This is a genomic window from uncultured Aquimarina sp. (assembly GCF_947495315.1).
Classification (GTDB): Bacteria; Bacteroidota; Bacteroidia; order Flavobacteriales; family Flavobacteriaceae; genus Aquimarina.
The window spans coordinates 173,015-229,765 of sequence record NZ_CANLYD010000010.1; the positions used below are offsets into that span (position 1 = coordinate 173,015).

General features: G+C 32.1%; 54 protein-coding genes and 1 other RNA gene (1 of these 55 running past the window's edge). 35 read left to right on the plus strand and 20 right to left on the minus strand.

Translation table 11 applies throughout. The annotated features are described in order from the left end of the window. The 10 genes from Q0910_RS17695 to Q0910_RS17740 all read left to right on the plus strand — a co-directional run. Nucleotides 1–158, plus strand: the final stretch of a protein-coding gene (locus Q0910_RS17695) for an RHS repeat-associated core domain-containing protein (protein WP_299219259.1). 3,991 nt of this gene lie to the left of the window's left edge; only the last 158 of its 4,149 coding nucleotides appear in the window; the start codon falls outside the window, past its left edge; it ends in the stop codon at nucleotides 156–158. A gap of 6 nt (nucleotides 159–164) precedes the next feature. Continuing rightward, the gene (locus Q0910_RS17700; RefSeq protein ID WP_299219262.1) at nucleotides 165–1,049 is read left to right on the plus strand and encodes a hypothetical protein; all 885 of its coding nucleotides are present in this window, start codon (nucleotides 165–167) and stop codon (nucleotides 1,047–1,049) included. Nucleotides 1,050–1,242: 193 nt separating this feature from the next. Further along, nucleotides 1,243–1,908, plus strand: a complete 666-nt coding sequence (locus Q0910_RS17705; protein WP_299219264.1) for an RHS repeat-associated core domain-containing protein — start codon at nucleotides 1,243–1,245, stop codon at nucleotides 1,906–1,908. Next, entirely contained in the window at nucleotides 1,908–2,417 is a 510-nt protein-coding gene (locus Q0910_RS17710) for an Imm26 family immunity protein (RefSeq protein ID WP_299219266.1), read from the plus strand. The genes Q0910_RS17705 and Q0910_RS17710 overlap by 1 nt, the downstream gene beginning before the upstream one ends. A gap of 56 nt (nucleotides 2,418–2,473) precedes the next feature. Then, the gene (locus tag Q0910_RS17715; RefSeq protein ID WP_299219268.1) at nucleotides 2,474–3,172 is read left to right on the plus strand and encodes a hypothetical protein; all 699 of its coding nucleotides are present in this window, start codon (nucleotides 2,474–2,476) and stop codon (nucleotides 3,170–3,172) included. 405 nt (nucleotides 3,173–3,577) lie between these two features. After that, a complete protein-coding gene (locus tag Q0910_RS17720; protein WP_299219270.1) occupies nucleotides 3,578–4,198 on the plus strand; it encodes a hypothetical protein in 621 nt (206 codons plus the stop codon). A 187-nt stretch (nucleotides 4,199–4,385) separates the two neighbouring features. Further along, nucleotides 4,386–4,988 (plus strand): hypothetical protein, encoded by a 603-nt coding sequence (locus Q0910_RS17725; RefSeq protein ID WP_299219272.1) that lies wholly within the window; start codon nucleotides 4,386–4,388, stop codon nucleotides 4,986–4,988. 60 nt (nucleotides 4,989–5,048) lie between these two features. Beyond that, nucleotides 5,049–5,447 carry a hypothetical protein gene (locus tag Q0910_RS17730; RefSeq protein ID WP_299219274.1) on the plus strand — a complete coding sequence of 133 codons (399 nt, stop codon included), beginning with the start codon at nucleotides 5,049–5,051 and terminating at the stop codon, nucleotides 5,445–5,447. Between the two features lie 133 nt (nucleotides 5,448–5,580). Further along, nucleotides 5,581–7,785, plus strand: coding sequence for a PAS domain-containing protein (locus Q0910_RS17735; RefSeq protein ID WP_299219276.1), 2,205 nt, complete (start codon nucleotides 5,581–5,583; stop codon nucleotides 7,783–7,785). Then, nucleotides 7,782–8,156 (plus strand): response regulator, encoded by a 375-nt coding sequence (locus Q0910_RS17740; RefSeq protein ID WP_299219278.1) that lies wholly within the window; start codon nucleotides 7,782–7,784, stop codon nucleotides 8,154–8,156. Before Q0910_RS17735 ends, Q0910_RS17740 begins: the two co-directional genes overlap by 4 nt. 63 nt (nucleotides 8,157–8,219) lie before the next feature. Here Q0910_RS17740 and Q0910_RS17745 read toward each other — a convergent pair whose 3' ends face one another. From Q0910_RS17745 to Q0910_RS17770, 6 genes are all read right to left on the minus strand, one after another. Then, complete coding sequence (locus Q0910_RS17745) at nucleotides 8,220–9,572, minus strand: DUF5458 family protein (protein WP_299219280.1); 1,353 nt, start codon at nucleotides 9,570–9,572, stop codon at nucleotides 8,220–8,222. A 20-nt stretch (nucleotides 9,573–9,592) separates the two neighbouring features. Then, nucleotides 9,593–10,042, minus strand: a complete 450-nt coding sequence (locus Q0910_RS17750; protein WP_299219282.1) for a hypothetical protein — start codon at nucleotides 10,040–10,042, stop codon at nucleotides 9,593–9,595. A gap of 64 nt (nucleotides 10,043–10,106) precedes the next feature. After that, a complete protein-coding gene (locus Q0910_RS17755) occupies nucleotides 10,107–12,587 on the minus strand; it encodes an ATP-dependent Clp protease ATP-binding subunit (RefSeq protein ID WP_299219284.1) in 2,481 nt (826 codons plus the stop codon). A 315-nt stretch (nucleotides 12,588–12,902) separates the two neighbouring features. Further along, nucleotides 12,903–14,012, minus strand: coding sequence for a DEAD/DEAH box helicase (locus tag Q0910_RS17760; RefSeq protein ID WP_299219286.1), 1,110 nt, complete (start codon nucleotides 14,010–14,012; stop codon nucleotides 12,903–12,905). Nucleotides 14,013–14,099: 87 nt separating this feature from the next. Next, nucleotides 14,100–14,513: a hypothetical protein gene (locus Q0910_RS17765; protein ID WP_299219288.1), complete on the minus strand. Its 414-nt coding sequence runs from the start codon at nucleotides 14,511–14,513 to the stop codon at nucleotides 14,100–14,102. 206 nt (nucleotides 14,514–14,719) lie between these two features. Further along, the gene (locus Q0910_RS17770; protein WP_299219290.1) at nucleotides 14,720–15,610 is read right to left on the minus strand and encodes a DUF72 domain-containing protein; all 891 of its coding nucleotides are present in this window, start codon (nucleotides 15,608–15,610) and stop codon (nucleotides 14,720–14,722) included. A 92-nt stretch (nucleotides 15,611–15,702) separates the two neighbouring features. Here Q0910_RS17770 and Q0910_RS17775 point away from each other — a divergent pair, with 92 nt between their 5' ends. From Q0910_RS17775 to Q0910_RS17785, 3 genes are all read left to right on the plus strand, one after another. Then, entirely contained in the window at nucleotides 15,703–16,440 is a 738-nt protein-coding gene (locus Q0910_RS17775) for an outer membrane lipoprotein-sorting protein (RefSeq protein WP_299219292.1), read from the plus strand. Nucleotides 16,441–16,517: 77 nt separating this feature from the next. Continuing rightward, on the plus strand, nucleotides 16,518–19,586 hold the full coding sequence (locus Q0910_RS17780; protein ID WP_299219294.1) for a hypothetical protein: 3,069 nt from the start codon (nucleotides 16,518–16,520) through the stop codon (nucleotides 19,584–19,586). 207 nt (nucleotides 19,587–19,793) lie between these two features. Further along, nucleotides 19,794–20,204, plus strand: coding sequence for a glyoxalase (locus tag Q0910_RS17785; protein ID WP_299219296.1), 411 nt, complete (start codon nucleotides 19,794–19,796; stop codon nucleotides 20,202–20,204). A gap of 77 nt (nucleotides 20,205–20,281) precedes the next feature. Here the strand turns inward: Q0910_RS17785 and Q0910_RS17790 are convergent, their stop codons facing one another. Beyond that, nucleotides 20,282–21,556: a tetratricopeptide repeat protein gene (locus Q0910_RS17790; RefSeq protein ID WP_299219298.1), complete on the minus strand. Its 1,275-nt coding sequence runs from the start codon at nucleotides 21,554–21,556 to the stop codon at nucleotides 20,282–20,284. Between the two features lie 28 nt (nucleotides 21,557–21,584). Further along, entirely contained in the window at nucleotides 21,585–24,128 is a 2,544-nt protein-coding gene (gene gyrA / locus Q0910_RS17795) for a DNA gyrase subunit A (RefSeq protein WP_299219300.1), read from the minus strand. Between the two features lie 380 nt (nucleotides 24,129–24,508). Between gyrA and Q0910_RS17800 the strand changes: the two genes are divergently transcribed. The 4 genes from Q0910_RS17800 (at nucleotide 24,509) to Q0910_RS17815 (ending at nucleotide 29,046) form a co-directional block, all read left to right on the plus strand. After that, complete coding sequence (locus tag Q0910_RS17800) at nucleotides 24,509–27,064, plus strand: ATP-dependent Clp protease ATP-binding subunit (protein WP_299219303.1); 2,556 nt, start codon at nucleotides 24,509–24,511, stop codon at nucleotides 27,062–27,064. A 607-nt stretch (nucleotides 27,065–27,671) separates the two neighbouring features. Further along, nucleotides 27,672–28,049 (plus strand): hypothetical protein, encoded by a 378-nt coding sequence (locus Q0910_RS17805; RefSeq protein WP_299219305.1) that lies wholly within the window; start codon nucleotides 27,672–27,674, stop codon nucleotides 28,047–28,049. Nucleotides 28,050–28,167: 118 nt separating this feature from the next. Further along, complete coding sequence (locus Q0910_RS17810; protein ID WP_299219308.1) at nucleotides 28,168–28,548, plus strand: STAS/SEC14 domain-containing protein; 381 nt, start codon at nucleotides 28,168–28,170, stop codon at nucleotides 28,546–28,548. Between the two features lie 81 nt (nucleotides 28,549–28,629). After that, complete coding sequence (locus tag Q0910_RS17815; RefSeq protein ID WP_299219310.1) at nucleotides 28,630–29,046, plus strand: hypothetical protein; 417 nt, start codon at nucleotides 28,630–28,632, stop codon at nucleotides 29,044–29,046. A 40-nt stretch (nucleotides 29,047–29,086) separates the two neighbouring features. On the opposite strand, the gene rny is transcribed toward Q0910_RS17815, so the two are convergent. From rny to Q0910_RS17835, 4 genes are all read right to left on the minus strand, one after another. Further along, complete coding sequence (gene rny / locus Q0910_RS17820; protein WP_299219312.1) at nucleotides 29,087–30,652, minus strand: ribonuclease Y; 1,566 nt, start codon at nucleotides 30,650–30,652, stop codon at nucleotides 29,087–29,089. A gap of 55 nt (nucleotides 30,653–30,707) precedes the next feature. Further along, nucleotides 30,708–30,828: non-coding RNA, 6S RNA (ssrS, locus tag Q0910_RS17825), on the minus strand. A 55-nt stretch (nucleotides 30,829–30,883) separates the two neighbouring features. Then, the gene (locus Q0910_RS17830) at nucleotides 30,884–31,174 is read right to left on the minus strand and encodes a cell division protein ZapA (RefSeq protein WP_118462813.1); all 291 of its coding nucleotides are present in this window, start codon (nucleotides 31,172–31,174) and stop codon (nucleotides 30,884–30,886) included. 8 nt (nucleotides 31,175–31,182) lie between these two features. Next, nucleotides 31,183–31,473, minus strand: coding sequence for a hypothetical protein (locus Q0910_RS17835; RefSeq protein WP_299219314.1), 291 nt, complete (start codon nucleotides 31,471–31,473; stop codon nucleotides 31,183–31,185). Between the two features lie 180 nt (nucleotides 31,474–31,653). Here Q0910_RS17835 and Q0910_RS17840 point away from each other — a divergent pair, with 180 nt between their 5' ends. Genes Q0910_RS17840 through Q0910_RS17850 form a run of 3 tightly spaced genes read left to right on the plus strand, consistent with a single transcriptional unit; the run spans nucleotide 31,654 to nucleotide 36,724 of the window. After that, entirely contained in the window at nucleotides 31,654–33,342 is a 1,689-nt protein-coding gene (locus Q0910_RS17840) for a M23 family metallopeptidase (protein ID WP_299219316.1), read from the plus strand. Nucleotides 33,343–33,355: 13 nt separating this feature from the next. Then, the gene (locus Q0910_RS17845) at nucleotides 33,356–35,818 is read left to right on the plus strand and encodes a TonB-dependent receptor (protein WP_299219318.1); all 2,463 of its coding nucleotides are present in this window, start codon (nucleotides 33,356–33,358) and stop codon (nucleotides 35,816–35,818) included. 27 nt (nucleotides 35,819–35,845) lie between these two features. Next, nucleotides 35,846–36,724 (plus strand): hypothetical protein, encoded by an 879-nt coding sequence (locus Q0910_RS17850; protein WP_299219320.1) that lies wholly within the window; start codon nucleotides 35,846–35,848, stop codon nucleotides 36,722–36,724. A 15-nt stretch (nucleotides 36,725–36,739) separates the two neighbouring features. Here the strand turns inward: Q0910_RS17850 and Q0910_RS17855 are convergent, their stop codons facing one another. After that, nucleotides 36,740–37,888, minus strand: coding sequence for a cysteine desulfurase family protein (locus tag Q0910_RS17855; RefSeq protein WP_299219322.1), 1,149 nt, complete (start codon nucleotides 37,886–37,888; stop codon nucleotides 36,740–36,742). Nucleotides 37,889–38,196: 308 nt separating this feature from the next. Here Q0910_RS17855 and Q0910_RS17860 point away from each other — a divergent pair, with 308 nt between their 5' ends. Continuing rightward, the gene (locus Q0910_RS17860) at nucleotides 38,197–39,447 is read left to right on the plus strand and encodes a hypothetical protein (RefSeq protein ID WP_299219325.1); all 1,251 of its coding nucleotides are present in this window, start codon (nucleotides 38,197–38,199) and stop codon (nucleotides 39,445–39,447) included. A gap of 10 nt (nucleotides 39,448–39,457) precedes the next feature. Beyond that, complete coding sequence (locus Q0910_RS17865; RefSeq protein ID WP_299219327.1) at nucleotides 39,458–40,009, plus strand: hypothetical protein; 552 nt, start codon at nucleotides 39,458–39,460, stop codon at nucleotides 40,007–40,009. Here Q0910_RS17865 and Q0910_RS17870 read toward each other — a convergent pair whose 3' ends face one another. Continuing rightward, nucleotides 40,010–40,567, minus strand: coding sequence for a DNA mismatch repair protein MutS (locus Q0910_RS17870; protein WP_299219329.1), 558 nt, complete (start codon nucleotides 40,565–40,567; stop codon nucleotides 40,010–40,012). A gap of 335 nt (nucleotides 40,568–40,902) precedes the next feature. Here Q0910_RS17870 and Q0910_RS17875 point away from each other — a divergent pair, with 335 nt between their 5' ends. The 4 genes from Q0910_RS17875 to Q0910_RS17885 all read left to right on the plus strand — a co-directional run bounded on the left by Q0910_RS17875 (nucleotide 40,903) and on the right by Q0910_RS17885 (nucleotide 42,192). After that, nucleotides 40,903–41,175 (plus strand): DUF2752 domain-containing protein, encoded by a 273-nt coding sequence (locus Q0910_RS17875; protein ID WP_366142679.1) that lies wholly within the window; start codon nucleotides 40,903–40,905, stop codon nucleotides 41,173–41,175. Nucleotides 41,176–41,186: 11 nt separating this feature from the next. Next, nucleotides 41,187–41,504, plus strand: a complete 318-nt coding sequence (locus Q0910_RS17880; RefSeq protein WP_298538538.1) for a CCC motif membrane protein — start codon at nucleotides 41,187–41,189, stop codon at nucleotides 41,502–41,504. A gap of 76 nt (nucleotides 41,505–41,580) precedes the next feature. Next, the gene (locus tag Q0910_RS28675) at nucleotides 41,581–41,883 is read left to right on the plus strand and encodes a DUF2752 domain-containing protein (protein ID WP_366142680.1); all 303 of its coding nucleotides are present in this window, start codon (nucleotides 41,581–41,583) and stop codon (nucleotides 41,881–41,883) included. Further along, nucleotides 41,884–42,192 carry a CCC motif membrane protein gene (locus Q0910_RS17885; RefSeq protein WP_299219331.1) on the plus strand — a complete coding sequence of 103 codons (309 nt, stop codon included), beginning with the start codon at nucleotides 41,884–41,886 and terminating at the stop codon, nucleotides 42,190–42,192. Nucleotides 42,193–42,342: 150 nt separating this feature from the next. Here Q0910_RS17885 and Q0910_RS17890 read toward each other — a convergent pair whose 3' ends face one another. Then, nucleotides 42,343–43,083, minus strand: coding sequence for a bacteriorhodopsin (locus tag Q0910_RS17890; protein WP_299219333.1), 741 nt, complete (start codon nucleotides 43,081–43,083; stop codon nucleotides 42,343–42,345). An 84-nt stretch (nucleotides 43,084–43,167) separates the two neighbouring features. Here Q0910_RS17890 and Q0910_RS17895 point away from each other — a divergent pair, with 84 nt between their 5' ends. Beyond that, on the plus strand, nucleotides 43,168–44,064 hold the full coding sequence (locus Q0910_RS17895) for a Brp/Blh family beta-carotene 15,15'-dioxygenase (protein ID WP_299219335.1): 897 nt from the start codon (nucleotides 43,168–43,170) through the stop codon (nucleotides 44,062–44,064). 4 nt (nucleotides 44,065–44,068) lie between these two features. On the opposite strand, the gene rocD is transcribed toward Q0910_RS17895, so the two are convergent. From rocD to Q0910_RS17910, 3 genes are all read right to left on the minus strand, one after another. Next, entirely contained in the window at nucleotides 44,069–45,349 is a 1,281-nt protein-coding gene (rocD, locus tag Q0910_RS17900) for an ornithine--oxo-acid transaminase (RefSeq protein WP_299219337.1), read from the minus strand. A 229-nt stretch (nucleotides 45,350–45,578) separates the two neighbouring features. Beyond that, on the minus strand, nucleotides 45,579–45,965 hold the full coding sequence (locus tag Q0910_RS17905) for a DUF6768 family protein (RefSeq protein ID WP_299219339.1): 387 nt from the start codon (nucleotides 45,963–45,965) through the stop codon (nucleotides 45,579–45,581). Continuing rightward, nucleotides 45,955–46,518, minus strand: a complete 564-nt coding sequence (locus Q0910_RS17910) for an RNA polymerase sigma factor (protein ID WP_299219342.1) — start codon at nucleotides 46,516–46,518, stop codon at nucleotides 45,955–45,957. The genes Q0910_RS17905 and Q0910_RS17910 overlap by 11 nt, the downstream gene beginning before the upstream one ends. A 114-nt stretch (nucleotides 46,519–46,632) precedes the next feature. Here Q0910_RS17910 and rlmD point away from each other — a divergent pair, with 114 nt between their 5' ends. Genes rlmD through Q0910_RS17925 form a run of 3 tightly spaced genes read left to right on the plus strand, consistent with a single transcriptional unit; the run spans nucleotide 46,633 to nucleotide 49,261 of the window. Then, nucleotides 46,633–48,042, plus strand: coding sequence for a 23S rRNA (uracil(1939)-C(5))-methyltransferase RlmD (gene rlmD, locus Q0910_RS17915; RefSeq protein WP_299219344.1), 1,410 nt, complete (start codon nucleotides 46,633–46,635; stop codon nucleotides 48,040–48,042). Nucleotides 48,043–48,045: 3 nt separating this feature from the next. After that, nucleotides 48,046–48,561 (plus strand): DUF6452 family protein, encoded by a 516-nt coding sequence (locus Q0910_RS17920; protein ID WP_299219346.1) that lies wholly within the window; start codon nucleotides 48,046–48,048, stop codon nucleotides 48,559–48,561. Next, a complete protein-coding gene (locus Q0910_RS17925; protein ID WP_299219348.1) occupies nucleotides 48,527–49,261 on the plus strand; it encodes a DUF6048 family protein in 735 nt (244 codons plus the stop codon). The genes Q0910_RS17920 and Q0910_RS17925 overlap by 35 nt, the downstream gene beginning before the upstream one ends. A 25-nt stretch (nucleotides 49,262–49,286) precedes the next feature. Here Q0910_RS17925 and Q0910_RS17930 read toward each other — a convergent pair whose 3' ends face one another. Continuing rightward, nucleotides 49,287–50,450 (minus strand): class I SAM-dependent RNA methyltransferase, encoded by a 1,164-nt coding sequence (locus tag Q0910_RS17930; protein ID WP_299219350.1) that lies wholly within the window; start codon nucleotides 50,448–50,450, stop codon nucleotides 49,287–49,289. Nucleotides 50,451–50,503: 53 nt separating this feature from the next. On the opposite strand from Q0910_RS17930, the gene Q0910_RS17935 reads away from it, so the two are divergent. The 4 genes from Q0910_RS17935 (at nucleotide 50,504) to Q0910_RS17950 (ending at nucleotide 53,236) form a co-directional block, all read left to right on the plus strand. Further along, the gene (locus tag Q0910_RS17935) at nucleotides 50,504–51,235 is read left to right on the plus strand and encodes a class I SAM-dependent methyltransferase (protein WP_299219352.1); all 732 of its coding nucleotides are present in this window, start codon (nucleotides 50,504–50,506) and stop codon (nucleotides 51,233–51,235) included. Continuing rightward, nucleotides 51,235–51,912, plus strand: coding sequence for a ZIP family metal transporter (locus Q0910_RS17940; protein ID WP_366142678.1), 678 nt, complete (start codon nucleotides 51,235–51,237; stop codon nucleotides 51,910–51,912). Before Q0910_RS17935 ends, Q0910_RS17940 begins: the two co-directional genes overlap by 1 nt. A gap of 1 nt (nucleotide 51,913) precedes the next feature. Further along, nucleotides 51,914–52,342, plus strand: coding sequence for a DUF4268 domain-containing protein (locus Q0910_RS17945; RefSeq protein ID WP_299219355.1), 429 nt, complete (start codon nucleotides 51,914–51,916; stop codon nucleotides 52,340–52,342). 93 nt (nucleotides 52,343–52,435) lie between these two features. Continuing rightward, nucleotides 52,436–53,236, plus strand: coding sequence for a hypothetical protein (locus Q0910_RS17950; RefSeq protein WP_299219357.1), 801 nt, complete (start codon nucleotides 52,436–52,438; stop codon nucleotides 53,234–53,236). Between the two features lie 56 nt (nucleotides 53,237–53,292). Here Q0910_RS17950 and Q0910_RS17955 read toward each other — a convergent pair whose 3' ends face one another. Continuing rightward, the gene (locus Q0910_RS17955) at nucleotides 53,293–53,919 is read right to left on the minus strand and encodes a hemolysin III family protein (protein ID WP_299219359.1); all 627 of its coding nucleotides are present in this window, start codon (nucleotides 53,917–53,919) and stop codon (nucleotides 53,293–53,295) included. Nucleotides 53,920–54,261: 342 nt separating this feature from the next. On the opposite strand from Q0910_RS17955, the gene Q0910_RS17960 reads away from it, so the two are divergent. Continuing rightward, nucleotides 54,262–56,385 (plus strand): ATP-binding protein, encoded by a 2,124-nt coding sequence (locus Q0910_RS17960; RefSeq protein WP_299219361.1) that lies wholly within the window; start codon nucleotides 54,262–54,264, stop codon nucleotides 56,383–56,385. Nucleotides 56,386–56,751: the final 366 nt, after the last annotated feature.

Consider the following 56,751-nt stretch of genomic DNA (forward strand, 5'->3'; position numbering starts at 1 on the left):
TGAGGCATTATGAACAACAAGAAAAAGTAAGACTTGAAAACGAAGGTTTTGAGATGACAAATTCTAATAACCCTGAGGCTGCCAAGAAAAATGCTAGAAATAAAGGTATCGTAAAAGACAAAGGAGCTTCTAAAGGAAAGCGAATTAAATGTAACTAATAATATATGCAAACACTTTATAACAGATTAAAGAGTGAATTTTTAAAACATCGACAAAACAAATGGTCTTTTTCTTTGGAAGATGATGAACGAGAAGAAAATGGAGTTATTTATAGAAATTTTAATAACCCTCCTCAGAAAGAAGATTACTCAAAAATAGAATCAATAGGTTTTTTAGTTTATGAGCATGAATTAGAAGAATTAAACAATATACCAGATTATGTAATTCATATGCATAATCTCAAAGTAATAAGTTTACCTATAGATTGGTTAGATTCACTGAAAATGCCTGATAATATTAAGGCTATTGTTCTAATGAACACCTTATATCAAAAAGATGTATATAAATGGGATAAAAAACTGGACAATTTGGAATATTTGAAAATACCTGAGTTAATAAAACCATTTGAAATAAACTTTAAAAACACTCCAAATCTTGAATGGATTAACCTTGATTTAAAAGCTGAAAAAAAAGATACAAAATTAACGGAATTAGCACAAATTAACACTTTAAAACATCTAGGATTTTCACAAGCTAAAAGTTTTGATGTATTTTCTCCTTTTGCAAATCATAATATTGAAGGCTTAGAATTATTTGCCTGCAAAGGCAAAAAATTTCCAATTCAAAACATCGTTCTTCTAAAAGATTTAAAATACATTAGAATTAATAATATATCTGTTCCTTTTGATTGCGATTGGTTATTAGAATTACCAAATCTTATTGAAATAGACATTCTTAATATTAAAGAAGTAATTAATATTGATAAAATTCTTTCTATCCAAAAATTAAAAAGTCTTTCTGTTTTGAACTGCAAAAACCCCTTTCAAGAAATTGGAAAAGAAATTTTCTCAAAAAAAGAGTACGATGTATTAAAAATTCAGAACGCTTAATGAAATAATAAACCCTCTGAAATTTATAACTTCATTATAGTTAGATGTACGCTTCTCTATTTTAGGACCCTGCGGCCAAAATTACAGAAGACGACTCCTACTCTATCATTACGGACTATCTGGATGACGGAACGTAAATAAACAGTCCTGTGGACTGTTTTAGTGAACGTGCCAGACGGCGGGTAGGCCTGAAATGTATAATTCTAAAGGCGAAAAAACCTGGCAGGTGGAGTATGATATTTACGGAAAAGTACGTAAACTTGTAAAAGGTTCATTGAATGATTGTCCATTTAGATATCCAGGTCAGTATGAAGATATAGAAACTGGTTTGTATTATAATCGATTTAGATATTATTCTCCCGATGAAGGGGTATATATTAGTCAAGACCCTATAAAACTTAGTGGTGGTGATAACTTGTATGCATATACGAAAGATGTTAACCTATTGGTTGATCCAATGGGATTAACTCCTTTAGATCAAAAAGGGTTTTCTGTATATGGTTTATATGAAGAAGGAGCAAAAGAACCTTATTATGTTGGTATTTCTAATAATACTGATGTCCGTGAAGGACAACATATTGATTCAGGGAGAATGGGGGATACTGATACAATGCAATTACTGGATTCAAATACCGATATGACTTATGCCGAAGCCAGAGGAAAAGAGCAACATCTGATCGAAAAACATAAAACAAAAACGGGAAAAATAGGCCAAGATCTTACCGAAGATGGTTTAACTGCTAAGCAAAGAGGAAATAAAGTAAATTCGTTTGATAAAACTCGAACAGATGCCAGAGGTAAAAAGTTTAAAGCTGAATACGATAAAGCAAAAGGAAAACCTAAAGTTAAATGTAAATAATGAATAAATCAGCCAATGTAACTAGCGGAGAAATATACGCTATCCCCTTATTCTTGTCAACTGAAAAAGACACTAAGAGTTTTTCCAGAAATAAATTTGAAGACAAAGGTAAAGAGTTTGTTTTTTGCAGGGTGATTGAAGATTTTAAAGGTGGTGGGATATTGATAGAAGTCTTCGACCATGTGGGAACACTCGATGAAACTTTGTCTGATATTTTGAAATCTAATCGATTATTTTCTCCAATATCGACTTCTGGTTTAGGAATTGCTAAAAAACGATGGAAAAAAATTCACATACAAGAAAATTACGATAAGGAAAAAAATTCCAAATATTCAGAAATAACATTAGTAGCTGGAACATATGATGATTTGAGTTTATGGAAAGGAGGAACAACCGTAGGAAGTATTTCGGAAATTGAAGCAGGAAAGTACGAAAAATGGATAGTTTGGAGAGCTTCTCATCTAGAAAAACGTATAATAAAAGAACTATTTGGAGAAGTAGCTAATTAAACAACATACTTAATTTCCAATTTTCAAGTCTTTAGAATAAAGGCCTATTTCGATTTATGGCAAAACGAACAACACCTTGGAAAGAAGGTAAAGTAATAAGTATAGAAACACGTAAAGGTATATTTGTGTTAGCACAAATGCTAAAAAGCCCATATCTACGATTTTATAAAGCTTTTAGAGAAGATGAAAACTGGGGCAAAATAGACGTTAGTATTTTTGAAACGCTTTTTACAAAATCTATTACCACAAAAAGTTTTTTAAAACATAGTAATGTCTCTGTAATAAAAGATGCTATTCCTGATTTAGAAAGAGAAGATTCTAAGATTTGGATTAAGAATAAATCTGGGCATAGAAAAGTAAAAGTATGGGAAGGTAAAGAAAATGAAAAAGAGTTTTACACTCTTGGAGAAGAAGTCGGAGGAAGCTTAGTAGAAATGGATTTAGAATGGTCTCCTACACCTTCTCAACCCGTAAGAGCCCATATAAGTGGAGTTGTTGACTCTGTATTGGTAGAAAATATTCCTCTTAATAATAATGATGTCATTAACGAACATGAATTAATAGGTTTAGGTGTGTATCCATTAATGAACGAGCGTCTATATTTATGTTACAAATACGATAAAAATGTAGACCCACTGAAGGATATAATTTTTAATAGAGAAATTCCAGAGGATTACAAGATTGCTATTGAAATTATGTCAGGCGGAGGTGGTAAAGAAAATAAGGAGAAGATACTAGATACTTATTTTAGATAAAAACTTTAATTAGATCAAACATCAGATCGAATGAATCTTCGTTTTGCAAAGTCTTCTGGCTTGGAAATGGTAAAACTTAAAAAGTCACAGCTTGTTAGTTGTGGCTTTTTTATATTGCCTTTTTAGGTAAAATAGATTAATAGAAACTACCCGTATTATCACTAAAGAAACCTGCAGCCAAGGTAACAGAAGGCGCTATAATATTGTAGTAAAGGATGTTGATACTGGAGAAGTAATTGGTGTTGAAGTCAAAAATTCGCAAACGGCATCATATGGCAAAGCTCAAAAAACTTTCGATGCAAAAGTAAATAGTGGAGATCATAAAATTGTTCCCACTGGTAAAAAGGCCAGTGATGCAAGAATTAAAAAGATCGATAAAGTAACAGTAATAAGGTGTAATTAAATATGAACGAACTTTTAGAAGCCGTAAAAGATAAAGTAGGCTCTTTTCTGATAGATAAAGGATACACAAAAAGAGGTAAAAATGATTTTATCAAAAAAGAAAAACTTCATAAAAGGGAAGAAGTAATTTCTTTTTCTTCCAGAAAAGGAAGAGCTCCTCACACAGACCAAACATATATTGGTGTTACATCGGGTATCTATTATAAAGAAGTGAATTCTTTGGACAAAAAAATCATTCAAGATTTTTTAAACTCTTATCCAATAATTTCTGGATCTATTAGCCACTACAAACAAGAAGAAAGTGGTTATCTTTCAATTCCTATTTATAGTGCTTCCCAAATCGATTCTGTTGCAAATGAAATTATAGAAAATATTGAAAAGGGTGCCTTTAATCTTTTTTCCAAATATCCAGATATAGAAAGTTTAGTTAAAGGAATTGAGAATAAAGATGAATGGTTAAATGATTATCACAAACATCTAGATTTTAGAGAATCAATAAGAATAGCCACCATGTATTTATTAGCAGAAAATAAAGATGCTGCAATAAAATGGTTTAAAGAAAATGCTTCAGATTCCGAAAAAACTAAGCCCGAAATTCTAGAAAAAATGGAGGCTAATTGGTAGAACTCTATTAGAATACTAAATAAGCTTTCTAAACCATTTCCTTTAATCTAAGAAACGCTATCCAAGTAGATGAAACAGAAAAGTATTATTTTTAGAGTTAAATTTAATAACGATGCTTTCCTCTAACAGTAAACCTTATCTCCAAGCATACAACACAAAACAAGGTAAAAGTATTCCATTATTAATAATGCAAAAATTAATACAATGGATTACAGCTACTTATCAAACAACTCCGCTTAACATCGTATATGAAACACCTATTGAATACAGAGGAAGGTCACCAAGGTTAACTGTAATCTTTGAGCATCCAGAAGATCAAAAAGTTTTGCTTAACAAAAATGGTTTCACAGAAAATCAAAGCCAAAAAAAATCCATACTAAAAAAGTTCATTTCACTAGTTAATGAACTAAATCTTCAAAATAAATATGACACAAAATCTCTATTTGTAGTGTATGATAATTTTTCAGATTCTTTTAAGAGCATTTATTTAAGTAAAACAATCCATAAAGAAAAAGGAGAACATATCATTAGAGATAAATTTCCAGAAACGAATTTATTTCAATTTATAACCTATAATTATTGCCTTATTTTATTTTTAGAAACCGAGAACGATGTACAGAAATTAAAGAAAAATGGAGTGGCCAATGAAATTAAAAAAACAGTTTATAATTTAATCAGGAAACATGATTCTTTTAATTATATCTCCTATGAAGACTTTCCTATATATTTTGATAGTAAACAAAATTTAGATGAAAAGTATGGAGGAAGTATGAGGGCATATTTTGATTAACAAAGTATCATTTCCAATTCTAATATCGATGTAGTATATTAGATTTCTAATTAACCAACAATGAAACATCTTAAAAACTTTCACCTATCCATTCTATTTCTTTGTTTCTCATTTTGTGTGATTGCACAGGATGATACTTCGGGATATATAGAAACAGAAGCAGTTATTAAAGAAATTAATTTTAAAGTCAGATCACGTAGATCTTCTGCAACTGCTACTGTAAATTACAAAACACTAGAGGGTGATAGTCTTACCAGTACGGTAAAACTAATGCACATTCCTTTTATAGGAGCTCTGGACAAGGAAGGTGATAGAATCAAAATACTATATAACAAAGAAACTCCTCTCCTACTTACTACCAAAAGTACTTCTTTTTGGCAGTCATATGGTTTGTATCTCCTTATTGGATTTGGTATTATCATCTTGCTGTATAGATTCATAAACAGATCAAAAAAATAAAGCCATAGCTCAAATTTGTTGAAATAATTCCTTATCAACTAAAGAAGTGGCCCATATTTTTTATACTAGAAATCAGCATTTCTTTATATAAATCATTTTTGTAACTTTAAGAATAGAATTACCTACTAGATTTATGGCATTTACAGCAGACGAATTTGAATTCCTTACAGAGAAAACTTTGCTATTTCTTATCATATTGGATGATAAAGGAAACATCTGTAGAGTCAATAAACGATGTGAAATACTTTTCTCATTACCAACTGACAAGATCATTGGAAAATCGATATATACATTTTTACTTGATGAAGATGAATCAGAATTTAAAGAGGCCATTTCTCAACTTTCTAAAAATAATGAACAACTTAGTAAAACCTTTGGATTCGCCACCTTAGTTTCTGACGCAATTTTATATTTAAAATTTGATCTTGTCTATCACAACAACAAAATCTATGCTTCAGGAATAGATGTTACTGAAGAAAATGAGGAACACAATTTCCTAAAGACCTTATCTAGATTAACCAAAACCGGAGCTTGGCATTTTGACCCAATCAATGACAAACTATACTTCTCTAAAGAGTGTTATCGTCTCCATGATCTGGAGTCAGGTACTCACATCACAATCGAACAGGCATTGCTTTATTATCCTGAAGAATCCAGAGAACGTATAAAAAATTACTGGGATAATCTCACTGACTCAGGAATATCATATGATTATGTAGATCGCTTAATTACTAAAAAAGGAAGAGAAAAATGGGTTCGTGTGATAGGTGAACCAGTTCTTCACGATGGCAAAGTCATTTTCGTAAACGGAAGTTTTTCGGATATTACCGATCAACAAAGCTATATAGAACAACTAAAATATAACGAGGAAACTAAAAAATTAGCACTGAAAGGTATTCGATCTGGACTATTCGACCATTTAATAGAAACAAACATGGTTTTTTATAGTTTAGATTTTAGGAAAATGCTAGGATTACCCCTTAATAAAGACTTTGTACCTGAAGAAACTTTCAGGACAATGATACATCCTGATGATTTAGATAAAGCTATAAAAAGACATCACGAAAACCTTAAAAAAGTTGGGTATCATTATTTTAACTACTACCGCCTTAAGCATCTTGATGGAGGATATCGTCATTATGAAGTGCACGGGTATAGAAAAAAGAACGAAAAAGGAGAAACAATCCGTATGATTGGTAATCTCATTGATATACATCAGAAAAAATTAAACGAACGAACCATTGCTGAAAATCAAAGCCGATTATTAGCAATGGTGAATAATGGTTTCGCATATACTGTATTGCTAAATACAGCCGGAGAAATCCTAATGGCAGATGAGAACTCAATAAATATAATAAAAAGAGATTTTAGTGTAGATCCTACTGTTACTCTATCTCGCTTTATAGACGTAATGCCTGTCAATTTCAGAAACACCTTTGCCCATGAATTTAATGAAGCTTTAAAAGGCCAAACAGTTAAAAAAGAAATTGAGAGAATTACACATAAAGGTTCTATACAATGGTTAGAATCAAAATATACCCCTATTAAAGATCAAGAAAATAATATTAATTCTGTTTTAGTTAGTTTTCATGATATTACTGAACAAAAATCAGCAGAACTTGCCATAAAAGAGGCACATATAAAAGAGCAAGAATTAAGCAGTTTAAAATCTAATATACTATCCAATTTTAGTCACGAGATAAGAACTCCTTTAAATGGAATTATTACGATTAGTAATCTATTATTACTTGGAGAAGAGAATCCCAGTGACCGTAAAAAATTAGCAACTTATCTAGACGAAAGCAAAGAAAGACTTCTTACCACTATTAATAACCTGTCACACTATAGTGAAATAGAAACTATCCAAAAAAATCTCAATTACTTAGAAGCAGATATTAATTACACGGTAGAGACTTCATATCGAGAATATCGTCATTTTGCAAATTCCAAAAATTTAGAATACATTTTAGAACTGGATGAAAGGTGTCCTTCTGCTATTATTGATGTAGACATTTTTCATACAGCAATAAACAATATTATTCATAATGCTATTAAGTATACCAACAAAGGTAAAGTGGTTGTTAACGTAAAAGCAAAGAAAAATAGCATTCGCATTTCTATAAAGGATTCAGGAATCGGAATTGGAAAAGATAATCTAAAGAAAATATTTGATCCTTTTATACAAGAAAGTATTGGACTGAGTCGCAAATATGAAGGTACCGGAATCGGTTTAAGCCTATCTAAAAGATATATTGAAATCCTTGGAGGAAAAATTAAAGTTATTAGTAAATTGGAAAAAGGAACAAAGTTTATCATTACAATTCCAAAAAACATATGAATATACTTTACGTAGAAGATAATAAGATAAACGCCATGGTCATGAATAAGATGCTATCTAAAAAAGTGTCTAATTTTATGATTGCAGAAAATGGTCCAACCGCTTTAAAAATAGTTAAAGAATCATCTCTTGATTTAATTTTGGTAGATATTAATCTTGGATTAAACCAAATGGATGGGTGTGAATTATTAAAACGTCTTAAGAAACTAGACATGTTAAAAAACATACCTATATATGCTGTAACGGCATACGCAATGCCAGGTGATGCTCAGAAATTTATTAAAATCGGATTTGATAAATACTTTTCGAAGCCAGTCAATTTCGAGAAACTATTATCTGCTATTTCTAATGTAGCATCACGAATGAATTAAAAAAAGCGAGCGTTAATAAATAAACACTCGCTTTACTATATAAATATTATTTACTTATACTACTTACTGTTGTTCATAATCAGAATCCCAGTCGGTTCCATCATCTCCTTTTTGACCATCCATCTTAATCATAAAGTTTTTTGCCGGGAAATAAGGTTTCATGTGTATATCAAGATATACTCTATCCTTTTGATTTGGATCTTGCTCAAAACGTTTAATAGAAAAATCTTCAATTAATTGATCCGGACCAGTAATTTCATCCAGAAACTTAACAATTTGTCCCATCAGTTCTTTACGAGTTCTAGCATTAAAGTTCTCAAATGCTCTTCTATTCAGGAAGTCCATAAGTACTTTGGTAACATAATCAAATACCCTAACTACAGAATACGTTTGTAATCCCAGGTTATCTCCATTAAATAGTGTCTTCGCAGAAAAAGCCATAACTTTTCCATACTCATTAACCATTGGTACTAATCCAAGTTTTTCCAGCTGAGCGATTTCACTTTTCTTTAGATCAAATCGAACTCCATCAACTTCGTTAATTCCACCATGTTTCTTACCAGCAGCAACCTGAGACATTAATGTTCTATACACCTGTCCAGCCAATGCACTTGATGGTGGTACAAAAAGATCATCTTCTTCTCCAACTTCATCATGTTTTCCTCTTCCTACTAACCAGTTACAAGCCATCATAACATTGGATCTATATTTATCACCTCCTGTAAGATTAGCAGCTTCAAACATCTCCATAACATCATCCGGCTCATCAAGATGTTCAAAATCAGTAATCATCATTACTTTATTTTCATGAGCTATTTTAGCCCATTTTTCTACTACTTTGTTAGAACCAAGGTATCCTGGTATTACTAAAATACCGTAATTATCTCTTAAATCCAGACGATCATACCCTTGTACCAGTTCTTCTTGAACAGCATCAATGAATCTAGTATTATCCAGATCCTTTAATTGCTCAAGTTCAGCATTCATAATATTAATATTCTTAACTTTTTGAGACTCCGTATTCTTAAAGAATAATGCCACTGATCTATAAGACTGCTCCAATTCTCTGGTTTGCTCCAGTGCAGCTCCTAAGTTTTTTTCTAAAGATTTACCAGCGATTTCTGAACGCTTTTCAGATTCTTCAACCATTTCCGAAATGTCATCAGAAGATGATAAAACATCTCTCCAAATCTCTAGTGTCTTTTGAAGTTTAGCTCTTTCTAATTTTTTAGTTGATTCTGTAAGAAAAATCTTTTTACGTGCTTTACGATCAGGATTCATGTTCTGAACGTCATCTATACACGCTTCTAAAAGATCAAAACCACCATATTTGGCTAATTTTTCTTCATTTATTTTTAACTCCTTTGCTGGATTCTCTATTTTAATACTCTCTTGAGCTTGTTTTCCTGCTGCCATGTACTTTATGTCTTTATCTTTTAACCTTGTTGTAATTCTGCTAATAATGATTCAATGGATCTTATTAATGCCTGTTTAGCATCTGGGTCTGCCAAAGCAGTTTTTAAAATCTTATTTGATTTAAGTTGTTTTACCACTTTAAGATACTGATCTTTTTCTGTATCTAGATCATTTAAAAACTTACTCTGATTAATAATTCCCTTTTTTCCAAAATTACCTAAATGGCTAAATTTCAATGTTTCTTTACTCTCTACTCCATCAGCATCTTCGAATTCCACTTCTACTTCAGGCTTATAATTTTCAAATACGTGATCAATAGATGTCAAACCGTTTACTATCTGTGGTTTAATAGGTTGATCCTGTGTTAATTTCTGAACAAGAAGTGTTTTATTTTGTCCGATTTCCAATATAGCTTCACTAGCATCGGTTTTAACCTCTGTTCCTCCTAATCCATATGTGTTATTGCTCATACTTTCTTATCTTAATAATGATTGTGAATTATAAATATACTAATTTTATCGCAGGATACGGTCTTTATTCGTACGACCACTGCATTTTTTCATCTTTTACATCAAGACTTACCTTGCTACCCTTACCTATCTTTCCGGTAATCAGCATTTTAGACAACGGTCCTCTTAGATCAGTTCTAATAACTCCACGTAAAGGTCTTGCTCCATATTTGGGGGTAAATCCCTTATACGCAAGATATTCCTGAGCTCCTTCGGTCAACTCTAAAGTTACCTCTTGCTTGTTTAATGCTTTGTGTAAATCTTTTAATTGAATATTAAAAATCTTTATAACATTGTCCTTTGTAATCGGTGCAAACGGAACAATCTCTGTTAATCTACCTAAAAACTCTGGTCTAAAATGTCTCCCCATGAGTTCCAAAAGATCCGAGGACTTTGGTATTTCACCATCTGCAAATGATTTTACAACATGTTCACTACCGATATTGGAAGTAAATAAAATTACAGCATTTGAGAAATCTCCTGTTTTTCCTAGCCTATCGTTTAGTTTTCCTTCATCTAAAATCTGAAGAAAAATATCAAACACCGAAGGATGTGCTTTTTCTATCTCATCAAAAAGCACAATTGAATATGGCTTTTGTCTTATTTTATTAACCAATAAACCTCCTTCTTCATAACCAACATATCCAGGGGGTGCTCCATATAACAGAGCCGCAGAATGTTCTTCTTTAAACTCTGACATATCAAACCTAATAATGGCATCTTCGGTCTGAAACAAGAACTCAGCTAAAGATTTTGCTAACTCTGTTTTACCAGTACCAGTTGGCCCCGTAAAAAAGAAAGACCCTGTAGGCAAACCTGGTTTACTTAAACCTGATCTAGATTCTAATACTGCTTCAGAAATTGTCTTAATCGCATGATCCTGTCCAATCACTCTCTTTTTAAGATGATCTTCCATATTCAATAATCTTTCCTTTTCATCAGCCTGAAGTTTTCCTACTGGAATCCCTGTCTTATTAGCAATAGTAGCAGAAACATCATTTTTATCAATGAAGATTTTCTCTTCAGAAGCTTTCTTAAAAAAGTGATCTAAAATTGTTACTAATTTGGTTTTGTAATTATCAAATGTTTCTGACCCCAAAACCATTTCTTCTTCACTAAGTTCAGTAAACAAAAGATAACTGAATTTACTTTTAAGATTATTATATATCCAACTTACTGAACTAACTTTTTCTGATTCTTCCGACTCCTTTTCTCCTATTTCTTTTACTTCTTTTAATAATGCTTCAACATTATTAGCCGTTGTTTCTATCATATATCTAGAAGCGGACATAGTCCTATCTAGTAAGTCAATAGCTGCATCAGGGAGACTTCTATCTTTATTAAAACGTTTAGAAAGTCTTATTGCCTCTGCAATTGTTTCATCAATGACATCTAGGCTATGATGATTTTTATATTTATCAATAGTATTAGAAATCATTGTAAGCGTATCTTCTTCTGAAGGTTCATCTAAAGAAACAATCTCGAATCTTCTTGTAAGTCCTTCATCAGTTTCTACGTGTTTGCGATATGCATCATTGGTAGCAGTAGCTATAAAAGTTACTTCTCCTTTCGCTAGCTCAGATTTTAAAATATTTACTAATCCTTGATTACCACTATTTTTATCAGTAAGATTATTTATTTCATCGATTAGCAAAACGGGTTTATCAAACTCTTTTAATGCTACTAAAATCTTTTTAAACCGATCTTCTACTTCACTTTTATAACTTGCACCTGAAACAAGGTTTATAAAATCTAATTCGTAGATCTGAGCATCTTTTAATGATTCTGGTACATTACCATTAACTACAGCTTCAGAAAAACCATCCAACAGAACCGTTTTTCCGACACCTGGTTCTCCAGTAATCAGAACATTCGGTTTAGAATGCCTTCCTAATATCTCAGTGATCATCTTTATTTCTCCATCTCTACCAAAAACATCATCTAACTGTTTGTTTTTAGCAGCAAAAGTTTTATCAAAACAATATTCATCCAAAATTCCAGCATCACTTTTCTGCCCTGTAACACCTGTTGTTCCACTCTTAGTAGCACCAGTTTTTCCAGTCACTGTTTTGCCTTGTGTAGCGGCAATTAAAACCTCGTCAGCTTTAAGAGGTAGTGTTTTAAGCTGTTCGTAAGAAAACCCAACTCCTGGTGTACATAGAGCTATTAGTACAGCTTTTGGTGTAATTTCATCTTCTCCTAATTTAAGTTTTAACGTATCCGCTTCATTAAATACTGCTTCAACAGACTTATCTCCTTGAATTGCATCCGGAATATTAACTACCCGAGGCAAAGCCTCTATTCTTACTTCAGACCATTCTTCATAATAATAGATGTCCCCATCAATTTGGTTAAAAAAGTCCTTTAATCCTACATCTTTATGCAAAAGAGCCTTTAATAAATGAGCAGCATTATACTGATCATTATAATACTCTTTAGCAATAGATTGTGCTATATGAATAGCATTATTCACTTTTGGTGATAATGTATAGTCTAATATTTGCATGAAGTTGGTTTTTCGTAAAGTAAATAAATAACCTAATAATTAGCAAAAAAATATAGGTCAGCTCGAAATAAAACTTGATTTTTTTCGATATCCCCTAGGTTTTCATCTAATTGTTGCATAAAATATACTTTCCGAAATCAAAAGTATATCATTTTTTCTAATCCATTTACCTCGTTTTTAGGTAAAACACCACCCCCTGTTTTCAGGTAGTTTTAAATAAAATGTATATGATTTATTTTATTTCTGATGAAATCTGAAAACCCGACAACATTAATTGTCGTTACAAAACATCAAAAAATAATTAATCCGTCTACCCTATCGAATCTGAGAAAATCTAATTCCGAGTTGTTTTTCCAGATCTCTAATCACTTTTAATTCTTGCTTAACTATTAATGCTAATGATAACCCAGTTTTTCCAGCTCTTGCGGTTCTACCACTTCGATGCGTATAATACTCTATTTGATCTGGTAATTGATAATGAACTACAAATGCTAAATCGGCTACGTCAATCCCTCTTGCGGCTACATCCGTAGAAACTAATAACCCGAGAGAACCTTTTTTGAAGGCACGCATCACCTTATCTCTGTCTTTTTGAGTCATATCACCCTCTAGTAAACCTACATCATGATTTTTTGCAATAAGCTGCTTAGACAATTTGCGTGCTGCAGCTTTAGTTTTAGTAAAAATGATACCTCTTTGATTTTTTTGAGATTTAAGAAAATAAGTTAATGTATCTAATTTATTTGCTTCTTCACCAACAACGAATTGATGTTCAATCCCCTTATTAACTGCATCGTTTTTATCTACAGACACTCGTACAGCATTTTTATCTACATAAGAATTAATAATTTCATTGAGAGCAGATGGTATAGTAGCAGAAAACAGCCAAACATTTCTTCGACCTTTAGTTTTGCTTAAAATTGTGGTGAGATCTTTTTTAAACCCCATACTCAACATCTCATCAGCTTCATCCATCACAATAGTCTTGATCTTAGAGATATCTACTGCTTTTCTTTCCATTAGATCAATAAGTCTGCCTGGAGTTGCTACAATTATGTGAGTAGGTCTTTTTAACCTCGAAAGTTGTATTTCGATCTTTTCTCCACCGTAAACAGATTCTGTAAAAATTTTATCGGTATACTTAGTGAACTTAAAAAGTTGTTTCGCAATTTGTTGTCCCAGTTCTCTAGTGGGAGCCAAAACTAAGGCTTGAACTTCTTTCTTTGTAGGATCAATAGCTGTTAATAAAGGAATACCAAAAGCTGCTGTTTTCCCTGTACCTGTCTGAGCTTTACCAATAAAATCTATTTGATTATTGATCAGAACAGGTAATGTTTGTTCTTGAATTTTGGTAGGGATCGTAATCCCCATTTCTTTTAGACCTTTATTTAGATCTTTAGGAACACCTAATTCTGAAAATTTCATCCTTATTTTGTTTTAGGGTACAAAAATAGATGAATATATTCATTGCCCAACTAAATAGGTAAATACATCATAGAAAATATAAGGGTATTAACATGATATTTTCATGAAATAATCAAATAATTGTTTTTTTAAGGTTAGTCCTCTTTTATGAAAGTGAGACTTATCCATACAGAAACCTCCTGAACAATTAAAGTCAGATCCTTCGTCAGACGAAATGATATCAATAAGTGAAATACTCTCAGAATGTATATGACAGATTTGTTCCGGAGTATGTTCAGAATGGTTATGGGAATCGTGAGAGTCTAATTCAAAATTTGAAATGTAAGAAAAAACGTTCTTTTTATTAAAACCGTCCATTTCAAAATTTGTTGATATATCTAAAATTGTTACTTGATTATCAAACAGGGCTTTAACTTCCTTAACATCTTCTTTCTGAGCTTTTAATAAAGGGGATACTAATAAAAAAACTAATAATAAAGTGGGGTGTAGTTGTTTAGTCATATGTATTTTTTTGGCTTGTTAATACAAATTCAAAGTAAGCCTGTTTTTAAATAAATCTTCGGAAATTTAAGCCGTATTATTTAAAATCATCGGCAAAATACACATAAATAGGTTTAAGTGCAATATATTTTAAAACTTTAACACTATTTACGACTGATTATAGCTACAAAACGAAATATTAATTTTTATTTCAAGTAAAAACCTAACTAAAATAAGGTTGCACCATCGGATGAATGGTTGGGTAAATTAAGACTTGTTCCTAATTCCTTATTCAGCAATTCAATAAAATATTTAGACAATAGCGGAGATTCTTGTTCAATATTCTGATGTACAAAAAAATGAATATCCTCAATACCCTGTTCTTTCCAGAATTTTAATCGACTTACCCATTCGTCTAATCTCGTATAATCTGTTTCATGATTAGCACCTACATATCTTATAAAAGCTTCTTTATTAGTAAGCCTCATATGCAATAAATCTCTTCTACCTGCAGAATCCGTAATGATATTTGCTACATTATTATTTTCTAATAAATCATATAACTCATTAGCAATCGTCTCGTCATTAAACCAATCTGTATGTCTAAATTCTATTGACAAACGTAATTCTTTAGGCCATTTCTCTACAAAATTTACAACTCTATCGAAATATTTAGGAGTAAAATTACTGTGCATTTGTAAAAAAATGGTCCCTAATTTTTCTTTTAAATGGATAGCACTCGACAGGTATTGATCTACATAAGGTTGTACATCTTCGTTCAATCTTTTAAGGTGTGATATATTCTGAACCAGTTTAGGAAAAAACTTAAACCCTTCTGGTGTTTTCTCATACCATTTCTTAAATTGATCCTCCGAAAAGATTCTATAAAAAGTAGCATTCAATTCTATAGAATTAAACTGTCTGGAATAATAATATAACTCATCCTTTGTGCCTCTTGGATAAAAACCTTTTAAATCCTGTTTATTCCATTTAGCACATCCTACATATACAGACAAATTCTTTTTACTTTCTTTTTGTAAAACCTTTAAAGTATCGTCATGATCTTTCGGTAATACAAAATTTATGTTTTCAGGGTGTTCTACTTTGCCAAATTTCATAACTTTCATTTAAAAAGATTACCATAAATAGTGTAACAAAAATAAGATTCGAATGACTAACTTTACAGTAACAACAATAAAAAAAATTAACAATGAATACTTTAAAATCATTAATAGTAGGTTTAATTATAGCAATTCTGGCTCCGGCAAACGCTCAAACAGCTGATGAAATTATAGCTAATTATCTGGAAAATACCGGAGGAAAAGAAAACTGGGAAAAACTAGAAAGCGTAGAAATGGTTGGGGTTATGAAAATGCAAGGTATGGAAATTCCTTTTGAACAGGTATCTACAAAAGACGGTAAGCAATTAGTTACTATAGAACTGCAAGGAAACCGTATGATATGGTCTGCGTTTGATGGCGAAACCTCTTGGCAGAGAAACCAAATGACAATGGAAGCTGAGAAAAGTGATAGTGAAGCTACAGAAAATATGAAAAAGCAGACTAAAGATTTTCCCGATCCATTTTTAAATTACAAAGAAAAAGGATATAGTATCGAATTGGTTGGAAAAGAAACTGTTGATGGGACTGAAACTTTTAAGGTGAAAATGACCAAAGATCCAATTATAGTAGATGGTCAATCTCAACCTAACATTGTTCATTACTATTTTGATACAGAAAACTTCGTTCCAATCATTGTAGAAACGCAAATGAACCAAGGTCCGATGAAAGGACAAACCATAAAATCTTCTATTAGCGACTATCAAGAAGTAAATGGAGTTTATTTTCCGTTTACAATAGGAAGTGAGTTTCGAACTATGAACTTCAAAGAAATTAAACTCAATCCAGAAGTTGACAGTGCTAAATTTGCTTTCCCAGAAAAGAAATAAACTATCAATATATAATCAAAATCCCCAATTCGTTGGGGATTTTTTTTCACATAAATTACTAATCAATCGAATAAATTATGAATAAAAAACTTTTAATCTCTGGGCTTAGTCTTATATTTTCATTAGGGATACAAGCTCAGGATATTGTACTAAAAGGTAAGGAACTTTTTGGAAAGCTAGAAGCAAGACACATAGGGCCAGCACTAATGAGTGGCCGTGTTATTGATTTAGAAAATCATCCAACGAATAGTAGAATTATATATGTAGGTACTGCTGGTGGTGGAGTATGGAAATCTACTAATGGAGGAGCTAGCTTTGCTCCCATATTTGATGATCATGCACAATCCATAGGTGTTGTGTCTATTGACCCAAATGATCCGGATAATACTGTTTGGGTAGGAACTGGAGAAATCTGGACAAGAAATAGTGTTTCTATTGGAGATGGATTATACAGAACTACCGATGGTGGAGCTAATTGGAAAAAAATGGGATTCGAGAATTCTGAACGAATCAGCAGTATTCAGATAAACCCAAAGAATTCTAATGAAATTTATGTAGGCGTTATAGGTGCTTTATGGGGTGATAGTGAAGATCGAGGAGTCTATAAAACAACCGATGGAGGAAAAACTTGGGAAAAAATCTTATACATTAATCAAAGAACCGGCGCCAATGAAGTAATTATGGACCCTAATGATCCTAATACCTTATATGCTGCCATGTGGGAATTCAGAAGAACAGCTTGGAATTTCAATTCTGGTGGGCCTAATAGCGCACTTTACAAATCCACTGATGCGGGAAAAACCTGGAATAAAATTCATAATGGTTTTCCTAAAGGAGATTTAGGAAGATTTGCAGTAGCCGTAGCGCCATCCAATCCAAAAATAGTATATGCCGTTGTAGAAAGCAAAGAGGATAAAGGTTTATATCGTTCTGATGATGCCGGTGCTAATTGGAAACTACTTAATGGAGATTTTGGACTTGTCGTACGTCCTTTTTACTTCGCTAGAATCGTAGTAGATCCTAAAAACCCAGATATTGTGGCTAAGGGAGGTTTATTCGGCTCCATCTCTAGAGATGGTGGAAAAACTTTCAAAAACCTTGGAAACATGCACGCAGATATCCACGATGTCACATTTGATATCAACAATTCTGATAGAATGTATGTAGGTACTGACGGAGGTGTTTATAGAAGTTGGGATGGCGGATCCACTATGGACATGGTAGATAATCTACCATTATCACAATTCTATCAAATTAGCGTTGATAATGAGGAACCATATAATATTTATGGAGGATTACAAGATAACGGTTCCTGGTATGGCCCATCTTCTTCTCCAGGAGGTGTAGAGGCACGCGATTGGAAACGCATAGGTGTTGGAGACGGTTTTAGAGTGCTTAGGCACCCAACAAAAAAAATTATTTACTCCGAAATGCAAGGAGCGCAAAATGTTTGGAGATATGATATTGATAAAAACAATACCAAAAACGTAAAACCTTTACAAGTAAAAGGAAAGGCTGACCTTCGTTTTAATTGGAATGCACCAATGGCCATAAGCTCACATCAACCAGATAGATTTTATATGGGTAGTCAATTTCTTCATGTAAGTGAAGACATGGGTGATAATTGGAAAATTATTTCTCCAGACCTTACCACTAATGATCCATTAAAACAAGATAAAGAATCTGGAGGTATTTCTACTGATAAGTCGGGCGCAGAAACACATACGACAATTTTTACAATTGCAGAATCACCTTTGGATGAAAAAGTAATATGGGTAGGAACAGATGATGGGAATGTTCAAATAACACAAGACGGAGGAAAAACCTGGACTAATACAACACCAAATATACAAGGGGTTCCTAAAAACACATGGGTATATCATATAGAAGCAAGTAACCACTCTAAAGGAACAGCATATGCAGTTTTCGATGGTCACGCACAGAATGACATGAAACCATATGTTTACAAAACCACCGATTTTGGAAAAACTTGGGAATCTCTGGTAACTGATGATATTATTGGGTTTTCCCGAAATATCCAAGAAGATTATGAGAATGAGAACTTACTATATCTAGGTACAGAATTTGGGCTATTTATAACGATAGATGGAGGGGAAAACTGGTCGCGTTTTACTAATAACATGCCAGCAACCGCTGTCCACTTCATCGATTTACAGAAAAAGACAAATGATCTTGTATTAGGTACACATGGTAGAGGAATCATCATTATTGATGATATTTCTCCATTACGTCAAATTAATCAGGAAATGTTAAAAAAAGATGTTCATTTCTTTGCTTCCAAACCAGCTATAATAAAAGAAGAAGGTGGTTTTGGAGGAGGAAGCACTGAGCTTCAATTTGTCGGAAATAATCCTTCCTCTTCTGGTCAAATTATATATTACTTAAAAAAGAGACACACTTTTGGAAAAATGACTTTGTCCATTCAGGATATAAATGGAAATGAAATTGCTTCTCTCGTACCTGGCAAATCCAAAGGCATTAACATAGCCACATGGGATTTTAGAACAAAAGCACCTAAAGTTGCGGCTGGCAAGTCATATACAGCTGGTGGGTTTACTTCCCCTAGAGCTGCTGCCGGAACATACAAAGTGGTTCTCAAAAAAGGAAAAAACTCTTATGAAAGCTCTATTACACTTCAAAACGATCCAAATTCGGTAGTGACAAATACTGAAAGAGAATCTCATTTTAAAACTACTCAAGAACTTTATAATGATATGGAAGATTTAGCATACTTAGTATACAAAATCGACCAAACTATTAATACTGCAGAAAAGGTAAAAAAAGAAGATTCAAAAGCAACAAAAGTTGCTTCTGCACTAATTACAGAAATGAATTCACTAAAAGAATCTCTAGTTGTAACTACTGGTGATAATTATGTAGCAGAAGCAGAACCACAACTAAGAGAGAAATTAGCTTTATTATATAGTGATGTAGCTAACTTATTTGAAAAGCCATCTTTATCTCAACTAGAAAATAAAGAAGTATTAGAAAATAGATTAAACGAAGCAAAAACTAAATATCAAAAAATAGAAGCAAAGCAATTAGCCAAGTTTAAACAGTATTTAGAAAAGAATAATGCGGGAACTATCAAAATGAAATCAAAAGAAGAATACCTTAGTAAGTAAACTATTCTTAATTAATTTTTACACATAAAAAAGAGCTCTTTTTAAGGGCTCTTTTTTATACTTGGATTTTGCTATCTTAGAAAAAAGATAAAACAGTTTAATCAATTTTATAATAAAAAAATCTTGTTCATAACTGGTTTAAAACTCTAAACACCATAGTCTATTTTGGACGAAACAATTCTGTATTTTTAGTAAACACTCTTTACTATGGAAAACAGGGAATCTAATTTACTGGCAATACGTCCGCAAATTTTAAACGCAAGAGTTTCTGAAAACATGTCAGATGACGAGCAATTTCAGAACAAAACAATCAGGCCCATAATTAAGTTACAGGGCGAATTATTAATTGAAGTGTTCAGAAATTATATCAAGAAAAGAAAAAACACTTTTTACGAATTAACTTTAGAAAAGCGTTTACTTTATATTGATAACGCAATTCAAAAGGATATGAAATTAAGGAATAGTCTAAAAGGAATGATTATAGGTCAGTTTACTGTAGATGAATACTTGATATACATAAAGAATTCTTCTGCTCTAAACAAAAGAATGATGAGCATTGTTAGAGAACGTCTGCATAGTAATGTTCAATTATTAGAACGGGCTATAACCTCCTATTAAAACTTACTATTATGATCAAAAAAAATGCGGATCAAAATTGATCCGCATTTTTAGTATTATTAAAGTCTAGTTTTGGATTAATTTCCTCCTTCTAAAGCTTTAAGTTTATTTTTCATGTCTTCCGCTTTTGGATCATCTAACTGATAAAAAATCTGCATTAACGTACGAACTGCATCAACATTATCTGGCTTAGATTCTAAAGCACCTTCTAAATACGGAATTGCATCTCTATATAAATCTTGTTTTTGCTTTTTAAGAATATCAAACCTCTTATAATCAGCATTAGATGTCCCTAGGCTATTCATTTCTTCATTAAGAGCCGTCTCACCACTTAAAATAATTGCTGCTATATTTATTTGCGCAGAAGCATAATCAGGTTTTACCTCCAAAGCTTTCTTATAGTATTCTAATGCTTTTTCATTATCTCCAAGACGTGATGCACTTACTCCTAAATTATAAAGTAAATTAGGGTTTTCAGGATCATTAGCAACTATCTTCTCCATTAATTCTTGATACTTAGCAATGTTCCCCAATTTATAAAACATATTAGCTTCTTCTTGCATTAAAGCAGGATCGTTTGGGTTCTCTTTCTTAGCCGCCTCCATTGCCTTAATCGCTTCTTCATCTTTACCTTGATTGATATAGATAAGCGCTAAGTTTTTTGTGATCTCTGCTCTTTTCGATTCTGTTTTAGACGCTTCAGGCTTGATATGCGTACCTGCTTTAACAGAGAAATCTCTTAATTCTTTAGAATCAAAAGAATCCACTTCTCCTGTTTCCTTATTAGTAGCTGTATAACGATCTTCAATTCCTTGATATCCAAGATCAATTAGCTCATTATAATATTTCAAAGCAGCGTCATAATCTTTTCCATTTACAGCATTAGATGCAGCAAAGTACAAATAAGAAGTATCTGTTTTTTTTGTTTTGTATCCTAAATAAAGTTTATCTGCAGCCTCTTTATTTTTTCCAGCTTTCTGATCTTCTACTGCTTGTTCAATTAAAGCTTGGCGCAGTGTCTGGATTCCTGTATCTGCTTGCACAGAATATTTTTTACTCCCAGATGTTTCCTCTATTTCTAAAACTTTCGTATAGGCCATTGCAGCATCTTCTATTTTTTCTAATGATTTATCAGATGATGCAGACATAACTTGTCCTTTTAGAAAATAATATTGTGCTTTCATCTTATCATCAGCCGTTTCTAACTGACCTTCTGCCGCTGCTAAAGCTTCACTAGCTACTTCTAAATTACCTGACTTTACTGCCTTTTTAGCCACACTAAGGGCTTTTTTCTGTGAAAAACCAATAGCACTTATGGCTAAAAAAAATGCTAAAATAAATTTAGTTCTCATTACTTGTTTTTTTTTATGGGATTCTTTTTTATTCATTTGTTTCATCAATAGTCGTGCCATCAGTAGCATCGCCATCATTTTGCAAAGATATATTATTTTCTTCAATATTCTCATCTACATCTTCTACTTCATCATCATCATGCATTACTTTAGCTACTGCCGCGATAGAATCTTTACCTTTTAAATTAATTAAACGAACTCCTTGAGTAGCACGCCCCATTACTCTTAAGTCTTCTACTGACAATCTAATAGCAATACCTGATTTATTAATGATCATAAGATCATCCTCATCGGTAACGTTTTTGATAGCTACTAATTGTCCAGTTTTATCCGTAACTGATATGGTCTTCACTCCTTTTCCACCTCTGTTAGTAATCCTATAATCATCTAGTTTCGAGCGTTTTCCATAACCATTTTCTGAAACTACCAGAATATTACTTTCCATATCATTAACAGCAACCATTCCAATTACCTCATCTTTGTCATCAGCAAGTCGAATACCACGTACACCTGATGCTCCACGTCCCATTGGCCTGGTTTTCTCCTCTTCAAAACGAATTGCTTTACCCGACTTAACAGCAAGCATTACTTGGCTTTTCCCATCAGTAAGCTTCGCTTCTAACAATTCATCATTATCCTTAATTGTAATAGCATTTATACCATTAGTTCTAGGTCTGGAATATTGCTCTAGAGAAGTCTTTTTAACCTGACCTTTTTTAGTTGCCATTATGACATAATGCGAATTAATGTATTCTTCATCTTTCAGATCTTGTGTACAGATAAATGCTTTTACCTTATCATCACTCTCGATATTGATCAAGTTTTGTATCGCTCTTCCCTTTGATGTCTTACTTCCTTCTGGAATTTCATAAACTCGCATCCAGAAACATTTCCCTTTTTGGGTAAAAAACAACATATATTGGTGATTGGTACCGACAAAAAGATGTTCTAGGAAGTCTTCGTTACGTGTAGTACTTCCTTTCTGACCAACCCCTCCTCTATTCTGTTTCTTATATTCTGTAAGAGAAGTTCTTTTTATATAACCTGCGTGAGAAATAGTAATCACTACTTTCTCATTTGGTATCATATCTTCAATACTTAAATCTCCACCTGCATATTCTATTTGAGAACGACGATCATCTCCATATTTATCTTTTACTTCAAGAAGTTCTTCCTTAATGATATCCATTCGACGTTCTTTTTTCTCAAGAATATCTTTAAGATCTTCAATAGTTTTCATTAACTCCTCATACTCAGCACGCAATTTATCCTGCTCCAGACCTGTCAACTGGCGTAGACGCATTTCGACAATTGCCTTCGCCTGTATTTCAGAGAGTTTAAATCGATCAATAAGTTTTTCTCTTGCTTCATCTGCGTTAGAAGACGCTCTAATCAATTTGATAACTTCATCTATATTATCAGAAGCAATTATCAGACCTTCTAGTATATGCGCTCTTTCTTCTGCTTTTCTTAACTCATATCTTGTTCTTCGTACAACAACTTCGTGTCTATGCTCCACAAAATGATGAATCATTTCTTTTACATTCAATAACTGTGGTCTTCCTTTAACAAGTGCAATATTATTAACACTAAATGAAGACTGCAAAGCAGTATACTTATATAAAAGATTAAGTACTATATTAGGTATTGCATCTCTTTTTAAGATATAAACGATACGCATTCCTTTTCTATCAGATTCATCTCTAATAGTAGAAATACCATCAATTTTCTTATCATTTACAAGATCGGCAGTTTTCTTTATCATATCTGCCTTGTTCACTTGATAAGGTATTTCAGACACAATAATACATTCTCTACCATTTACTTCTTCAAAACTAGCTTTAGCACGCATTACGATCCTACCCCTACCAGTTTTAAAAGCTTCTCTCACGCCATCATAACCATATATAATACCTCCAGTAGGAAAATCTGGTGCTTTAATGTGTTGAATAAGCTCATCTATTTCGATATCATTATTCTCAATATAAGCAATAGTTCCATCTACAACTTCGCTTAAATTATGAGGAGGCATATTCGTAGCCATACCAACAGCAATACCTGAAGCACCGTTAATCAGTAATCCTGGCACCCTACTTGGTAAAACCGTAGGTTCCTTTAATGTATCATCAAAATTAAATGTGTGATCAACTGTATCCTTGTCAATATCTGCGAGCATATCTTCTGATATTTTTCGCATTCTTGCTTCTGTATAACGCATTGCCGCCGGACTATCTCCATCTACGGATCCAAAGTTACCTTGACCATCTACCAACATATATCGCAAACTCCATTCTTGAGCCATACGAACCATTGTATCGTAAACCGATGTATCACCATGAGGGTGATATTTACCAAGAACCTCACCAACTATTCTTGCTGATTTCTTATGAGCACTACCGGCTTTAACACCTAACTCATACATACCATATAAAACTCTTCTGTGTACTGGTTTAAGACCATCTCTAACATCCGGAAGTGCTCGTGATACAATCACTGACATCGAATAATCGATGTATGCAGACTTCATCTCATCCTCTATATTGATAGGTATTAGCTTTTCTCCTTCTGCCATAAAAATTATTTTATTCTAAAATTGATTTTATTTAACGGGCTAATTTAAGTAAATTAAGACGGTTTTAACTGTCTATACCCTTCATAATATACGTAATTTATTAACAACTTTAACGACCTATATAGTTAATAAGTCTACAAATATAGATTTTGATTATTAATGCTTTTTTTGTCTATTTACTCAGAAAACTTAATAATCCTTTAAATTTGTTTTTTGAATTATTCAAAAAACATTATTTAGATATAAAGAAATATGACACAAAAGGTATTTATGTCAGCTTATCTGTTAATGATGGTTAAAAGGAATAGTTTTTGCCAATGTAATTTTAAAAATTACTATATTTAGTAGTAAAAACACAGAAAAAGAAAGAAACTAATTATATGGATGACAATTTTTCGCCAAGAGTCAAAGATGTGATTGCATACAGTAAAGAGGAAGCGCTAAGATTAGGGCACGATTTTATTGGCACAGAACATCTGATGTTAGGACTATTACGTGATGGAAGTGGGAAAGCAATTAGTATATTGGATGCGTTAGATATAGATTTAACAAATTTAAGAAGAAAAGTTGAAATTCTAAGCCCCGCAAACCCCAACGTAGCAGTAGCTACAAATGAAAAAAAGAATTTACATTTAACTAGACAAGCGGAAAGAGCACTAAAAACTACTTTTTTGGAAGCAAAGTTATTTCAGAGCTCTTCAATCAACACCGCTCATCTATTATTATGTATACTAAGAAATGAAAACGACCCCACTACCAAACTTTTAAATAAGCTAAAAGTGGATTATGATAATGTTAAAGATCAATTTAAATTTATGATTGCTAACGAAGAAGAATATATAGAAAACCCTAAGGCAGAATCATTTTCTGAGGATGATGATATGACCGGGGATGCATCAAAAGAGAATCCTTTTAACTCTCCAGCTGGTGGAACTAAAGCAAGTAAAAAATCTAAAACTCCTGTATTAGATAATTTTGGCAGAGATCTAACTGCTATGGCAGAAGAAGGAAAACTAGATCCAGTAGTAGGACGAACAAAGGAAATAGAACGTGTTTCCCAAATTCTTAGTAGAAGAAAGAAAAACAATCCACTATTAATTGGTGAACCAGGTGTTGGAAAGTCTGCTATTGCTGAAGGTTTAGCGCTGAGGATTATTAAACGAAAAGTATCTCGAATACTGTTTGACAAACGCGTGGTAACGCTAGATTTAGCTAGCCTAGTGGCTGGTACAAAATATAGAGGTCAGTTCGAAGAACGAATGAAAGCAGTAATGAATGAATTAGAAAAAAATGATGATATCATTCTTTTTATAGATGAAATTCATACAATTGTAGGCGCTGGTGGCGCTACAGGAAGTCTAGACGCTTCTAATATGTTTAAGCCCGCATTAGCTAGAGGAGAAATACAATGTATTGGAGCCACTACTTTAGATGAATATAGACAGTATATTGAAAAAGATGGTGCTTTAGAAAGACGTTTCCAAAAAGTTATAGTAGAGCCTACAAATATTGAAGAAACTATAGAGATTCTTGAAAATATAAAGGAAAAATATGAAGAACATCATAATGTAAGCTATACTGACGCAGCGATTCAAGCATGTGTTAAGCTTACGAATAGATACATGACAGACCGCTTTTTACCGGATAAAGCTATAGATGCTTTAGACGAAGCAGGATCAAGAGTGCATATCACAAACATCGATGTTCCTAAAAAGATTCTTGACTTAGAGAAAAAGCTCGAAGAAGTTAGAGAACTTAAGAATAGTGTTGTAAAAAAACAGAAGTACGAAGAAGCTGCTAAGCTTAGAGATGATGAAAAAAATCTTGAAAAAGAATTAGCTCAAGCACAAGAACAATGGGAGAAAGATTCTAAACTTCATAAAGAAATTGTTGATGAGGAAAGCGTAGCTGATGTAGTATCGATGATGACCGGTATACCCGTTAATCGTATCGCTCAAACCGAAAGCAACAAACTTGCTGAATTACCTAATCTCATAAAAGGAAAGGTTATTGGTCAAGATGATGCGGTTTCTAAAGTTGTTAAAGCAATTCAACGTAATCGTGCAGGTCTAAAAGACCCTAACAAACCGATTGGATCCTTTATATTTCTAGGACAGACCGGTGTTGGTAAAACTCAACTCGCCAAGGTGCTTGCAAGAGAACTTTTTGATAGCGAAGACACACTTATTCGTATAGATATGAGTGAGTATATGGAAAAATTCGCTGTTTCCAGACTTATTGGAGCACCTCCGGGATATGTGGGTTACGAAGAAGGTGGCCAGCTTACCGAAAAAGTAAGAAGAAAACCATATGCAGTAATTTTATTGGATGAAATCGAAAAAGCGCACCCTGATGTATTTAACATGATGCTACAAGTATTAGATGATGGATACCTAACGGACAGCCTTGGTCGAAAAATTGATTTCAGAAATGCAATCATTATTATGACATCTAACATTGGAGCACGTAAACTGAAAGATTTTGGACAAGGTGTTGGTTTCGGAACTAGTGCAAAAAAGACCCAATCCGACACTTATGCAAAAGGCGTTATTGAGAACGCGTTAAAAAAAGCATTCGCTCCAGAGTTTTTAAATCGAGTTGATGATGTAATTGTATTTAACGCACTAGAGCGTGAAGATATCCATAAAATCATTGATATCGAATTAGAAAAACTATACGGAAGAATTAATGATCTTGGATATGATTTAGCCCTAAGTGAAAAAGCTAAGGACTATATTACTGAAAAAGGATTTGATAAACAGTATGGAGCAAGACCACTTAAAAGAGCAATCCAAAAGTATATTGAGGATGCTCTGGCGGAAGAAATTATTAGCGCTCAATTACAAGAAGGTGATAGTATTTTCATGGATCTGGATGATGATTCTAGTGAATTAACAATTAAAATCAAGAAAGCCGAAAAACCAACAGAGTCTTAACATACCAAAATAAATTAGACAGAAAAGCTCCTTTTTTTTTTTGAAAAGGGAGCTTTTTTTTACCCTATAAACTTAGATAAATCTTTAGTTTCCTACCGAAAACCTTAATATAAGAATCAAACCTTTCCTGAATTTTGCTCTGAAAAAGATATATCATTAACAAAATAAGCAATCTGAAAACTTAAAAGCACATACTAACAAAGTAACAAACAGAACTTCAAGATTACTTCTATAGGATAAATTTTTCAGCCTTTCGGAGAGAGAAAAGGATTATAAAAAAAAATAATGTCTACAATAATAAAAACCATTTTCAAAACAAAACCTTTGCACTTATCTCACATCAGATTAACTCCTATTCTATTAACCGAAACCATACAAATAGATTGAAACTACCAGAAATACAACTTGCGGTAGTCTCCAACCATCTTCATCAAAAAAGCAAACAAGAGTAGAAAAAAGAATTACTTAAAAACACCCACACAAAAACTTTTAAATATTAAAAAGTATTATTAACAATGAATAAGGGAAAAATCCCAAATAAAACTAAAGACTTCCATTTTTTATATTGCTAAATACATATATTTGCACAACTTAAAGAACACCCCAAATGATTACATCTTATAAGTTAGATTTTGGTCTGATAGAAATCTATGATGACTATATAAAAGTTACAATGGATGAAGGTGTTACTGTTTCTCCTGAACACAATGATGTTTTGCTAGAAATGGTTCACAAACACTATAGTAATAAAGCTTTTTTATACGTAACTCATCGCATTAACTCATATGCCGTTAACCCCACTATCTACTTAGATACGGCAAAAATTCACAACTTAGTTGGATTCGCAGTGGTATCAAATGACCCTAGACAAAAAATTCAAACTAAATTAGAAAAAGCATTTTTTAGTAAAGAATTCAGACAATTTGACACCATGGAATCTGCTCTACAATGGAAAGATGAAATCCTAAAACATGCTATGGATTAACCTCCTAATATTTCCCCTAAAACCTTACTTTTACCTGTTCATGATTTTCATAAGTAATAGTTTTATTGTAACTTATTAAAAAATTAACCATACTTGAATAATAGTTTTGTAATTACAAATGACAGAATACTATGATTTAGGTTTTGCAAAGGTAGAAATCCAAAGAGATTTTTTAAAAAATACTATCGCTGAAGGCTTTTTAGTTAAGCCGGAACACAACAAATTGTTACTTGAGTTTGTTAGGAAATATTTTAACAATAAACCTTTTGTATATATATCCAACAGAGTCAATTCTTATTCAGTTGACCCAACAGTATACCATGAAACCACAAAAATTGATAATCTTATCGGTATAGCGGTTGTTTCAAAAAATCATAGACAACGAAAACTGACAGAATTAGAAAGTAAATTTTTTCAAAAAAGAATAAAATATTTCATAGATATAAACAAAGCATTAGAATGGAAAAATGAGCTATTAGAAAAAAATATCGGTTTTTAACATAAAATTTTTATTTCTATATCCTAAAAACTATATTACGCTCCTAATCTTTTTTTTAATTTACTATCTAAAAATCCCCCAATGATTAGATCTTATAATTTAGACTTTTGCAAATTAGAAATACATTGTGATCATATGATTGCAACTATGTATGAAGGTATTGTTGTTTCCATAAAGAACAACTCTATTCTAATTAAAATTGCAGAAGAACATTTTAAAAACACTCCTTTTGTATATATTACACATCGAATTCATTCGTATTCTGTTGACCCAATTGTATACATAAAGACAGCAAAAATACCTAATCTCGTTGGATTCGCTGTGGTATCTAATGATCCTATACAAAAAACATTAACTAAATACGAAAAAACTTTCTTTGAAAAGGAGTTTAGAAGATTTGATGACATGAAATCTGCATTAACTTGGAAAGATGAAATAATAAAAAAATATTCTCACAAAGATATTACTTCACATAAACAAAAAAAGAGAATCAATTGATTCTCTTTTTTTGTTTATAAAACAGTTATGTTTCTATATTTTATTTAGCAATATTTACTGCCCTTGTTTCTCTAATAACTGTTATCTTAACTTGACCAGGGTAGGTCATATCAGTTTGTATTTTCTGAGAAATTTCAAACGATAAACTAGCAGCTCTTTCGTCATTTACTTTTTCACTTTCTACAATAACACGTAATTCTCTACCAGCCTGAATAGCATAGGCTTTCTTTACACCATTAAATCCGAATGCAATATCTTCGAGATCCTTCAACCTTTGTATATAAGAATCTAACACTTGACGACGAGCTCCAGGTCTCGCTCCACTAATCGCATCACAAACCTGAACGATAGGTGAAATAAGTGCTGTCATTTCTATTTCATCGTGGTGAGCACCAATAGCATTACAAACATCTGGTTTTTCACCATACTTTTCAGCCCATTGCATACCCAAAATAGCATGCGGAACTTCTGTTTCCGTGTCTGGCACCTTACCTATATCGTGCAATAACCCAGCTCTTTTAGCAAGTTTTGGATTAAGCCCAAGTTCTGAAGCCATAACTCCACAAAGCTTTGCTACTTCTCTAGAATGCTGTAATAGATTTTGTCCGTACGAAGAACGATATTTCATTCTACCAACAGTTTTAATCAACTCTGGATGTAATCCGTGAATCCCAAGATCGATAACAGTTCTTTTACCTACTTCTATAATCTCTTCGTCAATTTGCTTTCTGGTTTTCTTTACTATTTCTTCAATACGTGCTGGATGTATTCTTCCATCAGTTACTAATTTATGTAAAGAGAGGCGAGCAACTTCTCGTCTTACAGAATCAAAACAAGATAATATAATTGCTTCAGGAGTATCATCAACAATAATTTCTACTCCAGTAGCTGCTTCTATAGCCCTAATATTCCTACCTTCACGACCTATAATACGCCCTTTTACGTCATCACTTTCTATATTAAATACCGATACACAATTCTCTACTGCTTCTTCTGTACCTATTCGTTGTATGGTATTTATAATCACTTTCTTAGCCTCCTGTTGAGCAGTTAGCTTAGCTTCTTCTATAGTACTCTGTATCAATGCCATAGAATCAGTCTTGGCTTGTTCTTTCAAAGACTCTACAAGCTGCTCTTTTGCTTCCTCCGCAGACAATCCAGATATTACTTCTAATTGTTGCACTTGACTTTTGTGAAGCTTCTTTAACTCACTTTGTTTTTTCTCAAGATACTCATTACGATGATTGTAATCCTTAATCTTTTGCTCTAGCTCAGTACTTAATTTCTTTCCTTTAGAAAGCTCGTTAGAAATTTGAGATTCTTTATCCCTAGTTCTTTTTTCCGCTTCAGCCATTTTTTTATCGCGAGATAAAATCACTTTTTCATGCTCCGATTTCAATTCTATGAATTTTTCTTTAGCCTGAAGTATTTTATCTTTTTTAATAGCCTCTCCTTCACTCTTAGCTTCTCTAATAATGCTTTGAGATGTTTTTTTAGCGCTTTTGATAATTTCTGAAGCTCTACTGCGCTCTAACACTTTAGCAATAATAAAACCTATCACTAAACCCGCCACTGCCGCAATAATCAAAAATATAATGTTATCCATAATCCTAGTTAGTGTTTATATATAAAAAAAGCCTGCACTAGCATGGGTTTTGTATAAACTCTGTAAAAACAGGTTTAGGGCTAACAAATTGCTCAAGGATCCGCGAGACTGATATAGATCAGCACGGCTTGCTTTTACAACTTAAACTCACCCTTTTGAAATAATTCTTGTTGAGTTTATCAAAAAATAATAACTAGTGCAGGCAGTAACCTTATTTATTTTAATGAACGTTTACGATAGATGATCTTGCAACAAAGTATTCAGGGCACTTAATCGACCTGTTACATTTATCTCATCACTATCTTTATCTATAACCTTTTGTTCTACTTGTGCAGCAAATTGCAAAGCACACATCGCTAATACATCTTGCTTATCTCTCACTGCATAACTTTGCTCAAACTGTTTAATCATGGCCTCAATCTTTTTAGCTGCTTTCCTTAATCCTTCTTCCTGATCAGGATTAATCGTTAATGGATACACTCGATCCGCAACTGATAATTTGATTTTTAATTTGTCTGCCATATTTTATATTACTCGGATAGCTGCGCTATACACACATCTATCTCCCTTATTAAGGCATTTATTTTGAGCTTGGTTTCCCTTTTGTATTCGTCACTGCCTAGCATTGCATTTGCATTTTTGAGCGCACTGAATTTTTCTTCCCATTGTTTTAACTGATCAATCTGAAGTTCTGAATTAGCCTTCAAATCTTTTATTTTATCTCTAAGATCAGCATTTTGTTGTTTAAGCAAGTCATGCTTATGAATCAACTTACTTATCCTATTCTCAAGAGAATCAACAATTTCAATTAAATCACTCATTATAATTTCACGCAATACTTCGTTACACAAAGTTAACATACCAATTGAAAAAACCCAATAGTTTTTAAACTAATTTTATAGCTCCAATATCTCATCAATCAAGTGGTTAGTTTATAGCCTTTTAGTTTTTAATTAAACATCACTTTAATTTTAATTCCTAAATATTTACATTTACTCCCTATGCGCATAATAATATCATTTTTAATACTCAATATTGGAATTGGGTACTGTCAAAAAGACATTCCGAAAGATTATTTCATAAATCCTTTAGACATTCCTCTTGCGGTTTCCGGAACTTATGGAGAGCTAAGATCCAATCATTTTCACTCTGGTTTAGATTTAAAAACCGAAGGTCAGGAAGGCTTAAAGGTATATGCAGCAGGAACAGGAACTATAACTAGAATAAAAATTTCTTATTTTGGCTATGGAAAAGCAATGTATATATCACACCCTAATGGTTATACTTCTGTGTATGCACACCTACAAAAATTTTCTCCTGAAATAGAAGCATATATTAAAAAAAGGCAATACGCAAAAGAGTCTTATGAAATCGAGCTTTTTCCGAAGGCAGGAGCTTTATCTGTTAAACAAGGAGATGTAATTGCCTACAGTGGTAATACAGGAGGTAGCGGTGGTCCGCATTTACATTTTGAAATAAGAGATGCGAAAGCAAGACCAATGAACCCTATGTGTTTTGGTATTGACATCAAGGACACTAAAAAACCTACAATTAATAGTGTTTGGTTATACAGTCTTGATGGAAACTCACATGTTAATGGAAACCAACAACCTACAAAATTAAGATTAATACCACTAGACAATGGTAGTTTTAAAGCTGAAGATGTTAACGCTATAGGGAAAATAGGAATTGGTGTTTCTACAATAGATCAACAAAACTTGGCAGCCAATAAAAATGGAATTTATAAAATTTCGACGGAGTTAAATGGTCAGGAAAATTTTTCTATGGAAATGAGACGGTTTTCGTTTTCGGAAACTCGTTATATTAATAGATTAATTGATTACCCATACTATAAAAAGAATCGCAGTAGGATTACAAAACTCTTTATTGAAAAAAATAATCCGCTTACTATTTATAAGAATACCATTGATAAAGGTATTTTTAAAGTAGAAGATAGTTTATCGTATACGGCTAAGGTTTTAGTGAAAGATTTTAAGGACAATACCACTGTAATTAGTATCCCAATACAAGGGAAACAACTGGCTGAAATTTCAAAAAAAGAGGTTATTAAGACCCCATATTTAGCTCAGTCAACAGAGAATTTCACATTTAATTCTGGGATTTTTGATTTATACATTCCTAAAGGTAGTTTGTACGAAAATGCATATTTAGATATTCAGGCTAATGGTGATACTATCAAAATTCATCAGGATGAAATTCCATTACACAAAAACATGACAATTGTATTTGATGTTTCTAATTATAGCGAATCAGATAGGAAAAAGTTATATATCGGAAGATTAGGATATAACAACAAACATTATTATGTAAAAACAAATAAAAAAAGTAATCGTTTTTCGACAAGAACCAGAACCCTAGGCAGTTACTCTTTATTTACTGATCTTAATAAACCTACAATAGTTCCTATCAATGTATCTGACAAAAAATGGATGTCTAAAGCTAATTTTTTAAAAATTAAGATTGATGATGCGGATTCTGGCGTAAAAAGCTATAGAGCCACAATAAACGGGAAATTCATTTTGATGGAATATGATTACAAAACCGGAATGCTGGTTTATGATTTTAATGACAAAATAATTGCTGAGACAGAAAATAAATTTAAACTTATTGTGTTAGATAAAGTAGGAAATAATGCTACATTTGAAACAACATTCTTTAGAAAACCGTAAATAGATATATTCTTTGAAAAATCTCCACTTCCTTTTTGTTTTTTTTCTAGCCTTCATAAGTCATAACATAATAGCTCAAAACGCAGTCGTAAAAGGTGTTGTTCTTAATGAGTCCAACAAACCAATCGTTGGAGCCAATGTATCCTATAAAAATTCTGGAACGCTAACGGATGAAAATGGTGTATATGTACTTAGTATTCCAGCTAATGAGGACATAAAAATTAAAATAAGCCATGTTGGATTAAAGGATATTACTTTCACTATTAATCTAAAGGAAAATCAAGAATACGAATTAAACCCTATATTAAAAACAGATATCGAGCAAATCAGTGAAGTAATTATCACTGGTAGAGAACGAAAAGCGGTAGAAGGTATTACCACATTAGACCCGGAAACAATTCGTATTACTCCATCTGCTAATGCTGGTGTAGAAGGCTTACTAAAAACACTACCAGGAGTGAGTTCTAATAACGAATTAAGCACTCAATATTCGGTAAGAGGAGGTAATTTTGATGAAAACTTAGTATACGTTAATGAAATAGAGGTGTATCGTCCTTTTCTTATTCGTTCGGGACAACAAGAAGGATTAAGTTTTGTGAATACAGACTTGGTAAGAAACGTGGATTTCTCTGCAGGTGGTTTTCAGGCCAAATATGGAGACAAACTCTCTTCTGTTCTGGATATAACATATCGCAGACCTACACGGTTTGATGTAACAGCTGACCTAAGTTTATTAGGAGGTAGTATATCTGCCGGAGGAATAACAAAGGACAAAAAATTTGCGGGAGTAGTTGGTGTTCGATACAGAGATAATAGTCTTTTAGTAGATGCCAGACAAACTGAAACTAATTTTAGACCTAGATTCGCGGATTTACAAACCTACCTTTCTTATAACTTCTCTGATAAGTTTGAATTAGGTTTTTTAGGTAACATTGCGATCAACAAATACGATTATGAACCGTTAACTCGTCAAACCAATTTTGGTACAATTACAAATCCAATTGCATTAACGATTTTCTATGATGGTCAGGAAAAAGATCAGTATGAAACTTATTTTGGCGCATTAAAAGGTACGTATCAAGCTAATGAAAATTTAACTTTAAAATTGATTGGCTCTGCTTATCATACGCAAGAACAAGAGTACTTTGATATTTTTGCAGCTTACTTTTTAGGCGCAGTTAATACCGATATTGGTAGTGAAGATCTTGGTGAAGTTGAGTTCAATGAAGGTATTGGTTCCCAACTTACTCATGCAAGGAATGACCTGGACGCTTTGATATTTAATCTCGAACACAAGGGAACCTATATTGCGGATGAGCATCAAATAGATTGGGGTATAAAATATACTTCTGAAGATATTAGAGATCGAATCCAGGAATATGAAGTTATTGACTCTGCTGGATTTTCAATTCGTCCACCTGGTACTTTTATTAATGATCAACCTTATAGTCCTAATGCGAGTCCTATTGTCCCTTTTACCAGTGTAAGAGCAATTAATATGGTTAATATCGACCGGTTTTCAGGATACGCTCAGTATAGTTTCCGATCTACTATCAAAGAACATGAAATTTGGATGAATGCAGGAGTAAGAGCGCACAATTGGAATGTTTCGGGAGATGGAATTAGTAGCACTTCTCAGACAGTATTTAGCCCTAGAGCACAAATAGCTATTAAACCCAACTGGAAAGCAGATATGATCTTCAGACTTTCTGGAGGATGGTATCATCAACCACCTTTTTATAGAGAACTAAGAGATATTCAAGGGACTGTGCAACCCGATGTAAAAGCTCAGCAATCTATTCACCTAGTCGCTGGTAATGATTATAGTTTTAATATGTGGGACAGACCTTTTAAACTTACCACAGAATTGTATTATAAAAAACTTACAGATGTTAATTCGTATACCATAGAAAATGTAAGAATTCGATACCGAGCCAACAACAATGCTGAAGCATATGCCGCAGGGTTTGATTTAAGACTAAATGGTGAATTTGTTCCTGGAACTGAAAGCTGGGTAAGTCTTGGTTTGCTAAAAACTGAAGAAAACCTCGATAATAGAGGCTATATTGCAAGACCTACGGACCAAAGAGTAAAAGTCGGAGCACTGTTTCAGGATTATGTACCTACAATTCCTAATTTAAAAATGTATCTCAATCTGGTATACCAAACAGGTGTTCCTGGCGGCTCTCCAAGTAATGCCGATCCTTATAACTTTCAGACAAGATTAAGAGATTATCGAAGAGCAGATTTAGGAATTTCTTATATCGTAGTAGATCAAAAAATAAGACGTAAAGAAGGTAGTTTCTTTAATAAATTCCGAGAATTGAATGTAGGGTTCGAAATTTTTAATGTTTTTGATAATCTAAATTCTATTACAAACACCTTCGTTAGAGATGTTGCATCTCAACAACAATTTTCTATTCCAAACTTCCTAACCCAAAGAGTTTTTAATGTACGATTAGGAATGAAGTTTTAACCTACATAAATATTCTGAATAGCATTTATGAAAAAGTTACTTCTAATTCTGCTCATAAATTTCTATAGTTATTCTCAAACCACATTTTGCGAATATGCGGAAATTACTTCCAAAATGATTCAGGATAAGGACTACTTAACTGCGCTTGAACTTTTACAAGAATTCAAGGCTGATTTCCCAGAGAAAAAAAACATTATCGAGTATCAAACAGCACTTGCTTCCTACCATCTTGGTTATATAGATAAGGCTGTTGCTATTTTAGAGAATTTAATTGAAATACCAGATCAATCAAGTTCCAGATTTGAGTTAAATACTTGTGCTTTTAGGTATGAAGAAAATGACAAGACATATTATAATTTATTCAGCAAAGAGTTAATATGGCGCCAAAAAGTGAAAGTCTATGAACTTTTATCTGATATCGCACGTAGTAATAATGAATATGCAAAAGCCTTAGAACTCCTAGAAACTTCTTTAAAAATCAAAAGACAAAACAAGCAAAGATATAGCTGTGGAAACGCGGCACAAAGTGATATTCTAAATTTTGAAAGAAAACGGTTTGATCTTTTGGTTAAATTAGAAAAATATAAAGAAGCCAATGATTATGGATCCCAATTACTTTTATATACAACAGTCCGGAAAAACAATCCTATTTTTCTGGATAAAATTCTTAAAAATTTACAAAAAGAGTATACAATTTCTGAAATTAAAGAAGAATTAAATACAAATATTAATCACATAAAGCAAGGAAATATTACTATAAATGGTATTCATCAAAAGAAATGGTATTATATCATTTTTTTTCGTCATAAGATATTCGTTCCTTTTATCTCTAGTAAGAATCTTTCCGCTGAAGGAGAAAAACTTAAAAAAAGAAAAAACTATCAATACATAATGAATTATAAATGATAAGCGCACTGAAAACTATCCTTCAATAAACTCTTTTAAAACACCAATTACATAATCCACCTCTTCTTTGGTATTATATTTAGAAAATGAAAATCTAATCGAAGGTTTGAGAATATCTTCTTCAGAAAGTATTTCTGTTAACACATGAGAGCCCTTGCTGCTTCCACTTTGACAAGCACTTCCTTTGGAGCAAGCTATTCCTTTAATATCTAACTGAAATAAAAGAATACCAGCTTTTTCTTGAGATATCGGAAGACACACATTGATTAAAGTATACGTACTATGACTTAAATCACAGCAGTTTGCATTAAACTTGACACCATCAATTTGCTCCTTTAGTTGATCTATAAAGTATTGCTTGATATTAGAAATATACGCTTTTTCTTCTTCCATGTGTTCATACGCCAAACGTAATGCCTCGTCCATACCGGCAATATTATGCACTCCTTCTGTTCCGCCACGATATCCTCTCTCCTGCTCTCCTCCATAAATCAATGGTTTTAATCCAGAGTTCCTTTTGATATATGCAAAACCAACTCCTTTAGGACCATGAAACTTATGAGCACTAACAGCGGTAAAATCCACCTGTAATTCACTAAGCTTTACATCTAGATGCCCTATCGATTGTACCATATCACTATGAAAAAGAGCTCCTTGTTCATTACACAAACTACCAACTTTATCAATATCTAAAATAGTTCCTACTTCATTATTCACATGCATTAGGCTCACTAATGTTTTAACAGAACTAGTAACCAATAACTCTTCTAAGTGGTTATAATCAATAGAACCGTCTGGAGTAATATTCACATAGCTTATAGATATATTGGTCTGCGATTGTATTTCTTGGACTGTGTGTAAAACCGCATGGTGTTCAATTTTTGAAGTAATAATATGCTTTACACCTAAATCTCTAACAGCACTATTTAACGCAAGATTATCAGCTTCGGTTCCACCAGATGTAAAAATAATTTCAGAAGCTTTTACTCCTAAGTATTTTGCAATATTCTTTCGAGCTTGCTCAATATGATTTTTAGCAGATCTACCAAACCCATGAGTAGAAGAAGGATTCCCATAATCCTCTCTTAACACCAAAGTCATCTTATCAATCACTTCGGGGCGTAACTGTGTAGTTGCAGCACTATCGAAATAAACCTTTTGCATTAAATCTAAAAAATTAATTATTAACCAATAAAAAAATACAATTAATGCAGTAATAAACAATGCATTTTATCATATCCTTATTTTATAACCGCAAATCTAATTCAAATAAAATTATTTTCCTTGCTGCACGTTATAATCTTTCAATTCCATTATTTTTGTCAAAACATTCAGAAAAAACATACCAAAAATAACATGTATAAATTTCATTCGTCTTTATCATATGTAAACTATTTTGGTGTGCTATAAAATTACACGATAGTTTCTTATTACGAAACTTCGATTTGTTACTAATTTTCAAAACATAGAAAGTGAAAAAGCTTTTATATATTTTTATTTTTTTGGGTTTAACATCATGTGATGATGGTGATATTATAGTTACTAGTTTTGAGTTTGAGGATGTAGACCTTCAACTTTGTCAAGGAGCGAAACCTAATGAATTTGTTTTCTTTAAAATAAATACATCTGTTAATGAAGCCATATCTTATAATTTTATTGACCCAACATATTCTGCAACTACCATAACTGAAAATCCAATTATTATTGACCTAGAAAACCTGGATAACGGTTTAATTTACAGAAAATTTAATACCGCTATTACCTCAGATTATTACTGCAACAATATTCCTGATAGTAATATTATTGTTACCGAAGAACTTTTAAGCGTAAGTGGTGAGGCAACAATAAATAACGTAATAATAAATGAGGATGATAATGATGGCGTGGAATCAATATTAGAAGCACCCAACGAAATTGATCCCCAAGCAGATCCTGATGGTGATGGGGTTCCAAATTATCTGGACGATGCTATGAATGACTCGACGATTGGAAATGAAGATGGTGAAATTGAGGCAGGATATAATACCGACAAAGAGGATGATGACGGAACGATGGATGATGACGGAGATGATATCCCTGATTTTAAGGATCAGGATGATGATAATGATAACGTATTAACCAGTGTGGAATTAGCGAATACAGATCCGAATGACGATAGCTTTTTAGATACCGATGGTGATGGTATCCCTAATTATAAGGATAATGATGATGATGGTGATGGAATATTAACTAGAGATGAGGATATCGATGGTAATGGAAATCCTAGAGATGATGACACAGACGGTGATGGTATCGCTAATTTTCTGGATGATGATGATGACGGAGACACTGTTTCTACAGTAGATGAAGATGTTGATGGTGACGAGAATCCAAGAAATGACGATACGGATGGTGATGGCATACCTAATTATCTAGATAATGATGATGATGGAGATGGTATTCTAACAATTGATGAAGACACCAATGGAGACGGCAATCCAATGAATGATGATGATGATGGGAATGGCATACCTAACTATTTAGATTCTAGTATCACGGGTAATAATCCCATTATAAATACGGAGAATCTTCCTGTTCTGGATAATACAGTCATTACAACTTTTAGAACTACATTAACAATTAGTGATCTCATTTTGAATGAAGTTAATGACCAATTTACAAATGATGATTTTTCCTTTGGTTTTAGAGACCAAACCATCTCCATTACGACTCCCATAAATTAAGACTAATAGAATGACGAATAGACTATATTTTTTATTTTTTACACTCCTACTTATAAGTTGTAGCGAAGGTGATATTATAGAATTTTCTGTTGACGATTTAAACGGAGATCTGGAAAATTGCTCTAATGAGAATGACAATACTTTTGTATTTTTCGTAATTGATCAAGGTATAAATAGATCTCTCTCTTTAAATTTCACAGATACGAGTTTTGAAATTAATCCAGAAAACGTTTCTGACATATCTCTAGATGAACCTACTGTAATTACCCTAAATACGACTAACAATCAATTTATTTATAGAGAATTTGATACTGCCATTAGCGGAGATGAGTATTTTTGTAATAGTATTCCAGTTAGTGATATTAATGTAACCTTAGAATTAATAAGTACTAATGGAACTGCTGATATTAGTTATGAAGCTGCGGAGGATCAACCTGATCCTACTCAAACTAATTATTCCAGAACTGTTATATTGAGAGATGTAACACTAGAAGGTGGTGGTATTGCAATTCGAAAGGAAATATTAGAGCTAGGATCCGATAATATACTCATTCCCAACTAGCTATCTGTTTTTTTTTGGGTTTTGTAGTATATATATTTCCATAGCGCCAAGACCGTATTTTTTATAATCAGCATCTGACATACTAATATTGTCATATCTCCCAAACAAATACTTTAGTTCCTCCTTTAGAACTCCTTGTCCTACACCATGAATAAAAACGACCCTTGGAATACGTTTACTGATTGCAAAATCTAATTGTCTTTTTGCAGTATCTAGTTGTAAAGTAACCATCTCATGATTAGTCATTCTTTTCGTAGATTTAACTAGCTTATGGATATGGAGGTCTACTTCCATTGGCGGTATACTCCTTTCTTTAGGTTTTATTACTGGTCTTTTGGGTTTCTTTTTAAAAACCTCTTTTTCCTGTAAATTCTTCTCTATTTCTTCATAGGAAGGAACAATTAAATTATCAGATTGCTCTTTCACTAATTCATTAGTCATAAAAACCATATCAAAACCATCATCGGATGTTATGGTTATGTCATTGCCATTTACAGAAATCACCTTACCGGTAATGGGCTCGTCTAATACCGAAACTATATCTCCTATCTTAATCATGCTGTCTACTCCTCTTCTTCGTTATTTTTAGGATGTTCTATATTATTATTTGTTGATCTGGATGATACACTTGTATTTATTATAAATATTCCTGACATCAAGCATACAATTCCTGCACTCTGCAGATAATAGTTCTTTTTAGCTGATACTATTTCAACAATTAAAAAAATAGCACCTACAGTTATTAAAAGGAGACTACAGATCTTTTTCAATTTAATTTTATCCATTATGCAAAAGTATCAAATATTAGATTTTTTCCGCACATTAATTTTTCGAATACTCAAATTGTGTATATTGTGCCACATAATTAAGAAAAAATGTCTTTGGAAAAGTATATGTTTCCTTGTCTAAACAAAAAACTCTTTGGTGTCGATTGTTTGGGATGTGGTTTACAAAGGTCGGTAGTTCTTCTGTTTAAGGGAGAATTTGTTGCTGCTTTCCAAATGTATCCGGCAATATATCCCTTACTTATTCTCCTTTTTTTCTTAGGGTTTAATTTTTTTATTAAATTTAAACAAGATTCACTTATTAAAGTGAGCTTAACTATTATATCTGTGCTTACAATAGTTGTAAGCTATCTAATCAAAATGAAATTCATTTTTAACTAATCAACTATTTTATGGAAAAACAAACCTTACCTAACTCTACCCTTATTTTAGTATTTGGTATTTTATCAATTTTAGGATGCTGCTGTTATGGAATTCTTGGTCTTATTTTTGCGATAGTGGCTTTGGTTCTTGCCAAAAAAGCTACAGCAATGTACACAGAAAACCCTGAACTATACGAAGGATATAATAACGTAAAAACTGGAAAAATATTAGCTATAATTGGTTTAATCCTAAGTGCTATTTATCTAGTATTTGTTGTTATTATGTTTGCAACCATCGGCTATGAAGGTTATATGGATATGGTTAGAGAGCAAATGGGACAATATTAATGAACCCAAAAATTTAATATATTTAAAACTGCTTTGTTTATTACAAGGCAGTTTTTATTTTCTGGGCTTATTAAGGATGAATGAAATAATAACTTTCCTTGAGAACAATCTTCTATTTTGTCCTTCTAAAGAATTCATAGGAATTGAATGTTTAGGTTGCGGGCTTCAAAGAAGCTTTATTCTTTTGATAAAAGGAGAATTTCTGAACTCTATCATAATGTATCCTGCCTTAATCCCAATGCTTATTATGATAGGATATTTAGTTAGCCACATCTACTTTGATTTTAAAAATGGGGCAAGTATCCTTAAATACTTTTATTTCTTGAATATAATTCTTATTGTTGCCAATTATTTTATCAAACAATTATCATATATATAAATGGAAAACAAACAACAATTACCTAATGCTACTCTTGTTTTAATCTTTGGTATTGTTTCAATAGTTACTTGCTTTTGTTACGGAATTATTGGACTAATATTTGGAATAGTAGCCTTAGTAATTTCTAAACAGTCAATCAAACTTTATAATGAAAATCCAGAACTCTATTATGGATATGAAAACCTAAAAGCTGGAAGAATTTGTGCAATAGTTGGTATCTCTCTTAGTTCGTTATATTTATTATTTATCCTGGCATACATTATTTTTGTAGGTGCTTTGATTCCATGGACAGAGATAATAAATCAATAGGATTTTATAACTCATAATTATTGGTACTTATTTTTAGATCGCAAACAATTAGGACTTTTTACAACATAAACATTATTTTTTATCACCTAAGGATTAAAACTAAAAAAATCCCGCTTACACGGGATTCTTATTTAATTGAATAGAATTAGATTATGTTACTACATTTTCTTTGGAAGATGCAGTTACAGCGAGGTTATATACAACTAGTCCAAATCCTATTTTATTTATAGCATCTCCGATATTATATACTACGTCCATTGCTAAACCTCCAAAAATACCGTCATACCATCCAGGAGTTCCAGCCATATACCCTATTGGATAAATAGCCCATCCGACAAGTACAAACCAACAAAGTGTTTTGTGGGCACTTAACACAGCCCCTCCAGCCTCTTGAGCAAGCTTTTTTGCTTTTCCTAACCAAATATCATATACAATTACAAAGTAAGCAATACCCGATACAAGACCCCATAACCAAGCCTGATCTCTATACACCGCTTCTCCGAAGTAACCTGTAACCAACATAATAACAGATAAGAAAATTAACCTCCACATTAGTGATTTTTTTGCTCCCGCAACCTTGAGTATCAAATAAAACTCAACACACATTAATGGAACGGTAAGAATCCAATCTACATAACGAAAAAACGTAGGGGAATTTCCATAACTATACCAATAATCTCTCATATACCAATAATGTACAGCAGCAATAAAGGTAATAAGTCCAGAAACTAGAATAGATGTTCTCCACTTTTTATCAAAACTACTCATAGAAAAGAAGAAAAACGCAGAAGCGGCCATCATAGCCATACATCCTACAAAAAATGTAAAACCGACATAATCATCAGTTGCAATCTCTGGGGACAAAAACATGAATGTTAAAAAATTTTTCATAGCGTTAATTTTAAATTTGTTTAAACAAATTTAGTAAAGGTTAAACAAAAAATGTTTAACTTTATGATAACTTTATTAAACATTATGAAAAATAATAGGCGTTTTTTTTTCGAATTGAGAAATTATATGTTAATTTTCACCTTTTTCTCTCTTTGGGTTTCAACTTATTTTAAGGAAGAAACTGAAAATATTTTAGCGTATATTTTAATACTATCTCTGGGAATATTACACGGAACAAATGATATAAAATTAATTAGAAAAGAATCTAGCGATAAAAACAGAGGAACGAGTAAAAAAATCCTGTATTTCTATCTTTTATTTATCATCACGGGAATTTTATTTTTTTATTATATTCCTTCAATGGCTCTTTTAATTTTCATTCTTTTTAGCGCCTTTCATTTCGGAGAGCAACATTGGATTTCTAGGCTTACTAAAAAATCAATCGCCATTAAATTCATTTATATTGCTTACGGCATAACCATTCTTGGATTATTATTTTTAAATAATAATCTAGAAGTATCAGAAGTGATTAATAATATCGCAGGTACATACATATCTAAAGATGTCTATGTATATGCTACAATATTCTCTTTTTTAGTTTTAGTAATTATATCTATAAGACTAATTGCGAATAAAATTATCAAGGTGAATATATGGGAAGAATTATTTTACCTGTTATTATTCTACATAATTTTTCAAACTGCATCTTTACTATGGGCCTTTGCAATTTACTTCATTTTTTGGCATAGTATCCCGTCATTAGCAGATCAAGTATATTTTTTGTACGGGAATTATAAAAAGGAGAATTTTATTAAATACTTAAAATCCTCCTTTCTACATTGGATTATTTCTATTGTTGGGCTAGCAATGCTTTTTTTAATATTCGGAAATCAGGACCGACTTTTCCTTTCAATTTTCTTTACGTCAATCGCCGCTATTACTTTTCCTCATGTTTGGATTATGGCCAAACTCAATAAATAACAAATTATTCCTCAAATTTCTCAAGCGTCTTGGTAATAATTTCAACGCATTCTAATAACTGTTCTTTAGTCATTACCAATGGTGGTGCAAAACGTATGATATTACCATGAGTTGGTTTTGCTAATAACCCATTTTCTTTTAAGGCCACACAAATATTCCATGCGGTTTCACTTTCTTCATCATCATTTATCACAATAGCATTCAGCAATCCTTTACCACGAACAAGGTTAACGATATTGGATGTTTTGATATATTCATTCAATTCTGATCTGAATAACTCTCCTAACTGATATGCATTTTCTGCAAGTTTTTCATCCCGAACAACTTCTAGTGCTGCAACCGCAACTGCTGCTGCCACAGGATTTCCTCCAAAGGTACTTCCGTGGTTACCAGGTCTGATCACTTCCATAATATCATCATTCGCTAATACACCAGAAACCGGATATGCTCCACCACTCAATGCTTTACCAAGAATCAACATATCAGGCTTTACATTAGGTGTTCCAGAACAGTTTTTATCACTACAAGAACAATTACCACAAGTAGCTAGTAATCTACCTGTTCTTGCAATTCCTGTCTGAACTTCGTCTGCAATAAATAATACGTTGTGTTTTTCGCATAATGCTTTTGCTTTAGACAAATAATCCTCAGAAGGAACATATACACCAGCTTCTCCTTGTATCGGTTCAACTAAAAATCCAGCTACATTGTTATTATTCTCTAATGTTTCTTCTAATGCCTTAATATTATCGTACTCAATTTTTATAAATCCAGCTGTATAAGGTCCAAAGTTCTTACGAGCTACAGGATCATTAGAAAAAGAAATTATTGTAGTAGTTCTTCCGTGAAAGTTATTTTCACATACTATAATCTGTGCTTCATTCTCAGCAATACCTTTCTTTTCATAAGCCCATTTTCTACATATTTTTAATGCAGTTTCTACAGCTTCTGCACCCGTATTCATTGGCAACAACTTATCGAAACCAAAATACTCTGAAGCGAATTTTTCATATTCTCCTAACTTATCATTGTAAAATGCACGAGAAGTTAGCGTCAATGTCTGCGCCTGCTCCATCATTGCACCAACAATTTTTGGATGACAGTGCCCTTGATTTACCGCAGAATATGCGCTTAAGAAATCATAATACTTTTTTCCTTCTACATCCCAAACATATACACCTTCTCCTTTATTTAAAACTACCGGCAATGGGTGATAGTTATGAGCTCCATACTTGTTTTCTAAATCGATTGCTTGTTGAGACGTTAATTTTTCTAAAACAGCCATTTTTAATAATTTAAATTGATAAAATAACCATTCCTTCTGTACCTTTATCCTTTCGAAAAGACTCGAAAATTCAGCGTGGGAGAGAAATCATCCCTAAGAGAATTGCAAAATTACTAAATCTTTATTGATTATTTAATTTTCGAGTCTGTAATGCATCCTATTTTTAATTATTCAAAATAATAGGTTTACTTTATTACGATTTAAGAATTTCAAAATCCAGAGCGCTTAATTATTTATTATATTTTGCTGCAATAGATGAAATCTGCAACTCCAGTCTTTTAATTTCTCTTAATAATGCATTTTTATCCATTTGCATCCAAGAAAACAATTTAAGCATTGCTGTTATCATAATACAGAAAAAACCCGCTGCACTCCACCTGATAAGCTCATTCGTATTATCAGTACTTAAAAACTGAATTAGACAATATATAAAAAGCCCAAATACCACAAGGTTTACAATAAACATTATAATAATAATCCAACTATTCCTTGTCTTGAAAAGCCCTCCAACCATTTCCAGCAGGTTTTGCTCATCTAACTCGTCATAAAACTTCGCCTCTTCATTAGTTAATGTTTCTTTTATCAATTGATCGATATCTTCCATTTTATTTTTCATGATTTTTACTTTTTAGAATTAATTTTAATTTTTCTCTGGCGGTAAACAAACGAGATTTTACTGTACCTGTAGAAATGTTCGCTATTTTACCTATTTGCTTTACACTATAACCTTCGAGATAAAAAAGATGAAGCACCATTTGTTGATCATTAGGCAAAGTTTTTATAGCTTTTTTTAATACTATCATTATACTATCATCCTTACCAGAAGTATCATCATCTATAGGATCTTGATATAGATTTTCGCTATAAGAGTCTATACTCTTTAATTCCTTTTTATTTTTTCGGAGCCAATCATATGACTTTCTGGTAACGATAGTCAATGCCCAACTTCCGAAGCTATTAGGATCCTTTAGATTATGGATTTTTATCAATATTGTGCTCCAGCTATCTTGAGCTATGTCTTTAGAAGCTTCTACATCCTTACTATACCAATACGCTTGTTTACATAACTTTTCATGCCATCGTTTAACAAGAATTGCTGCAGCTTTCTTATTTCCGGATTGGCATTGCAATACCAACAAAGAGTCAAATGTTTTATTGGTGTTTGTCATAGTAACCTTTATAATATAGACGTAGAAATATAAATTAGGTTCATTTTTTTATTCTTTTTATAAGATATGTGGAATATTTAATAAGTATATAGTTTCTATTCTTATTTTTGCGCTATGGCGAGAAAAAACAGAAAACAGGTTTTTGAAAACATAGAAGTGATCGATGCAGGGGCAAAAGGGAAAAGTATTGCCAAAGCTCCTGACGGAAAAATCATATTTATAAACAATGCGGTTCCTGGTGATGTAGTAGATATACAAACCACAAAAAAACGAAAAGCTTTTTACGAAGGGTCAGCAACTACTTTTCACAAAAAGTCCGATAAGCGAGTAGATCCAGCTTGCGAACACTTTGGTACTTGTGGTGGATGCAAATGGCAGTTTATGGGATATGAACATCAACTATCATATAAGCAACAAGAAATAGTTAATAACCTGACACGTTTAGGTAAAATCGAATTACCTGCAGTAACTCCAATTCTAGGTTCTGAAGATCAATTTTTCTACAGAAATAAAATGGAATTTTCTTTTAGCGATAGTAGGTGGTTGACACTAGAAGAAATCCAAAGTGATACCGAAATCAAAAATCGTAACGCATTAGGATTTCACATTCCCGGAATGTGGGATAAAATTTTGGATATAGATAAATGTCATTTACAAGAAGATCCAAGTAATGCTATTAGAAATAAGGTAAAGGAATTTGCTACTGAGAATGACTTACCGTTTTATAATGCCAGAAATCAAAGTGGCTTTCTACGTACTTTGATGATGAGAATTGTATCTACTGGAGAAATTATGGTACTAGTCCAGTTTTTTTATGAAGATGTGGAAAAAAGAACATTATTACTGGATTATATAGTTTCTGAGTTCCCCGAAATTACTTCTTTACAATATGTTGTAAATACGAAAGGAAATGATACCATATACGATCAAGAAGTGATCTGTTATCACGGAAAAGATCATATCGAAGAAGAAATGGAAGGGCTACGTTTTAAGATTAATGCCAAATCTTTTTACCAAACGAATTCTAAACAAGCTTACAAACTTTATAAGATAACAAGAGATTTTGCCGGTCTTACCGGAAATGAACTAGTATATGACTTATATACCGGTACAGGCACTATTGCTCAATTCGTAGCTAAAAAAGCAAAAAAAGTGATTGGTGTTGAAGCAGTTCCTGAAGCTATTGAAGATGCCAAGACAAATGCGAAACATAATAATATTGAGAATGTAGAATTTTATGTTGGAGATATGAAAAAAGTGTTTACAACAGAATTTATCACAACTCACGGACAACCTGAAGTAGTTATCACCGATCCACCAAGAGATGGAATGCATAAAGATGTTGTAGGTCAATTATTAAACATTTCACCCAATAAGATTGTATATGTAAGTTGCAATAGTGCAACACAAGCAAGAGATTTGTCGTTATTAGATAGTATGTATAAAGTTACCAAAGTGCAGCCTGTAGATATGTTCCCACAAACACATCACGTAGAAAACGTAGTGTTATTAGAAAAAAGATAATTCATGAAATTATACAAAACTTTAATCCTTGTGATTTGCTGTCTAACTGCAGTTTATCTAAGTTCCAGTTGTGAACGTGACGACATATGCGCAGAAGATACACCAACTACACCATTTCTGATTATTAAATTTATTGAGGATGGTACAGTATCTGATATTAAACAACCAAATGAGTTACAGGTAAAAGCTGTCGGATTTGAAGGAATTATTGACTTTACAACGAATCAAGATTCTATCATGATCCCTTTAAGAGTAGATGCTCTTCTAACAGATTTTGAATTTACAATAGATTCGGACACTTCCGATGATACAGTAGAACCAAATACCGATACATTGAGTTTCCAGTATACACCTGTAGAAGAATATGTAAGTAGTGCCTGTGGTTTTAGAGTCACTTACAATGGATTAACTGAGAGTTTTACTCAAGAAGAAAATGATCAAAACTGGATTAAAGAAATAACGATACAAGAAGGAAACGTAACCGATGAAACAGCTGCACACGTATTTATTTTTCATTAGCCTGTTCTTTTCAGGTACGATATTGAGTCAAGAAACTGAAACTAACATTTCTGCAAGAGACACTTTGCCTCCTGCCGAAAAATATGGTTTAAGAGTTGGTGTAGATATCGCCCGATTAATTAGAACTGCCATAAATGATGACTATTCGGGTTTTGAGATTAACGGAGACTATAGAGTCTACAAAAACTATTATCTGGCAGCAGAAATAGGAAACGAATCTTTTTTAAGAGATGAAGAAAACATTGAGGTAGAAGGATCTGGAAGCTATATCAGATTAGGTGTTGACTACAATGTCTATAAAAACTGGTATGGAATGCAAAACAGTATTTATGCTGGTCTTAGATATGGTTTCTCCACTTTTGACCAAACATTAAATAGTTATAGAATCTTTACAGGTACGGATTTTTTTCCTAATGAACCCATCACTGATAAAAGAGAGGCTAAAGATTTAACTGCCGGCTGGATAGAATTTACTCTAGGGATCAAAGTAGAAGTACTAAATAATCTCTATTTAGGAGCCAGTGTATCTCTAAGAGGACTTGTTAATGAAAAAGATCCTGATGGATTTGATGACGAATTTGACGGATTTGAAAATTTATTTATTCCAGGATACGGAAGAACAAACGATTTCAGTCAGTTTGGTGTTGGTTATGCGTATACTATTAGCTATCTGATTCCTTTTGTAAAAAAGAAGAGGTGATCCATTGTTTTAGATATATTTTATTTTAAGATCTATCCTGAAATTTAGCTTTTTTGCTCCCAGCATACATTTCATATTTTACTAAACGGCATTCTAATTTACCATTAAATACTTTTATTTTTCGAGAAGGTCTTAATCCTACATATTTAAGAGCTTCAAGATTAGAAGTTATAAACCAAGCATTCGTATCTGGATAACTCTGTTTAAGTGTATCTCCTATTTGTGCATAAAATTTTTCTTCATCCAATTCTAAACGTTCTCCATACGGGGGATTAAAAACCATATGAAGTTTCTTATCTTCATTTTTAGAACTTTCAAAAAAATTATCATCTTTTATTTTAACAAAATCCGTGAGATTTGCATTTTCTACGTTTTGTTTTGCCTTTCTGACGGCAGATGGAGCCTTGTCAAAACCAATAATTGAATGATGAAAATCGCGCGTTTTCTTCAAACTTGCTTCTTCAATTTTTTCAAATAAATCCATATCCCAATCTAACCACTTTTCAAAAGCAAACTCTTTTCGATTTAAATTAGCAGGAATATTACAAGCAATCATGGCTGCTTCTATAGCAAAAGTTCCACTACCACACATTGGATCCAGAAAATCACATTGTCCATCCCATCCAGATAATAATAACAGACCAGCCGCTAAGACTTCATTTATCGGAGCAATATTTGTCGCACTACGATATCCTCTATGATGTAATGATCCACCAGAACTATCCAAAGATACTGTACATAGATCTTGTTGGATATGAATATTAATCGTCAAATCAGGATAATCAGTATCTACATTGGGCCTTTTCCCTGTTTCTTTTCTGAACTTATCTACAATAGCGTCTTTAGATTTTAAAGATATAAACTGCGAATGCGTAAATATTGTGGAATTTACCGTTGCATATATCGCAAAAGTATCATCAGTGTTTAGATATTCATCCCAACGAATAGATTGAATAAAACTATATAAATCCTTTTCATTACGGATTTTTTTAGAAGAAATAGGCTTTAATATTTTTAAAGCCGTTCTTAGGCAAAGATTTGCTTTATACATAAAGCCTGTATCTCCATAAAAACTAACCATTCGATTACCTACTTCAACCTTTTGGCCACCAAGGTTCCTAAGCTCTTTTGCTAATATTTCTTCAAAACCAAAAAAGGTTTTGGCTACCATTTTAAATGAATTACTCACTATATTCTAATTCGCTATTATTAAACCGCAAAAATACATTAATTTTGCGCCCTATGCTAAAAGATTCTACAATGTGGTATGCATCATGGTTTGATACACCATATTATCATATATTATATAAAGATAGAGGTCACGAAGAAGCGCAAGAATTCATGGATAACCTAACTAGTTATCTAAGTTTAGAACCGGAAGAAAAAATTCTGGATCTTGCTTGTGGTAAAGGACGACACAGTGTGTATCTAAATAAATTAGGATATAATGTTACAGGAGTTGACCTTTCCAAAAACAGTATTGAACATGCATCTCAATTCGAAAATGAATCACTGAAGTTTAAGGTGCACGATATGTCTAAACCCTATTCTGAAAAGTTTTCTGCCGTTTTTAATCTTTTTACAAGCTTTGGTTATTTTGAAAAAGAAGAATGTAACCTAAGTACAATAAAAGCTATAAAGTCTGATTTAAATGAAAGAGGCTTTGGCGTTATTGACTTTATGAATGTCGATTACGTAATTGATAACCTTGTTCCTGAAGAAACGAAAGAAGTTTCCGGAATAAATTTTCATATAAAAAGATATGTTGAAGATGGTTATATCTACAAAGAAATAAAATTTAATGACAATAATGAGGAGTTTTTGTTTACCGAAAGAGTAAAAGCCTTAACCCTAGAAGACTTTCAAAATTATTTTGAAGAAGCCGATGTCAACTTGCTTGATATTTTTGGCGATTATCATCTTAAAAAATTTAATAAAACCATTTCTCCTCGACTTATTTTGATTTTTAAATAGTGTATAACCACATACTATCCATATCGGCAGTTTTTATAGGTTCATTAATAGTATATATATTCAAACCTAATAATCAAAAAAATTTAAAATTACTTTTGGCCTTTAGTGGTGCTTTTCTATTAGCCATTACTATATTTAATTTATTACCAGAGGTCTTCGAAGAACATCAATATGCCAAGCAAACAGGTGTTTGGATTATGATTGGAATTTTACTTCAAAAGGTATTGGAATATTTCTCGAAAGGAGCAGAACACGGGCATATACATATTCATAAAGAAACAACTCAAATTCCTAAATTACTTTTTATAAGTTTAGGAATTCATGCCATTTTAGAAGGTTTTCCTATTCATCATACAGAAGGTATCCTTATTGGGATCATTATCCATAAAATTCCGGTAGCTATGATACTAACTACCTTTTTATTTAAAACAGAAATAAAAAGACCTGTCATCGTATTATTTCTTGTTCTTTTTGCCTTAATGACTCCTTTAGGAACGTTTATCTCTGAACATTTTGAGGGAGTTCAAGGATACTATAAAGAAATTACTGCACTGGTAATTGGTATATTTCTACATGTTTCTACCACTATCTTGTTTGAAAGTAATGAAGGCCATAAATTTAATATCACCAAGCTAATGGTTATTCTAGCTGCGACAGCCTGCGCTTATTTTATTTAGTATGTTTAGCAAAGAAGAGTCAAAAAAGATAAGACAAGAATTCTGGACTACATTTGGTAAAGCTTATCCGCGTAAATGGCTTTTATACAATACAAAAATTAAAGATGTAACGCTTAAGTTCACTTTTACAACAAAGGTTGCTCAGGTTTCTATTGATGTAGAACCTTATGACGAAATAATACGAGCCTATTACTATGATAAATTCTTAAGTTTAAAAAATATTATCGTAGAGGAATACTTAGATAATATCATTTTTGATCAATTCTATCAATTAGAAAACGGAAAAATCATTTCTCGTATTTATACGGAGCTACCAGATGTAAGCGTACATAATAAAAAAACTTGGGAAATGACTATGGAATTTCTTAATGAGAAGATGCTTACAGTTGAAACCTTCTTTTTAGAATATAAAGATTTTATTGGGTCTTAATTACACAAACACAGGTAACTTTATTAATTATTTACGAAATTCGCAAATATGAAAGATTTTTCATACATTAGTTTCTAACACAAACTCAATCTTATGAAAAATTATTTTAAAACTATAGCAATATTGCTATACTCAATTGCATGCATACAATGCACAGACGAAAACATCTCCACAAAAGCTTCTGAAATTGGCTTAGAACTCCAGAACGAAAATAATTTCACTGGAAAATTAATTGTAAACAGTCACAACATATCATATGTTGTAAACTCTCCTTCTGAACTTAATTTTATTATGTCCTTGGAAATTGATAAAAAATTAATCGATGCATCTATTAATTATGAAAATGAAAGTATTGATATAAATGGTTACGATACTGTATTATCAGAAAATCAAAAAGAAGCATTACTAAAAATGGGACAACTAATATCAGAATATATTTTAAGCACTAAAGGTGGTGACATATCTATGACGGAATACACTCTCTTAAGTATGACTGAATACCTTGGAAAATCACCTAATAATTATATCTATTCTAAAAGAAAGATAACGTCTTCTGGCAATACAAATACTTTAAAAAGCAGAAATGAAGGTATCACTTGTATTAGAAAGAACACTTATGTAAATGCAGAATATGATGATTCCAGAGGTAATCATAGTGATAGAGTAAAGGTTGGTAGTAAACCAAGAAATAATTATGGATGTATGGGACGATGTGGAGGAGATTGCGGTAGATGGTGGATACCTAGTGCTTGGACAAAGGATTGTATGGATCATGACCAATGTAGTAATATAAATAATGCAAGTGGTGGAGGTAGTGACAGAAACTGTGGCGACGAGTTTAATGAAGCAGCTGATGATTATGTTTTTGGCGTAATTAGAGGATGTAGGGGGTGAAATTAAAATAAGATAAACCATATTAAAATATTTCTGATATTTATAATATGGTTTATTTATATTATATACTTTAAAACAAATATATAATGAAACACACTGCCTGCTAACACGAACAGATGCCAAATTACATGATTGAAATTTAACTTATTAAAAGCGTAAAAAATTATTCCAAAAGTATAGGCTAATCCACCCAACATAAGATACATAATTCCTTCAGAACCTACTATATCTGTTAATGCGGTAATATCTAACATAATTAACCATCCCATTACTAAATATAAAATCACTGAAAGAATTTCGAATTTTCCAGTAAAAAAAAGCTTTAGAATTGATCCAAAACCAGCCAAAGACCAAACCAGTATAAAAAGAAGCGATCCTTTACTATTCAATAAACCAATTAAAGTAACTGGCGTATATGTCCCTGCTATTAGTATATAAATACTGATATGATCCATAACCCTAAATCGATTCTTAAGAGTAGTATCATTTGTATAATGGTACGCTGAAGATGCAAAATATAGCACCATTAATGAAATAGAATACAATAGTATTGAAAATGTACTGTAAGAAGTTTTATATGTATCATTAAATAGTAAGAAAAATAAGCCTGCAACGGAAAGCAAGAAACCAAATCCATGAGTTAACCAATTCCATCTTTCTTCAATCGGTGTTTGTATTTTCATAGATTACAAAAATAATAAAGTACATACATTTCAAAGCTTTATTTCTTAGCAATTACAATTAATAAGCATAAAATACAGTAGCTACTATGATGATATTACTAACCTTAATAGGTTATTCATAAAGTAGGATTAATATTACTTTATTAGTGTTAAAAACGAAATAAATACGCTTTAACCACATTATTATGGTGTTTAAACCCGTAATTATATATTTTTTTATATATTTAGGTACCCCAAAACCTATAGTAAAAAATGAAAAATATTAAAATCTCCAAGTATTTTATATGTTTCCTGTGTCTTAACTTATTTTATTCTACTCTTTACGCTAATCAATATGAAGAAATGTCATTCGCTGAATTGGAGTGTAGAATTATTCATACAGAAGAACACCTAAACTCCATAGGAAGAGTCAATAGCGTCATGCTTATTGAAAATATTATAGATATTTCTACTAAATTCAACACCCAACAGGAGTACTATTTAAAAGGATACTCTTATAATCTATTAGGAAAAATACACTTCCTTAACAAAGAATATAAAAAAGCTCTTAAAGAATATAAAATCGCAGAACTATTCATAAAAGAATTAGAAGGAAATTCTGAACTAATTATAGATGTGAACAATAATATCGCTTTAGTATATCTAGAAGGTTTTAACAAACCGGCAAGAGCACTAAAAAGAATTAAGCATATTTACGAAAACTCTAAAAACTTAAACAACGACTATAAACATAGCTTAGAACTAAATTTAGCTAACATTTATCTAAAAACAAGAAACTACAGAAAAGCCTATAGACTATTAAAAAAATGTCAAAAATATTTTAGTCAAAACACTGAACATATTAGCGAATTACTTTTAACATATTTAAGTTTCGGTGAATATTATAAGATTCATAATAACTACAACAGCGCTATAAGACATTTCGAAAAAGCTGCTTCTATTGCAGAAAATAATAAAATGTCTAGAGAAGCAATGAACATTTATAAAAAATATGAGGAGTTACTTGTGAAATTTGGGAGACAAGATAGAGCTTATGCGATTCTTAAAAAATACACTAAACACCACGAAACTGCATTAGAAACCGAGAAATTAGAAACAAATCAATTTAAAGAAAAATTAGTAGTAAGCAATAAAAATAACAGTATACAAACTCAAAAAGCAAAACAATCACAAACAGTTTCTATATTTACCTTATCACTGCTTATATCATGTCTAATACTATTTTGTTTTTTCATCTATAATCATAGAAAAACAAAAGTACTCGGAGAGTCATTAGCAATCAAAAACAAAGAATTAAAAATTTCGAAAGAAAAATCAGATCGTCTTGCTGCCGTAAAAACAAAATTCATATCAACAGTAAGTCATGAACTTAGAACTCCACTATATGGAGTAGTTGGTTTATCATCTATTCTTATGGAACGAATCAAGGATGAAGAAAATCATAAGTTTATAAAATTAATGAAGTTTTCGGCAGATCATTTGCTTAATCTTATTAATGATGTTCTTCAGGTTACTAAAATGGAGTCTTATGAAATAAGACTGGATAAATCTATATATAATATCAAAAGCTTAGCCGATGACATTAAAAACTCATTTGAATATCAAGCAGATAAAAATGGTAACACGTTACACCTTAATTTTGATTCAAACATTCCTCATTCTCTTATAGGAGATTCTGTGAGATTATCTCAGATTTTTATTAATCTCATCAGTAATGCGAATAAGTTTACTAGGAACGGAAATATCTGGTTGAATTTTGTCAACCCCATCGTTACCGATAACCAGGTTGAGATCACCTTTGAAATTAAAGATGATGGAAGAGGGATTCCCTTGGACAAGCAAGGAATAATCTTTGATAAATTTTCTCAAGCTAATTCAAAGGATCATACAACAGGTACTGGTCTTGGTTTACATATTGTTAAGAATTTAGTTAACCTGCATGGCGGTGATATCAAAATAAAAAGTTCACCAGGTAAAGGTTCCATATTTTATTTTACCATTTCTTTTGAAATTGATTCTACTAGTCAAGAAAAGAATCAAATAGATAATTTGAAAAAATATATTAAATTAAAAAACATTGAAGATTATAATATCTTAATTGTTGAAGACAATAAAATAAATCAAATAGTAACTAAAAATGTTCTTAAAACAAAAGGTTTTAATTCCGACATCGCAGATGATGGACTTATTGCCATTGAAATGGTAAAGGAAAACAAATATGACCTTATATTAATGGATTTAAACATGCCAAATATGGGTGGAATGGAATCAACTAAAATAATTAGAGAATTTAATCCTGATGTACCTATTGTAGCTTTAACCGCATCAGATACTCAGGATACGGTTGAAGCAATTCTTAATCCTGACTCGGGATTCAATGATTTCTTAAGAAAACCATATAAAAATGAAGAGTTCTTTCGTAAAATTGAAACAAATATTAACGGTAAAATTTCAAAAGCTTCATAATTGTACTAATTCTTCATTGAAATCTAACACTTGTGCTGTAATTTTTAAAGACTAACAACAACCAATATAGATAGCCTTGATCTATATTTACAAACACTAATTGAACAACCGTTATAAGAATATTTCATTCTCAATCATATATCGATGTAAAATTTTAGGGCATACGTTTTGCTTTTACTCTAATAAAAAGCTTATCATATACGTATTCGAATAGAATACGGTTTTTATTTTCGGGATTTTATCTTTATTTTTTGGGTATAAAAAAACCCTTCATTGTTATAATGAAGGGTTTCAAGGAAGGCGGCGACCTACTCTCCCACGATTGTAGTACCATTGGCGCTAACGGGCTTAACTTCTCTGTTCGGA

What these genes read in the sequence shown, in the direction of transcription:
- Q0910_RS17700 (WP_299219262.1), top strand. Translation starts at nt 165, where the DNA reads ATGCAAACACTTTATAACAGATTAAAGAGTGAATTTTTAAAACATCGA.
- Q0910_RS17705 (WP_299219264.1), top strand. Translation starts at nt 1,243, where the DNA reads ATGTATAATTCTAAAGGCGAAAAAACCTGGCAGGTGGAGTATGATATT.
- Q0910_RS17710 (WP_299219266.1), top strand. Translation starts at nt 1,908, where the DNA reads ATGAATAAATCAGCCAATGTAACTAGCGGAGAAATATACGCTATCCCC.
- Q0910_RS17715 (WP_299219268.1), top strand. Translation starts at nt 2,474, where the DNA reads ATGGCAAAACGAACAACACCTTGGAAAGAAGGTAAAGTAATAAGTATA.
- Q0910_RS17720 (WP_299219270.1), top strand. Translation starts at nt 3,578, where the DNA reads ATGAACGAACTTTTAGAAGCCGTAAAAGATAAAGTAGGCTCTTTTCTG.
- Q0910_RS17725 (WP_299219272.1), top strand. Translation starts at nt 4,386, where the DNA reads ATGCAAAAATTAATACAATGGATTACAGCTACTTATCAAACAACTCCG.
- Q0910_RS17730 (WP_299219274.1), top strand. Translation starts at nt 5,049, where the DNA reads ATGAAACATCTTAAAAACTTTCACCTATCCATTCTATTTCTTTGTTTC.
- Q0910_RS17735 (WP_299219276.1), top strand. Translation starts at nt 5,581, where the DNA reads ATGGCATTTACAGCAGACGAATTTGAATTCCTTACAGAGAAAACTTTG.
- Q0910_RS17740 (WP_299219278.1), top strand. Translation starts at nt 7,782, where the DNA reads ATGAATATACTTTACGTAGAAGATAATAAGATAAACGCCATGGTCATG.
- Q0910_RS17745 (WP_299219280.1), bottom strand. Translation starts at nt 9,572, where the DNA reads ATGGCAGCAGGAAAACAAGCTCAAGAGAGTATTAAAATAGAGAATCCA.
- Q0910_RS17750 (WP_299219282.1), bottom strand. Translation starts at nt 10,042, where the DNA reads ATGAGCAATAACACATATGGATTAGGAGGAACAGAGGTTAAAACCGAT.
- Q0910_RS17755 (WP_299219284.1), bottom strand. Translation starts at nt 12,587, where the DNA reads ATGCAAATATTAGACTATACATTATCACCAAAAGTGAATAATGCTATT.
- Q0910_RS17760 (WP_299219286.1), bottom strand. Translation starts at nt 14,012, where the DNA reads ATGAAATTTTCAGAATTAGGTGTTCCTAAAGATCTAAATAAAGGTCTA.
- Q0910_RS17765 (WP_299219288.1), bottom strand. Translation starts at nt 14,513, where the DNA reads ATGACTAAACAACTACACCCCACTTTATTATTAGTTTTTTTATTAGTA.
- Q0910_RS17770 (WP_299219290.1), bottom strand. Translation starts at nt 15,610, where the DNA reads ATGAAATTTGGCAAAGTAGAACACCCTGAAAACATAAATTTTGTATTA.
- Q0910_RS17775 (WP_299219292.1), top strand. Translation starts at nt 15,703, where the DNA reads ATGAATACTTTAAAATCATTAATAGTAGGTTTAATTATAGCAATTCTG.
- Q0910_RS17780 (WP_299219294.1), top strand. Translation starts at nt 16,518, where the DNA reads ATGAATAAAAAACTTTTAATCTCTGGGCTTAGTCTTATATTTTCATTA.
- Q0910_RS17785 (WP_299219296.1), top strand. Translation starts at nt 19,794, where the DNA reads ATGGAAAACAGGGAATCTAATTTACTGGCAATACGTCCGCAAATTTTA.
- Q0910_RS17790 (WP_299219298.1), bottom strand. Translation starts at nt 21,556, where the DNA reads ATGAGAACTAAATTTATTTTAGCATTTTTTTTAGCCATAAGTGCTATT.
- gyrA (WP_299219300.1), bottom strand. Translation starts at nt 24,128, where the DNA reads ATGGCAGAAGGAGAAAAGCTAATACCTATCAATATAGAGGATGAGATG.
- Q0910_RS17800 (WP_299219303.1), top strand. Translation starts at nt 24,509, where the DNA reads ATGGATGACAATTTTTCGCCAAGAGTCAAAGATGTGATTGCATACAGT.
- Q0910_RS17805 (WP_299219305.1), top strand. Translation starts at nt 27,672, where the DNA reads ATGATTACATCTTATAAGTTAGATTTTGGTCTGATAGAAATCTATGAT.
- Q0910_RS17810 (WP_299219308.1), top strand. Translation starts at nt 28,168, where the DNA reads ATGACAGAATACTATGATTTAGGTTTTGCAAAGGTAGAAATCCAAAGA.
- Q0910_RS17815 (WP_299219310.1), top strand. Translation starts at nt 28,630, where the DNA reads ATGATTAGATCTTATAATTTAGACTTTTGCAAATTAGAAATACATTGT.
- rny (WP_299219312.1), bottom strand. Translation starts at nt 30,652, where the DNA reads ATGGATAACATTATATTTTTGATTATTGCGGCAGTGGCGGGTTTAGTG.
- Q0910_RS17830 (WP_118462813.1), bottom strand. Translation starts at nt 31,174, where the DNA reads ATGGCAGACAAATTAAAAATCAAATTATCAGTTGCGGATCGAGTGTAT.
- Q0910_RS17835 (WP_299219314.1), bottom strand. Translation starts at nt 31,473, where the DNA reads ATGAGTGATTTAATTGAAATTGTTGATTCTCTTGAGAATAGGATAAGT.
- Q0910_RS17840 (WP_299219316.1), top strand. Translation starts at nt 31,654, where the DNA reads ATGCGCATAATAATATCATTTTTAATACTCAATATTGGAATTGGGTAC.
- Q0910_RS17850 (WP_299219320.1), top strand. Translation starts at nt 35,846, where the DNA reads ATGAAAAAGTTACTTCTAATTCTGCTCATAAATTTCTATAGTTATTCT.
- Q0910_RS17855 (WP_299219322.1), bottom strand. Translation starts at nt 37,888, where the DNA reads ATGCAAAAGGTTTATTTCGATAGTGCTGCAACTACACAGTTACGCCCC.
- Q0910_RS17865 (WP_299219327.1), top strand. Translation starts at nt 39,458, where the DNA reads ATGACGAATAGACTATATTTTTTATTTTTTACACTCCTACTTATAAGT.
- Q0910_RS17870 (WP_299219329.1), bottom strand. Translation starts at nt 40,567, where the DNA reads ATGATTAAGATAGGAGATATAGTTTCGGTATTAGACGAGCCCATTACC.
- Q0910_RS17875 (WP_366142679.1), top strand. Translation starts at nt 40,903, where the DNA reads ATGTTTCCTTGTCTAAACAAAAAACTCTTTGGTGTCGATTGTTTGGGA.
- Q0910_RS17880 (WP_298538538.1), top strand. Translation starts at nt 41,187, where the DNA reads ATGGAAAAACAAACCTTACCTAACTCTACCCTTATTTTAGTATTTGGT.
- Q0910_RS28675 (WP_366142680.1), top strand. Translation starts at nt 41,581, where the DNA reads ATGAATGAAATAATAACTTTCCTTGAGAACAATCTTCTATTTTGTCCT.
- Q0910_RS17885 (WP_299219331.1), top strand. Translation starts at nt 41,884, where the DNA reads ATGGAAAACAAACAACAATTACCTAATGCTACTCTTGTTTTAATCTTT.
- Q0910_RS17890 (WP_299219333.1), bottom strand. Translation starts at nt 43,083, where the DNA reads ATGAAAAATTTTTTAACATTCATGTTTTTGTCCCCAGAGATTGCAACT.
- Q0910_RS17895 (WP_299219335.1), top strand. Translation starts at nt 43,168, where the DNA reads ATGAAAAATAATAGGCGTTTTTTTTTCGAATTGAGAAATTATATGTTA.
- rocD (WP_299219337.1), bottom strand. Translation starts at nt 45,349, where the DNA reads ATGGCTGTTTTAGAAAAATTAACGTCTCAACAAGCAATCGATTTAGAA.
- Q0910_RS17905 (WP_299219339.1), bottom strand. Translation starts at nt 45,965, where the DNA reads ATGAAAAATAAAATGGAAGATATCGATCAATTGATAAAAGAAACATTA.
- Q0910_RS17910 (WP_299219342.1), bottom strand. Translation starts at nt 46,518, where the DNA reads ATGACAAACACCAATAAAACATTTGACTCTTTGTTGGTATTGCAATGC.
- rlmD (WP_299219344.1), top strand. Translation starts at nt 46,633, where the DNA reads ATGGCGAGAAAAAACAGAAAACAGGTTTTTGAAAACATAGAAGTGATC.
- Q0910_RS17920 (WP_299219346.1), top strand. Translation starts at nt 48,046, where the DNA reads ATGAAATTATACAAAACTTTAATCCTTGTGATTTGCTGTCTAACTGCA.
- Q0910_RS17925 (WP_299219348.1), top strand. Translation starts at nt 48,527, where the DNA reads ATGAAACAGCTGCACACGTATTTATTTTTCATTAGCCTGTTCTTTTCA.
- Q0910_RS17935 (WP_299219352.1), top strand. Translation starts at nt 50,504, where the DNA reads ATGCTAAAAGATTCTACAATGTGGTATGCATCATGGTTTGATACACCA.
- Q0910_RS17945 (WP_299219355.1), top strand. Translation starts at nt 51,914, where the DNA reads ATGTTTAGCAAAGAAGAGTCAAAAAAGATAAGACAAGAATTCTGGACT.
- Q0910_RS17950 (WP_299219357.1), top strand. Translation starts at nt 52,436, where the DNA reads ATGAAAAATTATTTTAAAACTATAGCAATATTGCTATACTCAATTGCA.
- Q0910_RS17955 (WP_299219359.1), bottom strand. Translation starts at nt 53,919, where the DNA reads ATGAAAATACAAACACCGATTGAAGAAAGATGGAATTGGTTAACTCAT.
- Q0910_RS17960 (WP_299219361.1), top strand. Translation starts at nt 54,262, where the DNA reads ATGTCATTCGCTGAATTGGAGTGTAGAATTATTCATACAGAAGAACAC.